Origin of the sequence: Streptomyces sp. NBC_01166 (assembly GCF_045039765.1) — a bacterium.
In the GTDB taxonomy this organism is placed as follows: domain Bacteria; phylum Actinomycetota; class Actinomycetes; order Streptomycetales; family Streptomycetaceae; genus Streptomyces.
Window position 1 is genome coordinate 5,631,909 of sequence record NZ_CP108613.1, and the last position, 57,671, is coordinate 5,689,579.

General features: G+C 71.7%; 51 protein-coding genes, 1 tRNA gene and 1 riboswitch (2 of these 53 cut by a window edge). Of the genes, 31 read left to right on the top strand and 21 right to left on the bottom strand.

The window, feature by feature from the left end; all coding sequences use genetic code 11:
• Positions 1-9, bottom strand: partial view of a spermidine synthase gene (locus tag OG379_RS26100; protein WP_405665454.1) — the 5' portion only. 675 nt of this gene lie to the left of the window's left edge; 9 of the gene's 684 nt are visible here — the first part of the coding sequence; the start codon lies at positions 7-9; its stop codon lies beyond the left edge, outside the window.
• Positions 10-103: 94 nt separating this feature from the next.
• Positions 104-931 carry a nucleotidyltransferase domain-containing protein gene (locus tag OG379_RS26105; protein WP_405665456.1) on the bottom strand — a complete coding sequence of 276 codons (828 nt, stop codon included), beginning with the start codon at positions 929-931 and terminating at the stop codon, positions 104-106.
• Positions 932-1,060: 129 nt separating this feature from the next.
• Here OG379_RS26105 and lon point away from each other — a divergent pair, with 129 nt between their 5' ends.
• The gene (lon, locus tag OG379_RS26110) at positions 1,061-3,490 is read left to right on the top strand and encodes an endopeptidase La (RefSeq protein ID WP_405665457.1); all 2,430 of its coding nucleotides are present in this window, start codon (positions 1,061-1,063) and stop codon (positions 3,488-3,490) included.
• 95 nt (positions 3,491-3,585) lie between these two features.
• Here lon and OG379_RS26115 read toward each other — a convergent pair whose 3' ends face one another.
• Both OG379_RS26115 and OG379_RS26120 read right to left on the bottom strand, forming a co-directional pair.
• On the bottom strand, positions 3,586-4,350 hold the full coding sequence (locus OG379_RS26115; RefSeq protein ID WP_405668649.1) for a polysaccharide deacetylase family protein: 765 nt from the start codon (positions 4,348-4,350) through the stop codon (positions 3,586-3,588).
• 170 nt (positions 4,351-4,520) lie between these two features.
• A complete protein-coding gene (locus OG379_RS26120) occupies positions 4,521-5,366 on the bottom strand; it encodes a lysozyme (protein ID WP_405665459.1) in 846 nt (281 codons plus the stop codon).
• 236 nt (positions 5,367-5,602) lie between these two features.
• Here OG379_RS26120 and OG379_RS26125 point away from each other — a divergent pair, with 236 nt between their 5' ends.
• A complete protein-coding gene (locus OG379_RS26125) occupies positions 5,603-6,100 on the top strand; it encodes a MarR family winged helix-turn-helix transcriptional regulator (protein ID WP_393763531.1) in 498 nt (165 codons plus the stop codon).
• A 33-nt stretch (positions 6,101-6,133) separates the two neighbouring features.
• Here OG379_RS26125 and OG379_RS26130 read toward each other — a convergent pair whose 3' ends face one another.
• Positions 6,134-6,919, bottom strand: a complete 786-nt coding sequence (locus OG379_RS26130; RefSeq protein WP_405665461.1) for a protein phosphatase 2C domain-containing protein — start codon at positions 6,917-6,919, stop codon at positions 6,134-6,136.
• Between the two features lie 371 nt (positions 6,920-7,290).
• On the opposite strand from OG379_RS26130, the gene OG379_RS26135 reads away from it, so the two are divergent.
• Genes OG379_RS26135 through OG379_RS26155 form a run of 5 tightly spaced genes read left to right on the top strand, consistent with a single transcriptional unit; the run spans position 7,291 to position 12,960 of the window.
• The gene (locus tag OG379_RS26135) at positions 7,291-10,164 is read left to right on the top strand and encodes a nitrate- and nitrite sensing domain-containing protein (RefSeq protein WP_405665463.1); all 2,874 of its coding nucleotides are present in this window, start codon (positions 7,291-7,293) and stop codon (positions 10,162-10,164) included.
• Complete coding sequence (locus tag OG379_RS26140; RefSeq protein ID WP_405665465.1) at positions 10,161-10,640, top strand: roadblock/LC7 domain-containing protein; 480 nt, start codon at positions 10,161-10,163, stop codon at positions 10,638-10,640. The genes OG379_RS26135 and OG379_RS26140 overlap by 4 nt, the downstream gene beginning before the upstream one ends.
• A complete protein-coding gene (locus OG379_RS26145) occupies positions 10,637-11,050 on the top strand; it encodes a DUF742 domain-containing protein (RefSeq protein ID WP_103513691.1) in 414 nt (137 codons plus the stop codon). Before OG379_RS26140 ends, OG379_RS26145 begins: the two co-directional genes overlap by 4 nt.
• Complete coding sequence (locus OG379_RS26150; protein ID WP_356711684.1) at positions 11,031-11,681, top strand: ATP/GTP-binding protein; 651 nt, start codon at positions 11,031-11,033, stop codon at positions 11,679-11,681. The genes OG379_RS26145 and OG379_RS26150 overlap by 20 nt, the downstream gene beginning before the upstream one ends.
• A 37-nt stretch (positions 11,682-11,718) precedes the next feature.
• Positions 11,719-12,960, top strand: a complete 1,242-nt coding sequence (locus OG379_RS26155; RefSeq protein WP_393763541.1) for a styrene monooxygenase/indole monooxygenase family protein — start codon at positions 11,719-11,721, stop codon at positions 12,958-12,960.
• A 60-nt stretch (positions 12,961-13,020) separates the two neighbouring features.
• On the opposite strand, the gene OG379_RS26160 is transcribed toward OG379_RS26155, so the two are convergent.
• The 5 genes from OG379_RS26160 to OG379_RS26180 form a co-directional block, all read right to left on the bottom strand.
• Positions 13,021-14,190 carry an NlpC/P60 family protein gene (locus tag OG379_RS26160; protein ID WP_405665467.1) on the bottom strand — a complete coding sequence of 390 codons (1,170 nt, stop codon included), beginning with the start codon at positions 14,188-14,190 and terminating at the stop codon, positions 13,021-13,023.
• Between the two features lie 151 nt (positions 14,191-14,341).
• The gene (locus OG379_RS26165) at positions 14,342-16,906 is read right to left on the bottom strand and encodes a PQQ-binding-like beta-propeller repeat protein (protein WP_405665468.1); all 2,565 of its coding nucleotides are present in this window, start codon (positions 16,904-16,906) and stop codon (positions 14,342-14,344) included.
• A 71-nt stretch (positions 16,907-16,977) separates the two neighbouring features.
• A complete protein-coding gene (locus OG379_RS26170; RefSeq protein WP_405665469.1) occupies positions 16,978-17,253 on the bottom strand; it encodes a hypothetical protein in 276 nt (91 codons plus the stop codon).
• Positions 17,254-17,305: 52 nt separating this feature from the next.
• Complete coding sequence (locus OG379_RS26175; protein ID WP_405665470.1) at positions 17,306-18,067, bottom strand: TetR/AcrR family transcriptional regulator; 762 nt, start codon at positions 18,065-18,067, stop codon at positions 17,306-17,308.
• A gap of 41 nt (positions 18,068-18,108) precedes the next feature.
• Positions 18,109-19,044 carry a diiron oxygenase gene (locus OG379_RS26180; protein ID WP_405665471.1) on the bottom strand — a complete coding sequence of 312 codons (936 nt, stop codon included), beginning with the start codon at positions 19,042-19,044 and terminating at the stop codon, positions 18,109-18,111.
• 189 nt (positions 19,045-19,233) lie between these two features.
• Between OG379_RS26180 and OG379_RS26185 the strand changes: the two genes are divergently transcribed.
• A complete protein-coding gene (locus OG379_RS26185) occupies positions 19,234-20,343 on the top strand; it encodes a ferritin-like domain-containing protein (protein ID WP_405665472.1) in 1,110 nt (369 codons plus the stop codon).
• Between the two features lie 48 nt (positions 20,344-20,391).
• Here the strand turns inward: OG379_RS26185 and OG379_RS26190 are convergent, their stop codons facing one another.
• On the bottom strand, positions 20,392-20,706 hold the full coding sequence (locus tag OG379_RS26190; RefSeq protein WP_405665473.1) for an SCO0607 family lipoprotein: 315 nt from the start codon (positions 20,704-20,706) through the stop codon (positions 20,392-20,394).
• Between the two features lie 122 nt (positions 20,707-20,828).
• Between OG379_RS26190 and OG379_RS26195 the strand changes: the two genes are divergently transcribed.
• Both OG379_RS26195 and OG379_RS26200 read left to right on the top strand, forming a co-directional pair.
• The gene (locus tag OG379_RS26195; protein WP_405665474.1) at positions 20,829-21,719 is read left to right on the top strand and encodes an ADP-ribosylglycohydrolase family protein; all 891 of its coding nucleotides are present in this window, start codon (positions 20,829-20,831) and stop codon (positions 21,717-21,719) included.
• Between the two features lie 77 nt (positions 21,720-21,796).
• A complete protein-coding gene (locus OG379_RS26200; protein ID WP_405665475.1) occupies positions 21,797-22,636 on the top strand; it encodes a hypothetical protein in 840 nt (279 codons plus the stop codon).
• A gap of 7 nt (positions 22,637-22,643) precedes the next feature.
• Here the strand turns inward: OG379_RS26200 and OG379_RS26205 are convergent, their stop codons facing one another.
• The 6 genes from OG379_RS26205 to ligD all read right to left on the bottom strand — a co-directional run bounded on the left by OG379_RS26205 (position 22,644) and on the right by ligD (position 30,146).
• Positions 22,644-23,693 (bottom strand): amidase family protein, encoded by a 1,050-nt coding sequence (locus OG379_RS26205; protein ID WP_405665476.1) that lies wholly within the window; start codon positions 23,691-23,693, stop codon positions 22,644-22,646.
• 40 nt (positions 23,694-23,733) lie between these two features.
• Positions 23,734-25,191, bottom strand: a complete 1,458-nt coding sequence (locus OG379_RS26210; protein WP_405665477.1) for a peptidoglycan D,D-transpeptidase FtsI family protein — start codon at positions 25,189-25,191, stop codon at positions 23,734-23,736.
• Positions 25,188-26,552 carry an FtsW/RodA/SpoVE family cell cycle protein gene (locus OG379_RS26215; RefSeq protein ID WP_393763564.1) on the bottom strand — a complete coding sequence of 455 codons (1,365 nt, stop codon included), beginning with the start codon at positions 26,550-26,552 and terminating at the stop codon, positions 25,188-25,190. The genes OG379_RS26210 and OG379_RS26215 overlap by 4 nt, the downstream gene beginning before the upstream one ends.
• Positions 26,553-26,631: 79 nt before the next feature.
• Complete coding sequence (locus tag OG379_RS26220; RefSeq protein WP_356711659.1) at positions 26,632-26,952, bottom strand: zinc-ribbon domain-containing protein; 321 nt, start codon at positions 26,950-26,952, stop codon at positions 26,632-26,634.
• Positions 26,949-29,069, bottom strand: coding sequence for a PBS lyase (locus OG379_RS26225; RefSeq protein ID WP_405665478.1), 2,121 nt, complete (start codon positions 29,067-29,069; stop codon positions 26,949-26,951). The genes OG379_RS26220 and OG379_RS26225 overlap by 4 nt, the downstream gene beginning before the upstream one ends.
• Before the next feature lie 183 nt (positions 29,070-29,252).
• On the bottom strand, positions 29,253-30,146 hold the full coding sequence (ligD, locus tag OG379_RS26230; protein ID WP_405665479.1) for a non-homologous end-joining DNA ligase: 894 nt from the start codon (positions 30,144-30,146) through the stop codon (positions 29,253-29,255).
• A 59-nt stretch (positions 30,147-30,205) separates the two neighbouring features.
• On the opposite strand from ligD, the gene OG379_RS26235 reads away from it, so the two are divergent.
• Positions 30,206-31,237, top strand: a complete 1,032-nt coding sequence (locus tag OG379_RS26235) for a Ku protein (RefSeq protein ID WP_405665480.1) — start codon at positions 30,206-30,208, stop codon at positions 31,235-31,237.
• A 32-nt stretch (positions 31,238-31,269) separates the two neighbouring features.
• Here the strand turns inward: OG379_RS26235 and OG379_RS26240 are convergent, their stop codons facing one another.
• Complete coding sequence (locus tag OG379_RS26240) at positions 31,270-32,910, bottom strand: hypothetical protein (protein ID WP_405665481.1); 1,641 nt, start codon at positions 32,908-32,910, stop codon at positions 31,270-31,272.
• A gap of 176 nt (positions 32,911-33,086) precedes the next feature.
• Positions 33,087-33,209: riboswitch (ZMP/ZTP riboswitch) on the top strand.
• 38 nt (positions 33,210-33,247) lie between these two features.
• Here OG379_RS26240 and glyA (OG379_RS26245) point away from each other — a divergent pair.
• The 6 genes from glyA (OG379_RS26245) (at position 33,248) to OG379_RS26270 (ending at position 38,966) form a co-directional block, all read left to right on the top strand.
• On the top strand, positions 33,248-34,543 hold the full coding sequence (gene glyA, locus OG379_RS26245; protein WP_393763576.1) for a serine hydroxymethyltransferase: 1,296 nt from the start codon (positions 33,248-33,250) through the stop codon (positions 34,541-34,543).
• 157 nt (positions 34,544-34,700) lie between these two features.
• On the top strand, positions 34,701-35,780 hold the full coding sequence (locus OG379_RS26250; RefSeq protein WP_405665483.1) for an NERD domain-containing protein: 1,080 nt from the start codon (positions 34,701-34,703) through the stop codon (positions 35,778-35,780).
• A 74-nt stretch (positions 35,781-35,854) separates the two neighbouring features.
• Positions 35,855-36,817 carry a D-2-hydroxyacid dehydrogenase family protein gene (locus OG379_RS26255; RefSeq protein WP_405665484.1) on the top strand — a complete coding sequence of 321 codons (963 nt, stop codon included), beginning with the start codon at positions 35,855-35,857 and terminating at the stop codon, positions 36,815-36,817.
• A 62-nt stretch (positions 36,818-36,879) separates the two neighbouring features.
• Positions 36,880-37,563 carry a formylglycine-generating enzyme family protein gene (locus OG379_RS26260; protein WP_405668651.1) on the top strand — a complete coding sequence of 228 codons (684 nt, stop codon included), beginning with the start codon at positions 36,880-36,882 and terminating at the stop codon, positions 37,561-37,563.
• Between the two features lie 53 nt (positions 37,564-37,616).
• Positions 37,617-38,159: a DUF488 family protein gene (locus tag OG379_RS26265; RefSeq protein ID WP_405665485.1), complete on the top strand. Its 543-nt coding sequence runs from the start codon at positions 37,617-37,619 to the stop codon at positions 38,157-38,159.
• A 75-nt stretch (positions 38,160-38,234) separates the two neighbouring features.
• On the top strand, positions 38,235-38,966 hold the full coding sequence (locus tag OG379_RS26270; RefSeq protein WP_405665486.1) for a hypothetical protein: 732 nt from the start codon (positions 38,235-38,237) through the stop codon (positions 38,964-38,966).
• Positions 38,967-39,458: 492 nt separating this feature from the next.
• On the opposite strand, the gene OG379_RS26275 is transcribed toward OG379_RS26270, so the two are convergent.
• From OG379_RS26275 to OG379_RS26285, 3 genes are all read right to left on the bottom strand, one after another.
• On the bottom strand, positions 39,459-40,088 hold the full coding sequence (locus OG379_RS26275) for a hypothetical protein (RefSeq protein WP_405665487.1): 630 nt from the start codon (positions 40,086-40,088) through the stop codon (positions 39,459-39,461).
• Between the two features lie 539 nt (positions 40,089-40,627).
• Positions 40,628-40,936 (bottom strand): hypothetical protein, encoded by a 309-nt coding sequence (locus OG379_RS26280; RefSeq protein WP_405665489.1) that lies wholly within the window; start codon positions 40,934-40,936, stop codon positions 40,628-40,630.
• Positions 40,937-41,365: 429 nt separating this feature from the next.
• Positions 41,366-41,437: transfer RNA gene (locus OG379_RS26285), tRNA-Arg, on the bottom strand.
• 125 nt (positions 41,438-41,562) lie between these two features.
• Between OG379_RS26285 and OG379_RS26290 the strand changes: the two genes are divergently transcribed.
• The 14 genes from OG379_RS26290 to glyA (OG379_RS26355) form a co-directional block, all read left to right on the top strand.
• Complete coding sequence (locus tag OG379_RS26290; protein ID WP_405665490.1) at positions 41,563-42,045, top strand: response regulator; 483 nt, start codon at positions 41,563-41,565, stop codon at positions 42,043-42,045.
• Between the two features lie 79 nt (positions 42,046-42,124).
• On the top strand, positions 42,125-43,189 hold the full coding sequence (gene nrtL, locus OG379_RS26295) for an ArgS-related anticodon-binding protein NrtL (RefSeq protein WP_405665491.1): 1,065 nt from the start codon (positions 42,125-42,127) through the stop codon (positions 43,187-43,189).
• Positions 43,190-43,213: 24 nt separating this feature from the next.
• Positions 43,214-44,605 (top strand): diaminopimelate decarboxylase, encoded by a 1,392-nt coding sequence (lysA, locus tag OG379_RS26300; protein WP_393760860.1) that lies wholly within the window; start codon positions 43,214-43,216, stop codon positions 44,603-44,605.
• Positions 44,606-44,700: 95 nt separating this feature from the next.
• Positions 44,701-46,011 carry a homoserine dehydrogenase gene (locus OG379_RS26305; protein ID WP_393760862.1) on the top strand — a complete coding sequence of 437 codons (1,311 nt, stop codon included), beginning with the start codon at positions 44,701-44,703 and terminating at the stop codon, positions 46,009-46,011.
• A gap of 6 nt (positions 46,012-46,017) precedes the next feature.
• Positions 46,018-47,088, top strand: a complete 1,071-nt coding sequence (gene thrC, locus OG379_RS26310; protein WP_104789110.1) for a threonine synthase — start codon at positions 46,018-46,020, stop codon at positions 47,086-47,088.
• Positions 47,089-47,412: 324 nt separating this feature from the next.
• Positions 47,413-48,330: a homoserine kinase gene (gene thrB / locus OG379_RS26315; RefSeq protein WP_393760865.1), complete on the top strand. Its 918-nt coding sequence runs from the start codon at positions 47,413-47,415 to the stop codon at positions 48,328-48,330.
• A 388-nt stretch (positions 48,331-48,718) separates the two neighbouring features.
• Positions 48,719-50,809, top strand: a complete 2,091-nt coding sequence (rho, locus tag OG379_RS26320; RefSeq protein WP_405665492.1) for a transcription termination factor Rho — start codon at positions 48,719-48,721, stop codon at positions 50,807-50,809.
• Positions 50,810-51,286: 477 nt separating this feature from the next.
• Positions 51,287-52,390: an LCP family protein gene (locus OG379_RS26325; RefSeq protein ID WP_405665493.1), complete on the top strand. Its 1,104-nt coding sequence runs from the start codon at positions 51,287-51,289 to the stop codon at positions 52,388-52,390.
• 177 nt (positions 52,391-52,567) lie between these two features.
• Entirely contained in the window at positions 52,568-52,792 is a 225-nt protein-coding gene (gene rpmE, locus OG379_RS26330) for a 50S ribosomal protein L31 (protein WP_099174467.1), read from the top strand.
• Between the two features lie 156 nt (positions 52,793-52,948).
• On the top strand, positions 52,949-54,025 hold the full coding sequence (prfA, locus tag OG379_RS26335) for a peptide chain release factor 1 (protein WP_104789115.1): 1,077 nt from the start codon (positions 52,949-52,951) through the stop codon (positions 54,023-54,025).
• A gap of 52 nt (positions 54,026-54,077) precedes the next feature.
• Positions 54,078-54,923 carry a peptide chain release factor N(5)-glutamine methyltransferase gene (gene prmC, locus OG379_RS26340; protein WP_393760872.1) on the top strand — a complete coding sequence of 282 codons (846 nt, stop codon included), beginning with the start codon at positions 54,078-54,080 and terminating at the stop codon, positions 54,921-54,923.
• Between the two features lie 67 nt (positions 54,924-54,990).
• Complete coding sequence (locus OG379_RS26345; protein ID WP_099174464.1) at positions 54,991-55,638, top strand: L-threonylcarbamoyladenylate synthase; 648 nt, start codon at positions 54,991-54,993, stop codon at positions 55,636-55,638.
• The gene (locus OG379_RS26350; RefSeq protein WP_104789118.1) at positions 55,635-56,276 is read left to right on the top strand and encodes a protein-tyrosine-phosphatase; all 642 of its coding nucleotides are present in this window, start codon (positions 55,635-55,637) and stop codon (positions 56,274-56,276) included. The genes OG379_RS26345 and OG379_RS26350 overlap by 4 nt, the downstream gene beginning before the upstream one ends.
• Positions 56,277-56,415: 139 nt before the next feature.
• A protein-coding gene (glyA, locus tag OG379_RS26355; RefSeq protein WP_405665495.1) for a serine hydroxymethyltransferase crosses the window boundary here: on the top strand, positions 56,416-57,671 show its 5' portion. Its footprint extends 25 nt past the window's final position; the window shows 1,256 of its 1,281 coding nt (coding positions 1-1,256); its start codon is at positions 56,416-56,418; its stop codon lies beyond the right edge, outside the window.

The window sequence follows — 57,671 nt, forward strand, 5'->3', positions numbered from 1 at the left end:
GGCGTGCATGGTGCGGTCTCCGGTCTCCGGTCGGCGGCGGTTGGTTCTCCGGGCGTCCATCTTTCCTCGTCGCGGGCCCCCTGGACCAGCGGATTCGCCCGGCCTACCCTCCGTGGCGCGGTGCCTTCGTCCCGTGGGCCGCGGTGTACTCGGCGGCCAGCCAGGGGCCCAGGTCCTCGATGAGCATCGCCAGTACGGCCGGATCGGGCGAGGGGGTGCGTGCCGTGACGGCGGCCGCGTGGACCTGCGCGGCGCGTTCCGGGGCGTCCGGGCGGAAGCGCGCGAACAGTCCGGCGGACCGCCGCAGTTCGCTCGTCCAGCCGCCCCAGACCGGCATGACCAGCGTGAACGCGGACCGGACGAGACGCCGGGCGACGCGCCTGCTCAGCCTGAGGCGCGCCTCGTCGGTGGCGGCTTCGGCGGCCAGGGCGCGCCACCGGGGGAGTGTGAGCTCCAGGTCGCCGTTGGTCTCACGGGCGAGCAGCGAGGTCGGCCGGTAGCGCGGCAGGTGCGCGGCCAGATCCTCGCCCAGCAGCGGGGTGCAGAGGCAGGCGACGAAGAAGCCGAAGTCGTGGCGCTCCTCTTCGCTGAGCACGACGCGGACGGGGGAGAGGAGCAGGCCGACCCCGTCGATCACGGAGAAGTCGGCGTCCAGGGCGGCGGCGGTCTCCGCGGCCGCCGCACGGTCCGCGTCGGTGGGTTCGTCGCGCAGGACCACCTGCAGGTCCAGGTCGGACACGCCGGGAATGGCCGTGCCCCTCGGGATGCTGCCGTACAGGTAGGCGCTGTGCAGCCGGGAGGGGCCGAAGGCCTCGGGGACGCGTACGCGGACCGCCTCGACCACCGGGGCGAACGGTGCGGCCACGTGGGCGACGGACCCCTCGCGACGGATCGTCCCGTCCGCCGCGAGCCCCTTGTCCTCTCCGTGCATGCCCGGATCCTCGCAGGTGAGGGACGCGGGGGGACGGTGATCGCTGAGAGCGAACACGGCCCTGGGAACATTCGCAGGCTCACAAGCATTGAGCCCACATAGCTCAACTTGCCTGCCGAAGGGGAGATCATGACTACTGAGTCGAATGCGTCGAAGGCGCTCACGCCGATCGACCTGCCCGTGCTGCCTCTCGACGACGAGGTCGTGCTGCCCGGAATGGTGGTGCCGCTCGACCTGTCGGACGCGGAGGTGCGCGCCGCGGTGGAGGCCGCGCAGGCGGTCGCGCGGCCCGGAGGCGGCAAGCCCGAGGTGCTGCTCGTGCCGCGCATCGACGGGAATTACACCGGGACCGGCGTCCTGGGCACGGTCGAGCAGGTCGGCCGTCTCTCGGACGGTGACCCGGGCGCCCTCATCAGGGCGCGTGACCGTGTGCGGATCGGCGCCGGGACCAGTGGCCCCGGGAGCGCGCTGTGGGTGGAGGGCACCAGGATCGACGTATCCGTGCCCGATCCCCTGCCCGGCTCCGCCGCCGAGCTCGCCAAGGAGTACAAGGCGCTCGCCACCAGCTGGCTGAAGAAGCGCGGCGCCTGGCAGGTCGTGGACCGGGTCCAGCAGATCGAGGACATCTCCGCGCTCGCCGACAACTCCGGGTACTCGCCCTTCCTGACCACCGCTCAGAAGGTCCAGCTGCTGGAGACCGCGGACGCGGTCGCCCGTCTGAAGCTGGCCATCCAGTGGCTCGGCGAGCACCTCGCCGAGCAGGATGTCGCGGAGTCCATCGCGAAGGACGTCCAGGAGGGCGTCGACAAGCAGCAGCGCGAATTCCTGCTGCGGCGCCAGCTCGACGCCGTACGCAAGGAGCTCTCCGAGCTCAACGGCGACCCGGAGGACGAGTCCGACGACTACCGGGCCCGTGTCGAGGCCGCCGACCTGCCCGAGCACGTCCGAGAGGCCGCGCTCAAGGAGGTCGAGAAGCTGGAGCGCGCCTCCGACCAGAGCCCCGAGGGCTCCTGGATCCGGACCTGGCTGGACACCGTCCTCGAACTCCCCTGGACCGAGCGGACCGAGGACGCCTACGACATCAAGGGTGCTCAGGAGATCCTGGACGCCGAGCACGCCGGACTCCAGGACGTGAAGGAACGCATCACCGAGTACCTCGCCGTACGCAAGCGGCGTGCCGGACGCGGACTGGGCGTGGTCGGCGGCCGGCGCGGCGGTGCCGTGCTGGCTCTGGTCGGCCCGCCCGGCGTCGGAAAGACGTCGCTCGGCGAGAGCGTCGCGCATGCCATGGGCCGCAAGTTCGTCCGGGTCGCGCTCGGCGGTGTCCGCGACGAGGCCGAGATCCGGGGCCACCGGCGTACGTACGTCGGCGCGCTTCCCGGACGCATCGTCCGGGCGATCAAGGAGGCCGGCTCGATGAACCCGGTCGTCCTGCTCGACGAGATCGACAAGGTCGGCTCGGACTTCCGGGGCGACCCGGCGGCCGCCCTGCTCGAGGTGCTCGACCCGGCGCAGAACCACACCTTCCGCGACCACTACCTGGAGGTCGAACTCGACCTCAGCGACGTCGTGTTCCTGGCCACGGCCAATGTTCTCGACGCCATTCCGGAGGCCCTGCTCGACCGCATGGAGCTGGTCACGCTGGACGGCTACACCGAGGACGAGAAGGTCGTCATCGCACGGGACCACCTGCTCCCGCGCCAGCTGGAGCGGGCCGGCCTGGAGAAGGACGAGGTGGGGCTCGACGAGTCCGCGCTGCGCAAGCTGGCCGGCGAGTACACCCGGGAGGCCGGGGTGCGCAATCTGGAGCGGGCCGTCGCGCGGCTGCTCCGCAAGGTCGCGGCCCAGCACGAACTGGGCGAGCGGGAGCTCCCGTTCACGGTGGCCGAGGAGGACCTGCGGGGTCTGATCGGCCGGCCGCACCACGTACCCGAGTCCGCCCAGGACCCCGCCGAGCGCCGCACGGCGGTGCCGGGTGTGGCCACCGGGCTCGCGGTGACCGGAGCGGGCGGCGATGTGCTGTTCGTCGAGGCGTCGCTGGCCGACCCGGAGACCGGGGCGTCCGGACTGACCCTGACCGGTCAGCTCGGCGACGTGATGAAGGAGTCCGCGCAGATCGCCCTCAGCTTCCTGCGGTCGCACGGCGCGGAGCTGGAGCTGCCGGTCGCCGACCTCAAGGACCGGGGTGTGCACATCCACTTCCCGGCGGGCGCCGTCCCCAAGGACGGCCCGAGCGCCGGTATCACCCTGACGACGGCGCTGGCCTCGCTGCTCTCCGGACGGCTCGTCCGTACGGATGTGGCGATGACCGGTGAGGTGTCGCTGACCGGTCGGGTGCTGCCGATCGGCGGCCTCAAGCAGAAGCTGCTGGCGGCACACCGCGCGGGCATCACCACCGTGGTGATCCCCCAGCGCAACGAGGCCGACCTGGACGACGTCCCGGCCGAGGTGCTGGAGAAGCTGGACGTCCACCCGGTCACCGACGTCCGCCAGGTGCTGGAGATCGCGCTCGCCCCGGCCTCGGCCAGGGTGCAGGAGAGGATCCCGGCCGCCGCGTAGGCGCCATGCTGTGACGGGCGTGGCATCACGCCGACGGCCGGTACGGACGGCCCGCCTTCCCCCCGGAAGGCGGGCCGTTCCGCGTGCCCGGAGATTCAGGGGCGGTAGACCGTGCCGGGTACGGGCTCCGCCGGGGCCATCAGCTGGGGGACCGTCACAAAGGTGTAGCCGTCCTTGTGCAGCGCGTCGATGATGCCCGGCACCGCGGGCACCGTGCCCTTGTAGATGTCGTGCAGCAGGATGATCCCGTCCCTGCCCGCCTGGTCGAGGGTCCGCTTCCTGATCAGTGCGGAGTCGTTCGTCGAGTAGTCCTTGGCCGTCGTGCTCCAGAGGATCTGGGAGAGCCCCAGCTCCTTGCTGATCTCGGAGACCGTGTCGTCGGTGCGGCCCTGCGGCGGGCGCATCAGCCGCGGCTTCCTGCCCGTGATCTCCGCTATCGCGTCCTGGGTCTTCTCCAGTTCGGCGCGTATCTCGTCGGGCTTCTTGCCGGTCAGGATCTCGTGCGACCAGGTGTGGTTGGCGACCTCGTGTCCCTCGGCCTGGATACGCCGCACGGTGTCGGGGTGTTCGAGCACGTGGTTCTTGCCCAGCAGGAAGAACGTGGCCGGCACCTTCTTCTCCTTGAGGATGTCCAGGAGACGCGGGGTGTCCTCCCCGGGCCCGGCGTCGAACGTCAGGGCGATGCATTTGGCCTTGCGGCAGTCCGCCTGCCCGAAGGTGCCCTTGGCGTCGGAGGCGGCGTCGGCGCGCGCCGATCCGGGAGCCGTCGTCTCCATCGAGCAGCCGCCGAGCGTCAGCGTGAGCACCGTCACAAGGGCGGCAGCGAACCCCGTGCCCCACGGAGTCATCTTTCCGGGCACAACAGACACAGCGCGTCACTTCCCCATGGCTCGGCCGCACGCCGGTGGTGCAGCACGCCAGGACTATACATAGTGTGTATACGTGTAGTGCATAGTGGGGTGCGGGGCAGCGCTGAGCCCCGGTGACCTGGAGCTTCGTCACCGGGGCCCTGGTGCTGCGTCGCGTCGGCTCAGCCGTTCGCGAGTGCCACCACGCGGTCGAGCGCGCCGTTGAAGTGGTTGTGGTCGCCGACCGTCGGGCCCGACGACGTGTACTGCCACATCGTGTAGTAGCCCCACCCGGCCGGGAGTTCGCCGACCGTGGTGTTGTAGCGGGCCACCCAGAGCGGGTTGGTGGCGCCGAAGCCCGCGTTGTTGCCCGTGCAGTCCTTCCACCAGCTGGTGGCGGTGTAGATCACCGCGTCCCGCCCGGTCCGCGCCTTGTAGGTGTTCACGAAGTCGCGGATCCAGGCGACCATGCCGGCCTGGGTCTTGCCGTAGCACTGCGCGCCGTACGGATTCCACTCGATGTCCAGCACGCCTGGCAGGGTCCTGCCGTCCTTGGACCAGCCGCCGCCGTTGTCCACGAAGTAGTTCGCCTGGGCCGCACCGCTGGTCGTGTCCGGAGTGGCGAAGTGGTAAGTGCCCCGGATCATGCCGACGTTGTACGAGCCGGTGTACTGCTGCGTGAAGTACGTGTTCTTGTAGTACGTCCCCTCGGTGGCCTTGACGTAGGCCCACTTCACGCCGCTGTTCCACAGGGTCGACCAGGCGACGTCGCCCTGGTGGCTGCTGACGTCCACACCTTCGGTCTGGACGGCGTTCGTCCCCGTGGGAGCGCCGCGACCCTGGCCGTCGTGGGCTACGACGCCCTGGCCCATCCTGGCCGTACCCCGCTCGGGGACGGTCGCGGTGTCGGCCGCGGACGCCGCGCTGGGCAGCGTGACCAGGAGGGCGAGGGCGGCGAGGAGTGTGCCCGCCGCGAAGAGGCGGGGGCGGCGGGCTGAAGCTGCGGATCCGGATCTGAGCACGGGCATTGCGTGCCTCCGAGGGCTCGGTGGGGGAGCTCATGGCGCAGGAGCGGGTGCGGGACGCTTCTGCGGTGCGTGCACCATGGTGTGGACATGCCACCCGTGGCACTCATGAAGCTACGCACGTAGACCCGCCGTCCGGAAGGGGGCCTGGCCGCTGCCGAAGGTCTACGCCTGCGAAATACTGGCCCAACTGCGGCGATGGCCGGAGTTGAAAGAAACTTTCATCGGCGGGAAAGCGTATGAGGGGTGCTGACGTGCACGGGAGCGGAAGCGACGGTGAACCCGGTGCGACGGCCGGGAGTGGTGTGGACCATGAATTCCTCGCCCTGGAGCGTGAGTTGGCTGTCTTTCTACGCCGGGCGCGGGCCAATTCGGGGGAGATGGCCCGGGAGGTCCATCCGGATCTGGAAGCCGCCGCCTACGGACTTCTCGTACGCCTCGAGTCCGCGGGGCAGCAGCGCGCCACCGATCTCGCCGCCTACTTCGGCGTGGGCAAGGCGACCGTGAGCCGTCAGCTGCGCGCCCTGGAGGGCCTCGGCCTGGTCGCGCGGGAGACGGACCCGGCGGACGGCCGTGCCTCGCTCGTCCACCTCACCGACGAGGGCCTCGCGCGCTTCCGCAGCGTCCGTGACGCGCGTCGGGGCCGTTACGCCCTCAAGCTCGCCGACTGGGACCGGGCCGAGGTCGCGGAGCTGGCACGGCTGCTGCACCACTTCAACGAGCGCGCCGAGGACTGAGCGGCCGGGTTGTGGAGCGGCCGGCGGCGGCCGTCACAGCTCCACCAGAACCGCTGTCGCGTCGTCATGCGTCTTGCCGCGGCGCAGATGCACCCGGTCGGTGTCGGCCCGCTCCAGCTCCCTGACCCGGTCGATCAGCCCCTGCGCTCCTGCATTGCGGAGCACTTCCAGGGTGGCCGTCCAGTCGCCCTCCCGGAACTTCTCCGTCCAGCGGCTCGCCCCGTCGGTCAGCGCCGCCAGCGCCCGGACCTCGATCCGCGGGGTCTCACCCGTCACCGCGCGTGACGACACCGAGGGGTCCGCGGCAGCCGTGAAGAAGCCGCCCTCCTTGTTCCGCACGCGGGCGTCCGCGACCTCCTCCGAGGCGAGCGAGCCCGGCGGCAGCCGGTCGATCCTGTCGTCGAGCAGAGGACGGACCGTGCCGTCGGGCGCCTCCACGAGCAGCGCCGAGTCGGAGAGCACCAGGTGCTCGACCCGCTCGTCGTCCCAACGCGCCAGGACCACCGTTGCCTGAGGCGTGCGCAGGTGAGAAAGGTCACACAGGGAACGGTGCGTGTCGGCGGTGCGCCGGATGGACATCGAGAGGACCTCGGACAGTGTCAGATCCCGCCGCGAAGCGGACAGTTCGGCCAGTGCCCCTCCGAGCCGCGCGGTGAACCACGGAACCGAGTGCACGCAGCCGTCGCTGCCCGAGGGGGGCGTCACGCCGTCGAGCAGGACGAGGACCCCGCCCTGGCCTGCCGCAGGCACGGCGGCCGACGCCCAGTCCTCGTTGGGGCGTTCGGGGCTGCCGGGCTCGGTGGCGAGTTCGATACGCATCCGGCCAGTCTGCACGATGTCTTCACGGACCCCCCGCAACCCCGCGGTTGGACCGTACCAGCAGGTCAGGTGGCACTCATTCGCGAAATCCAGGGCTCCGCGCATATGCGGGCGGGCATACTGCCAAAGCCTGGCCCGAAGTTCCACCCGGCGGCGCATGCATGGCCTGCGGCGCCTGTGGGGAGACTTGTTCGCCAACTCCGGAGTGATGTTCACTCGTTCGAGTGGCGGAGCGGTTGATGCACGGCCCCCTCCCAAAAGCGCTGGAATGGTCGGAAGCCGTACGGCGCACACCAGGGCGGGGCGCCCCATTCACGTGACCGTGCGTCACCTCTGCTTCAAGGGCGGACGAGTCAAGATTGCGAGCACCGGTGCAGAAGAAGCGGCCTCGGAGCAAGGACAGCGCGCGCGAGGAGTCCGGGGCGATGCCTCCGGCAGCGGGCGCATCCAAGCGGACCGTGCGGGTACGCAGCCGGCTCGTCGCCGGCGTTGCCGTCGTAGGGATCACCGTCATCGCGGCGGGCGCCCCTGCGGCCCTCGGCGCATCCTCCGATCTCAACGAGTCCCAGCGGCTGGTCACGCTCGCGGAGCTGAACCAGCAGGCGATCACCCTGGCGCACTCCCTCGCGGACGAACGCGACGAGGTCACCGCCCACATCGCGGGCGGCCGTGAGGACGAGGGCAGCACCTCAGGCGCCACGAGCACCGCAGCCCGCGTCGACCAGCAGGTGGACGAGATCCGGGAGGCCGCCCCGGCGTCGCTGCGCCGGGACCTCGCCGCCGTCCCGTCGCTCCGCAGGACCGCCCTCACCGGCAAGGGCTCGGCGATGGAGGCGTTCCAGGCGTACTCCGATGTCATCGCCAAGCTCCACGGCCTCGCAGACGAGCTCGCCGAGAAGACCCCGCCGCGTGCCGCCGACGCCACCCGGGCCCCGCTCGCCCTCGGCGGCGCCGTGGAGCAGGCCTCCGCCACCAGGGGACTGCTCCTGGCCGCGCTCGCCGTGCCCGGCACCGAGCCGCAGCAGCAGATCGACCCCTTCACCGGTCTGCCCGTGCAGACCGAGGCCGAGGGCGACAGCGAGGGCGACCGCAACCGCGACGAGCTGAGCGCCGCCGCCCAGCAGGCACGGGTGCGCGAGCTCGCCTCCCTCGCCGATTTCGACCAGGCGGCCGGCCCCTCGGCCCGGGACCGGCTCGCCTCCACGGTGACCGGACCCGAGGTCACCAGCGCGGAGAAGTACCTCACCCGGTTCACCGACCGGCCCGAGCTGTCCGACGCCGACCGGAAAGCCGACCCCAAGAAGGTCGGGGCGGCACTCTCCGCCCGGATCGACCGTATGCGCGGCGTCGAGTCCGCACTGGGCACCGCGCAGGTCAAGCGCCTGGAAGGGCTGCGCGACGACGACGTCACGGCGCTGGAGCTCCGCCTCGCCCTGCTCGGCGGCTGCCTCCTGATCGCCATCGGTGTCTCCACCGCCGTCGCCCGCACCCTCACCCAGCCGCTCGCCGTCCTGCGGATCGGGGCCGGCCGTATCGCCGCCGAGCCCGAGACCGCCGAACCGGTCCGCTACACCGGGCGCAACGACGAGTTCGCCCAGGTCGTACGGTCCATCAACGCCCTCCACGGCAAGCTGCACGGGCTGCACCACGACGTCACCGGACGGCTGGAGGGCCTGCAGACCGAGCGCGGCGAACTCATCGCCGGGCGCGAGGCCCTCACGCTCCAGCGGGCCGAACTCCAGGTGAAGGTCGCGGAGCTCGGCGGGCAGCTCGAACGGCTGCGGAACACCGTCCACCACACCTTCGTCAACCTGTCGCTGCGCACGCTCGGGCTCGTCGAGCGTCAGCTCGGCGTCATCGAGGGCCTGGAGGAGCGCGAGCAGGACCCGGAACGCCTCGCGACCCTCTTCAAGCTGGACCACATGGCCACCGTCATGCGGCGCCACAGCGAGAACATGCTGGTCCTCGCGGGAACCGACCGCAACCAGGGGCACACGGGCCCGATCCCGCTCGTCGACGTGCTGCGCGCCGCGGTCAGCGAGATCGAGCGGTACGAGCGGGTCACCATCCAGTCCCTGCCGCCGCACGCCCAGATCGCGGGCTTCGCCGCCGACGACCTGAGCCACCTCGTCGCCGAACTCCTGGAGAACGCGACCTCCTTCTCGCCGCCGGACTCCCATGTCGAGCTCTCCGGCTGGCTGCTGGAGACCGGGGAGGTGATGCTCTCCGTGCAGGACGAGGGCATCGGCATGTCGGCGGTCCGGATGAGCGAACTCAATGCCAGGCTTGCCGACCCGGCGTCCTTCGAAGCGGGCGAACAGGCCGCGGACGGGGCCGGGCTCGGTCTTCAGGTGACCTCGCTGCTGGCGGCCCGCCACGGCGTGCGGGTGCAGCTGCGCGAACAGAAGGGGAGCGGGGTGACCGCGGTCGTCGTTCTTCCGCAGGCGCTGCTGCCCAAGGCGCCGCCCGCGGCTTCCCCGCCGCCCGTACCGCTGCCCGGGGACGCGCCCACACTGAACCTCCCGGGATCGGTCGCCGAGGCCAACTCCAACGCGCTGCCGCCCCGTTCGCCCGAGCCCGCCGACGACCCGCTGATCGCGGCCGCCGAGCGGACCCTGCAGACGGCGATCCCGCAGCCCGAGGCACCGGAGCCGACCGCACCGGAGCCGACCGCGCCCGCCGCGGCCGAGCCCGTGGCGGAGCCGGTGTCCGCGCCCGTGCCGGAGGCCGGCCCCGCGGCCGGACCCGGCGCCCGCGAGGAGTCCGAGTCCGAGACCACGATGCAGGTCCGGCTGCCCGCGCAGCAGGACGCCCCGAGCCCGTACGCCATCGGCCCCGACCGCCACGAGCGCGCCGCCGACACGAGCCCTGCTCCTGCCCCCGCGCCCGCAGCTCCGGCAGCCGAGCCCGCCGCCGACGCCCTTCCCGGCCCCCGGCAGCCGCTGACCGGACTGGGCGAGGAGGTGCCCGACCCGGCGCCGCTGCCCGAACGCCTCACGGACAAGGGGCTGCCCAAGCGCACTCCGAGGATCGCGGCACCGCTGACGGCCCCGGCCACCGAGCGCAAGGGCACCCTGGACAAGGAGGCCCTGCGCCGCCGGCTCGGCGGGTTCCACCAGGGCGCGAAGGACGGCCGCCGCGATGTCGAGGCGGAGATCGCCGACACGGGCCAACAGACCGACCACGACCGTACCGACGGTCGAATCGATGAGACGGGGGACACAGTCGAGGAGGCACGCAGTTGACTGCACCCAGCACATTCGGGCTGAGCGCCGAGGCCCGGAACCTGCACTGGTTGCTGAGCAATCTCGTGGAGGAGGTGCCAGGGGTCCACTCGGTCACCGTCGTCTCGTCCGACGGACTGATGCTGCTCTCCTCGGACCCCGGTCTCGCGACGGCCGGGACCGGAGGACGGCAGACGGGCCCCAGGGGTTCCAGCGCCGACCTCGCCACCATCGTCTCCGGCATCGGGTCCCTCACGATCGGCGCCGCGAAGCTGATGGACGGCGGTGGCGTCAAGCAGACGATGGTCGCCATGGACGAGGGCAGCGTCTTCGTCATGTCGATCAGCGACGGTTCCCTGCTCGGTGTGCACGCCACCCCTGACTGCGACATGAGCGTCATCGCCTACCACATGGCGCTCTTCGTCGGCCGCGCCGGACACGTACTCACCCCCGAACTCCGCAGTGAGCTGCGCAAATCGATGGAGAGCACCCAGTGACGTCAGCTGCTGAACCCGTACGAAAACTCCCGGTCCGCGGCGCCGACCGCAAGGCCGCACGGGTCCGTCCGTACTCCCTCACCGGAGGGCGCACCCGCTTCGGCCACGTCCTGCTCGTCGAGACGTTCGTCGCGGCGCTGGACGCCCCCGAGGAGCGCCGCGAGCTCACCAACGGCAACCTCGCCTCGCGCGTGATGCCCGAGCTCCACGCCATCGTCGAACTCTGCCGCCGTATGCGTACGGTCGCGGAGATCTCCGCCCTGCTGAAGATGCCGCTCGGCGTGGTCCGTGTGCTGCTCAGCGACTTGGCCGACCAGGGAAAGATCCGCGTCTACGGAACCGGTCACGGCACCGGCCAGCCCGACCGCGCGCTGCTCGAAAGGGTGCTCAATGGACTCCGCCGTCTCTGAGGCTCCGCTCTTCACTCCGCGTCAGCGAGGGCCGCAGGAGCGGCCCGACGAGCCGGTGCAGACCTGGCAGCTCGACCACACCCGCGCGCCGATCGCGACCAAGATCGTGGTCGCCGGCGGGTTCGGCGTGGGCAAGACGACCTTCGTCGGCTCGGTCTCCGAGATAACCCCGCTGCAGACCGAAGCGCTGATGACACAGGCCAGCGAGGAGACCGACGACCTCTCGGCCACGCCCGACAAGGTCACCACGACCGTCGCGATGGACTTCGGCCGTCTCACACTGGACGACGACCTCGTCCTGTACGTCTTCGGGACACCCGGCCAGCAGCGCTTCTGGTTCATGTGGGACGACCTGGTGCGCGGCGCGATCGGCGCCGTCGTCCTGGCCGACACACGCCGCCTCGCCGACTGCTTCGCCGCGCTCGACTACTTCGAGAGCTGCGGCCTTCCCTACATCGTGGCCGTCAACCACTTCGAGGGAACGACCGGTTACGAGGAGGAGGACGTCAGGGAGGCCCTGACCATAGCCCCGCACGTGCCTGTTGTGATCATGGATGCGCGTAAGAGGATCACCGTCGTCGAGTCGCTGCTCGCCCTGGTGGGCCACGCACTCGATGTCGCCCCCGAGTAACGACAGACGCGCCCAGTACACGTAACGGAGAACCGCGATGCGGAAGATACTCATAGTCGGAGCCGGCCAGTCCGGTCTCCAGCTCGCCCTCGGACTTCAGTCCAACGGGTACGAAGTCACCCTGATGTCCAACCGCACCGCCGACGAGATCCGGTCGGGCCGGGTCATGTCGACGCAGTGCATGTTCCACACGGCTCTCCAGCACGAGCGCGATCTCCAGCTCAACTTCTGGGAGTCACAGGCTCCGAAGATCGAGGGTGTCGGCGTCTCGGTCGCCGGGCCCGACTCCTCGCGGGTCATCGACTGGGTCGGCAAGCTGGACGGATTCGCCCAGTCCGTCGACCAGCGTGTGAAGATGGCCGGCTGGATGGAGACGTTCGCCCAGCGCGGCGGCCAGCTCGTCATCCACGGTGCCGCGGTCTCCGACCTGGACTACTTCTCCCGCACCTACGACCTGGTGATGGTCTCGGCCGGCAAGGGCGAGCTCGTCTCCATGTTCGGCCGGGACGCCTCCCGTTCGCCGTACGACGCCCCGCAGCGCGCACTGGCCGTCGCCTACGTGCACGGTCTGGGCCCGCGCCCGGAGCACCCTGAGTTCGACGCGGTCCGGTGCAACCTGGTCCCGGGTGTCGGCGAGCTCTTCATCATGCCGACCCTGACGACGTCGGGCCGCGCGGACATCCTGTTCTGGGAGGGCATCCCCGGAGGCCCCCTCGACGCCTTCCAGGGCATCAAGGACCCTTCGGAGCACCTGGCCAAGACGCTGGAGCTCATGGAGCGGTTCACCCCGTGGGAGTACGCACGCGCCACCAAGGTCGAGCTGACCGACGCCAACGCCACGCTGGCGGGCCGTTACGCCCCGACCGTCCGCAAGCCCGTCGGCCGGCTGCCCGGAGGCGGCCTCGTCCTCGGCGTGGGGGACGTGGTCGTCGCCAACGACCCGATCACCGGCCAGGGCTCCAACACCGCGTCCAAGTGCGCGCACTCGTACCTGCACTCGATCCTGGAGCACGGCGACCGGCCGTTCGACGAGGAGTGGATGGAGGCCACGTTCGAGCGGCACTGGGAGAACACCCAGCACGTCGTGAAGTGGACGAACGCGATGCTCGGGCCGCCGCCGGAGCACGTGCTGAACCTGATCGGCGCGTCCGGTCAGCTCCAGCCGGCCGCCGACCGGTTCGCCAACGGGTTCAACGACCCGGCGGACTTCGACAACTTCTTCTTCGAGCCGGAGAAGACGAACGCGTACCTCGGCTCGCTCACGGGCGCGCAGGGCTGACGCCCGCGCGCGGGGGAACCGGGCCCTCACGTCCGTCACGAGGGCGTGAAGGCCCGGTTCTCAGGCTTCCGGGGAGTCCGGGGCGCCCTGGGCGTCGTACCCCGTGTCCGTTCCCGATGTGGCGCCCTCGGGCAGTTCGGGGAGCGTGTACGTGCTGAGCGGCTCGCCGCCCGGGTCGGGGCGTACGGCCCCCAGCAGCGGGTTCGACGCCAGCGGTGAGACCTTCACCGTGGCGCCGGGCCTGGGCGCCTGCACCACGAGGCCGTCGCCGATGTAGAGCGCGACGTGCGTCGCCTCCGGGAAGTAGACCACCAGGTCCCCGGGGCGCAGCGAGCCGACCGGCACCTTCGGCAGCTGCCGCCATTGCTCCTGCGACGTGCGCGGAATGGCCCGGCCCGCCGTGGACCAGGCCTGAGAGGTGAGCCCGGAGCAGTCGTACGACTCCGGCCCCTCCGCGCCCCACACATAGGGCTTGCCGATCTGCTCGACGGCGTAGCGGACCGCTTCCCCGCCCTCCTCGGACGGCGGGCGGACGGAGCTGAGCGCTCCCGACGCGGTCAGCGCGTCCTGGGCGGTTCCGATGTTCTTCTCCTCCAGCTTCGCCACAGCGGCGAGCTGCTCCGCCGAGAGCGAGGCCAGCATCGCCTCGATGGCCTTCAGCCTGGACTGCACGGTGTCGCGCTGCTTCTTCTGCCGCTCGGCCAGCACCCGCTGCCGCTCCTGGGCCGCCCGGGACCTGGCCGCCAGGACCTCGGCGTGCCTCTCCGCGCCGGTGAGCCGGGCGACCACGGCCGACCGGCCGGCCTGGGCGCGCTCGATGACATGGCTCTGCTCGAGGGCGCGGGCCGGGTCGTCGGCCAGCAGCAGCCTCATGTACACGGAGAAGTCGGTGCTCCCCTGGTACTGGTCGCGCGCCAGGCGACCGGCGTCCCGGCGCCCGGCGTTCAGCGCCCTCCGGGCCGTGGCCAGCTCGGTGCGGAGCTTCTTGGCCTCGGCGGTCCGCTTCTTCAGCTCCTCCTCGGTGCCGTTGTACAGCTCACCGGCCTCCTCGGCCTTCCGGTAGGCCGTCTGCAACTGCTTCAGGAGTCCGGCGACGCTCCCCGGCGCCCCGGCGGCCGGGGCGGGTGCCGGCTCCGGCTCCGGTCCCGACGGCTCGGCGACGGCGGGGGAGGCGGCGAGGACCGCGGCCAGGGCCGCGGTGCAGAGGGTGCGCGCGAACCTGCGTGACACGACATCACCTCCGGTGACAGGGGCGAGGCCGATTAATCGGACTACCCCACAAGTGCTCGGATCTCGTCCATCCGGTCACCCGGTCCCGGGTGATGCAAGCACCGCCCGGCGTGCCGCCCGGGGGACACCCCGAACGGTGGACGCCTGGAAGTCACTCCGCGGGGAACGCGTAGAAAGCCCGCTCGCGCTGCACGACAGCCGTCTTCCCGGTGGCCAGCACCCTGTACGGCGCGCTGACCGTGGCGCCCTTGGGATCCTGGGCCCCGATGTCCTGGAACTTCCACAGCCGGCGCCCGTCCGCCGCTGCGAACGCGGTCACCTGGGAGGCGTCCGCAGCGAGCAGGGTCTTCCCGCCAACGCTCAGCGTGAGCGCGGGGGCGTCGCCACCGAGCGGAACCTCGGTGGACCGCCGCCAGACCTGCTTTCCGGTCGCCCGCTCCACCGCGCCGACCTCCTGGTTGCGATTGGTGGTGTGGAGCAGCGTCCCGGCCGGGACGGGCGTGCCGAAGACGGACGACTCGGTGCCGTTCAGGGTCCAGACCGGCTTCCCCGTACCCGTCTCGAAAGCCTGCAGATCGGCTCCCACCGCGCCGTACAGCCGCCCCTCCCCGTCGCCGGCCGCCGCGCCGCCGGGCGCGACGTTGCCGAACTGACGGGTCCACAGCTGCTTGCCCGTGGTGCGGTCGAAGCAGCGGAACGACGCCTTGCCCTTGGCCGCCGCCGCGTCGGCGGCGGTGAGCGTGCCCGACTCCTGGCGTACGACGACGTCGGCGTCCCTGACGGCGGTCAGCCGGTAGGCCGGGGTGCCGGGCGCCCGGCCGGCGGGGACGGCGACGCGCCAGAGCTCCTCGCGCCGCACGACGTCGTACGCGAAGAAGTACGCCTTGACGACCTGCTTGTCCTTGCCGGGCTTCTTGCCCTTCTTCGGCTTCGGCGCCTTCTCGGTGACGGTGTGGGAGCCGGTGAACCAGAGGACCGAGCCGGACAGTCCGGTGAGCGGTGCCACCTTCATGTTCGGTACGCCGGTGAACTGGTCGACGAAGCGCACCCGGTGCACGACCCGCCCGTCCTTCGGCGACAGCCAGAGGAACTCGGTGGGGCTCGCGAGGAAGCAGAGGCCGTCCCCGGCCGCCAGGACAGCCTGGGCACCCGCGGCGTCGGCGCGCTCCCAGGCCTTCCGCCCGGTCCGCAGGTCCACGGCGGTCGCCCCGGCCGTGTCCGTCAGCACCAGCAGCTCGTCCCGCCAGATGTCCGCGGTGAGCGGCGCCGGCGCGGCGGCCGGGTGGGTGTACATCCACCGGGGATCCGGCGCCCGGCCCGGGACCGTGGGGCGGGGCTCGGCGGCCGGCTTGTCGTCGGCCGCCGAGGCGGGCTCGTCGGACCCGAGGGCGGACACGGCCGCCCCGCCCAGGACCAGCCCGGCGGCGCCGGCGGCGACGGTGGTGAGCAGCGCGCGCCGGCTCGTGGCCGGGGCAGCCGCGGGGCGCGGTGCGGCCGCAGGCGCGGCGGCGGGCAGAGCGGCGGGCAGGGCCTGGGGGAACGGCGCGGACGCGGCGGGCGCGCCCTGCGGTGCGGCTGCCGGGTAGGCGTACGGGTACGGCTGGGCGGGCGTGGGCGGCGGGGAGTGCGGAGGTACGGGCGCGGCCGCCCCCTGAGGGACGGCGAGCTGGGTCGTCGCCCGGTCGGAGCGCGGTGCGCGCGCCCCGGTCCCCAGGAAACGGGTGGTCCGGCTGTCCTCGCCGATGTCGCCGCTGTCCGCGGGCACCGCGTCGGTCGGCTCACCGCCCTCCCGCACGGGGGCCCCGGCCGTCTCTTCACGGACCGGCGCCTCCAGCGCCCTTACCCGCGCCGCCTGTTCCGTCACGGCCGCCGACAGCGGCGCGGGAAGCCAGCCCCCCTTGGCGAGGCCCGCCGCGCCCTCCAGCGCCAGTTCGGCGGCGGCCGACCCGGCAGCGGGCCGGTCGTCCGGGTCCTTCGCCAGGCAGCGTGCGATCAGCGCGCGCAGATCGTCGGGTACGGCGCCGAGTTCGGCGGACCCGTGCGCGATCCGCTCCGCGGCCTCCTCCACGGGGCCCTCGGCGAGCGGGGTCGTCCCCGTCGCCGCGTACGCCAGCAGCAGGCCCAGGACGAACAGGTCGGACGCCGGGCCCACTTCCCTGCCCTCGACCTGCTCGGGGGTGAGGTAGCCCAGCCGTACGGACAACTGCCCGCCCTCCCGGGCCTCGGCGGAGGCGGCGGCCCCCAGCGGCCCGAACGCGGTCAGCCGGGGGCCGTCCTCGGCGAGCAGCACGGTCTCCGGCGCCAGCCCCTGGAGCACGGCCCCGGTGGCGTGGACCCGGGAGAGGGTCTCGGCCAGACCCGCGCCCAGTATCCGTACGGCACGCTCGGGCAGCGGGCCGGCGAGGCCGATCGCCTCGGCGAGCGTCACCGCGGGCACGTAGGCCGTGGCAGTCCACAGGCTGTCGTCGTCCGGCGAGGTGAGGGGCGGCTGCACCCATCCGCCGGCCAGCCGCTCGGCGGTACGGGCCTCGGCCCGGAAGCGGCGCCGGAAGGCGGGCACGGAGGCGAGGGCGGGCCGGGCCGCCGTCACCACGGCGAGATCGTCGCGGTCCTCGCCCCGGGTCAGGAAGTGCACGGCGCTCGCGCTCTCGCGGAGGCGGGCCAGCGCGGTGTACGGGCCGAAGTGGCGTGGATCGTCCTGACGCAGCGCCTCCATGGCGCACCCCCCTTGTGACCGTGCCCTCGGCACCTGACCGCAGATCTTACGGGCGGGGGCCGTGATACCGCTCAGGACCCGCTGCGGGGCCTGTTCCAGGGCCACTTGGGGGCGAAGCGCTCACGGCCCGCCGGGGCGTATTCGTACACCCAGCCGCGCTGCAGCCCGAGGCGCCTCGAATAACCCGCCGGAGTGCGCCGGTAGGCGTACACGGTGGCGGGCCCGCCGTCGGCGTCCGGCACCGGGACCTCGTACCACTTGGGCGGATGGCCGGTCGGCCCGAGCAGGACGGGCAGCACCCGGCCGTCCAGGGGACCGCCGCGGAAGGGCGTGTTCTCGCTTTTCACGGTGCCAGTCTGACCCAGGGGACCGCCTGGGCGCCTGTACGGCCCCGCCGGATCAGCCGGGCGGCAGCAGGTGCGCGGCCCGGCCGGCCACCGGGATGATCAGCGTCGCCAGCCGCCCGGCGGGGCCGTCGGCGGTCTCCTGGCTCAGCAGGTCCGCCACCACCGCCTCCGTCTCCTGGTCCGAGGCCGCCGTGGCCGCGAGGAGGGCCATCAGATGGTCGACCAGCCAGCCCCGCAGGTCCGAGGCGGCCGGCTGCTTCTCCTCGTCCAGCCAGATCAGGGACGCCGCCTCCACGGCCGCGATCCAGGTGCGCACCATCATCCGCAGGCGTGACCCGGCGGGTTCCTGTCCCGGGCCGTCGCCCCGGCCCAGGTGGAGCAGGATCTGCTCGGCAGCCGACCGGCGCACGCCGTCCACGATCGTGGACGTGCGCGAGGTCTCGGCCACACTGCCCCCGCGCAGCAAGGCGCTGAAGCCGGCGTCGTGCTGGTCGACGAAGCCGAGGTAGCGGTCGAGGACCCGGCTGACCCACTCGGTGGGCGGCCCGACGGCGGGTTCCGCGAAGCAGAGCGTCAGCTGCTCGGCGGCGGACCCGAGGGCCGCCTCGTACAACTGCTGCCTGCCGCCGGGGAAGTAGCGGTAGACCAGCGGGCGGGAGACTCCGGCGGCGGCCGCGACCTCGTCGATCGACACGTCGTCCGGCGCCCGGTGGGCGAAGAGTGTGAGCGCGGCGCCCAGCAGTTGGGCGCGGCGTTCCTCGACACCGAGCCGTCGGTATGCGCGGGCCGGCGGTGCTGCGGGTGCGGAGGTCATACTTCGAAGCCTAAGCGCTACCCCCAGCAGGGGGGCCGGCCTCAGGCCAGCAGACCCGAGCTCTTCCACAGCCTGCGGCCCACCCCGTTGAGTACGCCGATGTCGTCGAAGAAGTCCGTGAGCCGCTTCGCTCCCGTCTGCATGACCTCCGCCCGGTGGCCGCTCGCCTTCACCTGCGCGACGGCCTCATGGCGGTCCAGGCCGACGTTCTCGTACACCTGCGGGTTGACGAAACAGACGGAGAACACGCGTGCCGCCTCACCGCAGTTGAGCCGGGTGAGCCTGCGCTGCCAGGGGGGAGCGGTGACCATCTGGCGGCGCAGCTCCTCGCGTGCGTAACGCACGTGCCGCGCCTCCTCTACCACATGGATGCGGGTCACCCCGCGTACGAGCGACTGGACGCGCTCGTCGGGGAAGGTCAGGCGCTGCATCCAGTCCAGGATCTCCTCGCCGAGCAGGGTCGCGGCGAACGAACCGGGGGTGGTGGAGACGGTCTTCAGCACCCGCGCCAGGTTGTGGTAGCGCCGGGGGACCGGGTAGGCGGGCGCGCCGCCCCACTCGATCATGCGGGCGAACATCATGGAGTGCCGGCATTCGTCGGCTATCTCGGTGAGGGCGTAGCGGACGTGCTTGCTGGTCACGGACTTGTCGTAGATGTGCCGGACGAGCAGCTGCATCAGGATGATCTCGAACCAGATCCCGAGCGAGGCCAGCGACGCCGCCTCCTGGCGGGCCAGGTCCATCCGCTGTTCCTCGGACATCTTCCGCCACAGCGGGGTGTCGTAGAGGGAGACCAGCTCGGGCGGCCAGAACCACTTGCCGTCCTCGACGGCCGAATCCCAGTCGAGCTCGGTGTCCGGGTCGAAGGAGTGCTTGGCCGAGGCCTCGAGCAGGCGGGCCGCCACCTGTTCGCGGTCCTTGAGGGGACCGAGCGCATCGCGCAGCGCCTGAATGTCCTCGTCGGTCACTGTCGTCACGGCTGAAGGCACCTCGCAGAGGGGTTACCGGCGGTCAAGTTTCCGCTCATGAATTATGAGACTGCCTGTCAGCAAGGGAGTCAATCCCTCGTGCGCGACTTGTTGACCGCGCGTCTACCAACGTGTGAACCTGCCAACTGACGTCAGCACCACGGAATGCACGATCCTCGCCGGGCGAAGGAGCTGTCCGTGTCGACACACGACCTCTACACCACTCCACCCGCCGCGCCGACATGGCAGGTGCCTGCCACGGGTGCGGCCCGGTTCAGCTGGGACTACGACGACAGCCGCGAACGCCTCCTCGCCCTCTACCAGAAGGGCAAGGACAAGCAGTGGGACGGCAACAAGCGCATCGACTGGAGCCTGGAGGTCGACCCCGCCGACCCGCTCGGCACCCCGGACGAGGCCCTGACGCTGTACGGCACCCCGCACTGGGCGAAGATGACCGAGCGGGACCGCGGTGAACTCCGCAAGCACTACACCTCCTGGCAGTTCAGCCAGTTCCTCCACGGCGAGCAGGGCGCCATGGTCTGCGCCGCGCGGATCGTGGAGTCGGTCCCCGACCTGGACGCGAAGTTCTACTCCGCGACCCAGACCATGGACGAGGCGCGCCACGCGGAGATCTACGCCCGCTTCCTGCACGAGAAGATCGGGATGCTGTACCCGGTCAACGACAACCTCCAGGGGCTGCTCGGCGACACCCTGCGCGACTCCCGCTGGGACATGCCCTACCTCGGCATGCAGGTCCTCATCGAAGGGCTCGCGCTCGCCGCGTTCGGCATGATCCGGGACACCACGACCAGGCCGCTGCCCAAACAGATCCTCGCCTACGTCATGCAGGACGAGGCCCGGCACGTGGCCTTCGGGCGGATGGCGCTGCGCGACTACTACAAGCAGCTGAGCGACGCCGAACTGCGCGAGCGCGAGGAGTTCGTCATCGAGGGCTGCTATCTCATGCGCGACCGGCTCAGCGGCGTCGAGGTCCTGGAGAACTTCGGCATCGGCAAGCAGGAGGCCAAGGACCTCTCCGAGCACTCGGAGTATCTCCAGCTCTTCCGCAAGCTGCTCTTCAGCCGGATCGTCCCCTGCGTGAAGGACATCGGCCTCTGGGGCGAGCGGCTCCAGAAGGCCTACGTCGACATGGGCGTCTTCGAGCTGGGCGACTCGAACCTGGATCTCCTGATGGCCCAGGACGAGGAGATAGCCGAGCAGCTGGACCGGGAGCGTTTCGCGGCGGAGGAGCAGGAGCGGGTCGCCGAGGTCGCGGAGGCGATCGCGGAGGGCGGGACGGACGGCTGACCCGCGGGCCGGCCCGATCCACTGGCCCGGCCCGGCCCGCCCGGAACCCTAGTTCTCCTCGGGGATCTCGATGGTCCTGCCGTTCTCGTCGAGGGTCCGGGTCTCCCAGTACGTGTACCACTTGTCGTCCACGTGCTCGGGGACCTTGCCCTCCGGGTAGCGGGCGTAGCCCTTGGGCGGTTCCTCGTCGTCGGACACGCACGCGCTGCCTGCGCTTCCCACGGCCAGGACCGGATACTCGCCGCCCCCGCACACCGCGTCCTGCATCGAGCAGGCGCTGGTGAGCAGAGCCACCGTGACGCCGGCCAGGGCGAGCCCGAGCGTGGTGCGGGACGGGACGTGGAGTCGGTTGGCCGTGCGCATGGCGGGGCTCCCTCTGGTGGGTGACTGTCGGTGCCCAGCCTGCCGTGGCCGGAGAGAAGGATCGTGAGCATCCGTACTCATATCCGGTGTACGTACCGGGTGCGCGGGCGGAGGATGGCGCCATGAACGCCTCTCCCGGCCATGGTGACTCCGCAGCCGCCCGCCGCAGCCTCGAAGCGCTCGCCCTCGGTGACGCCTTCGGGGAACGGTGGTTCCCGCTCTTCCGGCCGCCCCGGCAGGCCTACGCCGAGGTCCGGGCGCGCCGCACCCCGCACGAGCCCGTGTGGCACTGGACCGACGACACCGCGCTGGCGCTGGCCCTGCAGCGTGTCCTCGACGAGTACGGACAGGTCGAGCAGGACCGGCTGGCCCTGTACTACGCCCTGGCCTTCGACGCGGACCAGGCCCGTGGTTACGGCCACGGCATGCACATGCTGCTGCCGGAGCTGCTGGCTTCACCGGCCGACTGGCGCACCCTCGCGCCGGGGCTCTTCGAGGGCGGGAGCCTCGGCAACGGAGCGGCGATGCGGGTGGCGCCGCTCGGGGCCCGCTTCCACGCGGACCTCGGACACGCCGCCGAACAGGCCGTGCTCTCGGCGGTCGTCACCCACGCCCACCCCGAGGGCGTCGCCGGCGCGGTGGCGGTCGCGGTCGCCGCGGCGCTGTCGGTGCGCGGGGAGCTCACGCTGGAGGCGGTCGCCGGGCACACACCGGAGGGGCCGGTGCGCGACGGCGTGCTCCGTGCGGCGGAGGTGCCGTTCGCCACCGAGCCGTGGAAGGCCGCCGACCTCCTGGGCAACGGGAGCCGGATAAGGGCCGACGACACCGTGCCGTTCGCTCTGTGGACCGCCGTCCGGCACCCCGGCGACCTGGAGGCCGCCCTGTGGTCGACGGCGGAGGGCTTCGGGGACGTGGACACCACATGTGCCATCACCGGGGGCGTCGTCGGGGCGGCGACCGGGGTGGAGGGCGTCCCCGCCGAGTGGCGCCTCCGGCGGGAACCGCTGAGCTGACGGGGCGTAACTCCCAGGCTCATGCCGACAGCCTGTACGTCGAATTCCTGTTCGGTGCAGTGACGTAACGTGAGCACATGAGCATGCCGCCGCAGCCACCGCCGGGCCCGTACGGGCCGCCCCCGCCTCAGCACGGTCCTTACGGGCAACAGCCCCCGGCCGGCGCTCCGTACCCGCCGCAGCAGCCTGCCTACGCCTACCCGCCGCAGGGCCCGCCCGGCGCCCCCGGCCCCTGGGGCGGGCCCGGCATGCCGCCGGGAATGCCCGGGTGGCAGCCGCAGCAGCCACGCAAGACGCGGACCGGGCTCATCGTCGGCCTCGTCCTCGGGGTGTGCGTCCTCGTCCTGGGGATCGGCTTCGGCGCGGTCACGCTGATCGGCAAGGGCGCGGACGCGGTGTTCCCGGAGGCCACGCACGAGATCGTCGTTCCGAAGACGCTGCTGGACGAGGAGTTCACCCTCAGCCAGGACCTGTCGGACACGGAGGGGAAGGAGATCGAGGACGCGCTCGACCCCAGCATCCGAGGCGGAAAGGCCGCCATCGCGCAGTACATGTCGGACGAAGGCGGTGTCCTGGTCCTCTCGGGGCTGTACGGGCGGCTGGCGAGCCCGGCGTCCACGCGGGGCTCGATCCTGAAGGGCGCGGCCGAGGCGGACGGTGCGACCGTGATCGTGCCGCCCGAGGAGTTCGAACCCGACGGCTACGGCATCACGGTGGAGTGCCAGATCGTGCGGTCCACCGACATGGGCGTGACGGCCGACGCGCCGATGTGCGCCTGGGGCGACGGGAACACCGCGGCCATGGTCGCTGTGATCCGCTCCGACGAGGTGGCACAGGACGCGACATCCGTCGACCTGGCGAAGGCCGCCGAGGAGACGGCCAGGGTCCGGGCGGAGATCCGCAAACCGATCGGCTGAGGGGCGGTCAGCCGAGGGTGCTCTCCAGGGCGCGGGCCACGCCGAGCAGCGCCGCGTCGGTCCCACGGCCGGTCACCAGCTGGAGGCCGGCCGGGCAGCCGTCCGGCGTGAAACCGGCGGGCAGGCTCGCCGCCGGATGGCCGCTGAGGTTGAACGCCCAGGTGAGTGCCGTGGAGTAGATGTCCCCCGGGCCCTCGTGGCCGTGCGGCGGCGTGGGTGCGACCGGGGTGAGCAGCAAGGGTGTACGGGCGAAAAGGGCGTCGAGCACCCGGTTGTTGACGGCGCGGAGCAGCTCGGTGGAGGGTGTCGGGCGCCCGGCGCGCACCGCGGACCACGTCTCCGCCGGGTCGAGCAGTTCGCAGGAGCCCGGCAGGAGGCGTACCGCTCCCGCCGACACCAGCCGGCCGACCGCCCGCCGTGTCACGTCGGCGACCTCCGGGTCGACCCGGGCGAAGCCCAGGTCCGGACTGTAGACGGCCGGAACGGGGAGCCGCGCGGGCTGCGGCACGTACCCGTCCGTCACATGGCGCAGGTAGTCCTCCGCCCGTACTGCGGAGCTCGCGAGCACACCGGGGGTCGCCAGACCCGTGCGGTCGGGGGAGGGGAGCAGGCCCTCCGTCGTCTTCAGGCCGAACACTCCGCACCACGCGGCCGGGATCCGTACCGAGCCCGCTCCGTCGCTGCCCGTCGCCAGCTCCACCATGCCCGCGGCGACCGCCACGGCCGATCCCGCCGACGATCCGCCGGGGGTCCGGTCGGTGCGCCACGGGTTGACCGTACGGCCGTGCGCCCCCTGCCCCCAGGTCTGCCACCGGGTGCCGGGGCCCGGTACGGCGGTCGATCCGACCGGTACGCCGCCCGCGGCGGTCAGCCGGCGGGCGGCGTACGAGCGGATGCCCGTGCGGCCCTTCACGGCGAACGGCAGCCCGGCGAGCGGGAGACCGGCCGCGGCCTCCGCCCTGGCCCGTGCCTCCTCGTGCCAGACCTCCGTGAACGCGCACAGCTCCGGGTCGAGCCGGTCGATCAGGGCGAGAGACGCTTCGAGAGCCGCTGTCATGGGACCAGTGTCCCGGGGAGGCCGCCCCCGGGCCCCGCCCTCACTCCTCCAGCGCCGCCTCCATCACCGCCCGGGCGATCGGAGCCGCGTTGCCACCACCGCTGACGTCGGCCCGGTCGGCCGCCGCGTCCTCCACCACCACGGCCACGGCGACCGCCGGGCGGCCGGAGTCCGGTGCCTGCGCCCAGGCGATGAACCAGGCGTACGGCGTACCCGAGTTGTCGACCCCGTGCTGCGCCGTGCCCGTCTTGCCGCCGACCGTCACCCCGTCGATCGCCGCGTTCGTGCCGGTGCCGTCCTCCACGACGTCGACCATCAACCGCTGGAGCTGCTGGGCCGTCGTCGGGCTCATCGCCTGGTGGTACGAGTCCGAGCCCTGCTGCCGGACCGTGTCGCCGTCGTCCGTGGTCACCCGGTCCACCAGGTGGGGGCGCCTGAGGTCGCCGCCGTTCGCGACCGCCGAGGCCACCATGGCCATCTGGAGCGGGGTCGCCGTCGTGTCGAACTGGCCGATCGACGACTGGGCCAGCTGGTCGTCGCTCATGTCCGAGTCGAAATTGCTGCGGGCCACCCGGGAGGGGATCTTCAGGTCGTCGTCGTTGAAGCCGAACCTGTCCACCGCCTCCAGCATCCCGTCCAGCCCCACCTCGACGCCGAGATGAGCCATCACCGTGTTGCAGGAGACCCGGATCGCCTCCGCCAGGGACGCCTTCTCGCAGCCGCGCGCCTCGTTGGGCAGCACGGTCGAGGTCCCGGGCAGGACGTACGGGGACGGGGTGTCGGTCTCCGCGTCCGGATCGGTGACCACCTCCGCGTCCAGCGCCGCCGCCGCCGTCACGATCTTGAAGGCCGAACCGGGCGGATAGGTCTGCCGGATGGCCCGGTTGAGCATCGGCCGGCTCTGCGCACGGTTGAGCCGCGCCCAGGCGTCCGTGACGGCGGAGCCGGTGCCGGAGAGGACCTCGGGGTCGTACGAGGGGGAGGAGACCAGCGCCAGGATCCGGCCGGTGGCGGGGTCGAGGGCGGCGACCGCGCCGCGCCGGCCGTCCAGGCCCTCGTACGCCGCGCGTTGCATCGAGTCCTTGATGGTGGTGACGACGTCGCCGCCGGGCTGCCGGCTGCGGGTGATGTCCCCCCACAGCGGGAGCGGGGCGAGGATCGGGTCGGTGCCGGAGAGAACGTCCTCCTCGGCGTTCTCCAGCAGCGTGGTGCCGTACGTCTGCGAGGCGTAGCCCGTCACCGGCGCGTACAGCGGACCGTGACGGTAGGTGCGCTCGTACGCGAGCTGCTCGCCGGTGTCCTTCGACCCGGTGACGGGTTCGTCGCCGACCAGGATGTTGCCGCGCGGCTGGTCGTAACGGTCGATGGTGGTGCGGCGGTTGGCGGGGTTGGTGGTGAGTTCGTCGGCCTCGAAGAGCTGGACACGGGCGGCGTTGGCCAGCAGGGCGAGGAGCAGGAGCAGGCAGAAGCCGGCGGCGTGCCGGATGTGGCGGATCACGGGCCCTCCACGGCCGGCGCGGTCTCCGTATCGGGGGCGGGGGTGCGGGCCACGTCGCTGACCCGGATGAGCAGCGCCACGATGATCCAGTTGGTGACCACGGAGGATCCGCCCTGGGCCAGGAACGGCATCGCCATCCCGGTCAGCGGGATCAGCCCCATCACCCCGCCCGCGATCACGAAGACCTGGAGCGCCAGGATCGAGGCGAGGCCGACCGACAGGAGCCGCCCGAAGGGGTCCCGCAGGGCGAGGCCCGCACGGAAGCCGCGGGCGACGAGCAGGGCGTACAGCAGGAAGATCGCGGTGAGCCCGGCCAGGCCGAGCTCCTCGCCCGCGGTGGCCAGGATGAAGTCGGACTTGGCGGCGAAGCCGATGAGGATGGAGTGGCCGAGCCCGAGACCGGTGCCGAGCATGCCGCCCGCCGCGAACGCGAAGAGGGACTGCGCGAGCTGGCTGGGTCCCCGGCCCGCGTTGATCGTGGCGTACGGGTCCAGCCAGTCCTCCACCCTGCTGTGCACATGGGGTTCGAACGAGCCGACGGCGAAGGCGCCGGCTGCCGCGAGGAGCAGCCCGACCGCGATCCACCCGGTCCTGCCGGTGGCCACGTAGAGCAGGATCACGAAGAGGCCGAAGAAGAGCAGCGAGGTGCCCAGGTCGCGTTCGAGGACGAGGACGCCGACGCTGAGCAGCCAGATCGCGACGATCGGGCCCAGCACCCGGCCGGTGGGGAACTGGAGCTTCCAGATCCTGCGGCCGGTGTAGGCGAGCGCGTTGCGGTTCGCCGCGAGGTACGCGGCGAAGAAGACGGCGAGCAGGATCTTGGCGAACTCGCCCGGCTGGAAGGAGAATCCGCCGATCCTGATCCAGATCTTCGCCCCGTTCACCGCCGGGAAGAAGATCGGCACGATCATCAGGACGAGGGCGGTGGCGACCGAGAGATAGGCGTACCGCTGGAGCACCCGGTGGTCGCGGAGGAACACCACCACCGCGATGAAGAACGCGACCCCGAGCGTGGACCAGATCAGCTGCGTCGTCGCCGCCCGGTCGCTCGGGGTCTCCAGGTCCAGCCGGTAGATCAGCACCAGGCCCAGTCCGTTGAGCAGCACGGCGATGGGCAGCAGCAGCGGATCGGCGAACGGGGCGCGGAAGCGGACCGCGAGATGGGCGAGCAGGGCGAGGAGGCCGAGACCGGCGCCGTACCCGGCGACATCGGGGGGCACGGCGTCGTTCCGGGCGAGGCCGACGGCGGCGTAGCCGTAGACGGAGATGAGCACGGCCCCGATCAGGAGCGAGAGCTCGACCCCGCGCCGCTTGGGCAGGCGTAGCTCGGGCGGGCGTGCCTCCGCCGTCGTTGCGGTCATGCCCCGCAACGTAGCAAGAGGCGGGTGTTATTTCCCTTATGTCAGCTTCGTGGCACTCCTCGGCTGCTCCCGGCGCACTTCAGCGCTGGTACGGGTTCTGGCCGCCGGGAGGCGCGTAGCCGGGCTGCTGCTGCGCGGCGCCGTACGGATTGCCGTCCTGGCCACCCTGGGCCTGCGCCAGCAACTGGTCGGCCTGCTCCTTCGGTATCTGCCGCTCGCCGCCGCAGAAGGTGCACTGCGTCGCGTACTTCGTCGAGAACGGGAACAGCGGCACGAAGAACAGCGTGAACTTGGTGACCCGCTTGCGCAGGGTGTGCGCCGCGGGATTGCCGCACCAGCCGCACACCATCGTCAGGACTGCCAGCTGGTAGAGATAGCCCTTGGTACCGAAAATGATCATGATGTGGTCCCTTTCCCCGTTTCTCCCAGGAGTGCCCGCCGGCAGAGCGCCAGCAGCCTCTCGTCCTCATAAGTGTCGTGACTGCCGTATCCGCCGTCCATCGCGTTGTGACGGCGTACGGAGAGGAGCTCGGCACGCAGCACCTGTGCCGCGTCCGACCCTGCACCAACCGGGCCCATCCGCGCCAGGCATTCCGCGACCCGGACTCTGACGTGACGGTTCTTCTCCCACGCCGAGAGGAGCACCGGCACAGACTCACCCGTGCGCCCCGAGACCTCCCAGAGGGCGATCGCGGCGTCGACCCGGAGCCACAGCTCCTCGTGCGCCAGCAGGCCCCGCAGCCTCGGCGCCACCGCCTCGGCCCGCCTCCCCAGCCCGCCCAGCGCGCTCGCCGCCACCCGGCAGTCGTGCACCTGCTCCGCCCGCAGCCCCTCGGCCAGCACCGGCAGGACCGTATCCGCGTCGCCCGTGACCGCCCACAGGGCCTCCGCCGCCTCCGTCGCCGCCGCGGTACCGGGCCGCCCGATCAGCCGCCGCAGCTCCGGAACGGCACAGTGGGCCGCCGGCCCGAACGACCTCAGCGCCCGCAGAGCCGCCGTACGCAGCCACTCGCCCCGGTACTCGGGCGCCCCCCGCAGCGCCCGCAGCACCTCCGGAGCGGCCTCACCCGCGCGCAGGGCCGTCAGCCCGGCGAGCAGCGGGCTCGCCCGGTCGTACGCCCCCTCGTCCAGGCCGACCTCGCCGAGCCTTCGCCGCAGCGTCCCCGCGAGGGGGGCCGCCGCGTCACCGAGGCACCGGACCGCGAACCCCACGTCGTGGGGCACCTCCGGCCGCTCCAGGGCGGTCGCCAGCGCGGGCAGCACCCGGGCGTCGCCCAGCCGGGCCAGCGCCTTCACCGCCGAGCCCAGACCCGGCGGCCCGCTCGCCCACTCCTTGACCCACGCCCCCGGATCCGCCGCCACCCGCGCGGCCAGCGCGTCGGCCGCCGGCGCCGCCAGCCCGAACAGCTCCTCCAGCACGTGCGAGGCGGCCTCGGCGAGCCGCGGCTCCGGATCGGTGAGCTGGACGCCGACGAGCCGCACCAGACCCTCGTACGAACCGCGCCAGGCACGGATCAGCCCACCGCTCATCCGTACGGCGTCGATGCGCTGCCACGGGTCCGGGCTGCACAGCTGGTCGGCCAGCAGCGCCGTGCGGTCCTCGACCCGGTCGTCCAGGCCGACGTGGAGCGTCCGCAGCAGGTCGGCGGCCCACGGGGTACTGCGTCCGGCGGACTCCTCGGCCGACAGCTCCCGCAGCTGGCCCACCAGCGTCGGTGAGGTGGCCAGGTCCGCCCCGGCGTCTTCACCGGCAGGCGCCTTCCCGGCCGGCGGCTCCGGCCGCGGCGGCCGGGAGCGCAGCTCGCGCAGCAGACCCGACACCACCCGTACGACATCACCGGGCAGCGCGTCCGGAGCGCACCTGGCCAGCTGGGCGAGGGCCGCGAGCCGCAGCCCGGGCGGGTACGCCTCGGCAGCGAGGCCGCTCAGCCAGGCGGCCGCCCGCCCCGCCAGCGGCCGGTGGCGCAGGGCGATCCGGCCCGCGGCCTCGACGAGCGCGAGCCGCACCTCGTCGTCCGCCTCCACCGGCAGCCGCTCCCGCAGCAGCGCGAGCACCCTGCCCGGCCGGCCGTGCAGGGTGGCCAGGGCGAGCGGCGCGGCGAGCCGCACGCCCGGGTCCTCGTCGGCCACCAGCTCGAAGAACACCGCGGACCCGGCGGACACGGCGGCTGCGGCCATCGCGTAGTTCGCCACGCCCTCGATCTCGTCCTCGTCCAGCTCGTTCTCGTCGTCCTCGTCCAGATCGATGCCGCCGATGCTGGTGAGCAGCTCGACGATGCCGCCGCGGTCCCGTATCCCCGGGTCCACGGCCAGCTCGAAGAGGAACGGGATGCACGCGAGCGTGCAGGCGTACACATCGCCCTGGTGGTGCACCGCGCCGTACATGCCGTCGAGCGCGTTCTCCCGCTCCGCCGGATCGGCGGAGGCGAGTCCGTACAGGAGCGCCGGCACATCGTCGGCCGGGCCGTAGGCATGCTCCATCGAGGCCCAGTCGACCTCGTCGATCCCCGTGAACACGCCACACCCTCCCCGTGTCTTCCCTCTGTGCCCCGGACGCGGCGGAGCCGTGCCCGCGAAGCAGCGTCTGCGCCGAGTGTGCACCACGCCCAGGACAATCCACCCTCCACTTGCGGCCTTTCCTGGCCGTGCCCGGCCCGGGGCTGTGGGACCGCTGTGCGCGCCCTGTACCCTCCGCTCCTCTCAGTCCTCCGGCAGGGGCCGGGCCTGCCCGGGATCGGTCAGCGGAGCGAGCAGATCCCCGTGCCTCTCCAGCCGCTCGGCCATGTCGCCGGCGAGGAAGAGGAGATCGTCCGGCGCCCCGCAGGCCTCGATCTCGTCCCAGGTGACGGGTGCGGAGACGGTCGGGCTGCCCTTCGCCCGCAGGGTGTACGGCGCCGCGGTGGTCTTCGCGGCGGCGTTCTGGCTGAAATCCACGAACACCTTCCCCGGGCGCAGCGCGCGCGTCATCCGGTGCACGGCCAGGTCGGGCAGCGCCTTCTGCGCCTCGACCGCCAGTCTCTTCGCGTACGCCGTCACCTCCTCGGAGGGGGTGGGCCCCAGGGGGACGAGCAGATGCAGCCCCTTGGAACCGGAGGTCTTCCCGTACGAGGACAGCCCGTCCTCCGCCAGCCGCTCCCGCAGCCAGAGGGCGACCGTGCAGCACTCGACGACCCCTGCGGGCGGCCCGGGATCCAGATCGAACACCATCCGGTCGGCCACGGCCGGGGCGTCCTGCCGCCACTGGTGGGTGTGGAACTCCACCACCAGGTTCGCCGCCCACATCAGCGACGGAAGGTCCTGGGCGAGCACCTGCCGGGCACCGGGGTCGTCGCTGCGGGGGACCGGGGCCGTGCGCACCCAGTCGGGCGTACCGGGCGGCGGATTCTTGGTGAAGAAGCGCAGCCCCTCCGGCCCGTCCGGATACCGGAGGAAGGACAGCGGACGGTCGCGCAGGTGCGGCAGCATCGCGTCCGCCGCCGTGGCCGCGTAGTAGTGCAGCACCTCGCCCTTGGTCGTACCGGTGGCCGGGTACAGCACCTTGTCGAGATTGCTGAGCGCCAGGCGCCGCCCCTCCACCTCCGTGATCGGCGTCATACGATAAGAATCACATGAAATCGCACGAATGTGGTCGTGGCGGGCGTAAGGGGTGAACGGTGAGGTCCATCTGGAACGGCTCCATCTCGTTCGGTCTGGTCAGCATCCCGGTCAAGCTCATGAACGCCACGGAGAACCACGCGATCTCCTTCCGGCAGATCCACGTCGAGGACGGCGGCCGGATCCGCTACCGCAAGGTCTGCGAGCTGGACGAGGAGGAGGTGCCGGCCTCCGAGACCGTCAAGGCGTACGAGGACGCCGACGGCACGGTGATCCCCGTGACCGACGAGGACCTGGCCTCACTTCCGCTCCCCACGGCCAAGACGATCGAGATCGAGGGGTTCGTGCCGTCCTCGGCCATCGACCCCCTCCAGCTGGACTCGGCCTACTACCTCTCGGCCAACGGTGTCCCCGCCGCCAAGCCGTACGCCCTGCTGCGCGAGGCCCTCAGGCGCAGCGGCAAGGTCGCCGTCGCGAAGTACGCGCTGCGCGGGCGGGAACGGCTCGGCATGCTGCGGGTGGTCGACGACGTGATCGCGATGCACGGCCTCCTGTGGCCGGACGAGATCCGCGCGCCGGAGGGCGTCGCGCCGGACTCCGGTGTCAAGGTCCGCGACGCCGAGCTGGACCTGGCGGACGCGCTGATGAACACCCTCGGTGACGCCGACATGGACACCCTCCACGACGACTACCGCGAGGCGGTCGAGGAGCTGGTCGCGGCGAAGGCGGCCGGTGAACCCGTCGCGGAGGAGGAGGCCGAGAAGCCCGAGGGCAAGGTGATCGACCTGATGGCGGCGCTGGAGAGCAGCGTGCGGGCGGCGAAGGAGTCCCACGGGGAGGACGGCGGCGAGGTCGCGGACGTCCACCACATCGGCTCCGGCCGGAGCGGCGGCGCGAAGAAGAGCGGGGCGTCCTCGAAACGGGCCCCGTCGAAGAAGACGGCACCGAAGAAGACGGCGGGGAAGAAGACGGCCGCGAAGAAGACGGCTCCCGAGAAGACCGCAGAGAAGCCGACCGCCAAGAAGTCCGCGGCGAAGAAGTCCGCGGCGAAGAAGACGTCCCCCGGCACGCGGAAGCGCACCTCGGCCTGACGCGTCACCGCGCCGGCCGAGGCTCGCTGTCCTCAGTGCGCGGACGCCGGCTTCAGCGGCTCCGGCAGCGTGGGCAGGTCCAGTCCGTACGGGTCCCTCTCGATCACGTAGGTGCAACTCGTATACGAGTAGCCCGGCGTGACGCTGGATCCGGAGGCGTAACTGTCGGCGGCCGCCGTCGCCCCCGAGCCGTGCTTGTACAGGAAGTGGTAGTCGCCCGCCGGGAGCCGCAGCCGCGTCTTCGGGTACGAGGTGCCGCTCGCCCTGCAGGCGCCCGCGGCGCCGGTGGCCTCGCTGCTGAACCGCTCGCAGCTGCCGCAGGCCTTCAGCTTCACCGTGCCGGTGACCGGGCCCGTGTAGAGCACCTCGACGTCGTTGGGGGCGCCGTTGCTGATGACGAGTTCCATGCGGACGCCACCTGGCTTGCCGCTCCCGGGCAGTCTTCTGCCGGCCGAGGGCCGGACCTCGGCTATCTCGGCCGCCGTGGCGATGTCCCGGGCGTGCGGCCCGCGCCCGTCCTCCTCGTAGGTGTCCGCGAAGTCCGTCAGGGTCTGCCGGGCCTCGGCGAACCGCTTGTCCTTGAACTCGTCCACGCCGCAGGCGTACACCCCGTCCCGTACGCCCGCGTCGGCCTGCCGTCCCAGGGAGGGCACGGAGGTCTCGGGGAGCTCCGCGACCATGGTGCTCGTCCGCCGCAGCTGATCGGTCACGTCGCAGGGCTCGGCGCCCTTCAAGCCGGAGAGCTGCTGTCGTATCGTCCGGCTGACGGCCGGGCCCACCTGTCCGGCCTGCGAGGACTCGGGGAACGTGCGCAGCAGTGTGCCCAGCTCCTTGCTGCCGGAATCAGGCCCCGTACCGGCCAGACGGGAGACGCCGCAGCCGTACAACGACTCCGCGAGCGGGGTGTCGGGCCAGCCGGCGAGATCGCCGAGCAGCTTCCGGTCCACCGTGCCGGGGAGTGTGCGCAGATAGGTCAGCGGCTCGACCGCCTCGCAGTGCTTCTTCGCGCGGTACGGCGTGGCGACGGCCTCGTAATAGCTCTTCAGGCGCCCGGGTACGAGGGCGGCGGCGCGCGATCCGGGGTGGTCCTCGCCCAGTTCCCGGTAGAGCGTGAGCGCGTAGCGGTAGTCGGGCCCGGAGAGGACGAACGAGCTCTCCGCCGCCTTCGCGACCAGATCGTCGCCCTCCTCCAGACGGTCGAGCAGCTCCTGCTCCACGGCCTCGTCCTGCGCGGAGCCGTAGGCCACCGTTCCGGTGAGCGGGACGGCCAGCAGGAGCAGCCCGAGCACCGCTGCCAGGACGGGCCGGGGCCACCGGCCGAAGTCCGCGCGCAGGGCGATGCGGGCCGCGTCGGCTCCCGCGAGGACGAGCAGCACGAGATAGGCGGCGACGAGGGCGGCGGGCACCCCGCCCGGGTCCGCGGGCAGCGCGACGAGCAGGAGGACGCCCGTCGCGGCCCAGCTCACCGCCGCCCGGCCCCAGCGGCGCAGCAGGACGTGGCCGAGTCCCAGGCCGGAGAGGCTGAGCAGTCCGGCGGCGACGGCCCGCAGCGCCGCCCCCGGGGGCGGCGGGCCGGCTGCCGGAGGCCGGGCGGGAGGCGGTGGAGGCCGGCCGGCCCCCCACGTCTGCTCCGGTCCCGGCTCCGGCCCGGCCCCGGGTCTTGGCTCGGACATGCCCGACTGATCACGTGACTCCATCACGGCCCCCCACCGCCGAACCCCGTCAGGTCCCCGGGAAGCTGCCCAGTTTCATGCCCGTTCACGCGTTCTTGCGGATGTTGGCGCCGGTATGGTGCGGGATGCCGCGACCGGCGCGCACGCTGTCGGAACGCACCGCCCCGCAGTAAGGTGCGGAGTGCCGCGACTGGCGCGTACCCGGAAGGGTGCTCCGTGGAATCGACCACGAGGGAGCGGCACACCCCGGGCACGTCCCGGGAAGTCATCGCCGGAGGCCGTCCGCCTGGGCAGTCCGGGTCCACGTCGCCCCGTGCGACCGACCCGGGAGGAACCCGTGGCCGTACAACCGTCCGATGCACGCCGTCCCGCTCCCGCACGCCCCGCCCTGACGGCGGCCGATCCGGAACTCGCCGCCCTGGTGGACGCCGAGGAGCGGCTCCAGGCGGACACCCTGCGCCTGATCCCCAGCGAGAACTACGTATCGGCGGCCGTGCTGGAGGCCTCCGGCACCGTCCTGCAGAACAAGTACTCCGAGGGCTACCCCGGCAAGCGGTACTACGAGGGCCAGCAGGTCATCGACCAGGTGGAGACCCTCGCCGTCGAGCGGGCCAAGGCGCTGTTCGGGATGGACCACGCCAACGTCCAGCCCTACTCCGGCTCCCCGGCCAACCTCGCCGTCTACCTGGCGTTCCTGGAGCCCGGCGACACCGTCCTCGGGATGTCGCTGCCGATGGGCGGTCACCTCACCCACGGCTGGGGCGTCTCGGCCACCGGTACGTGGTTCCGGGGCGTGCGCTACGGCGTGCGGCGCGACACCGGGCGCATCGACCTGGACGAGGTACGGGACCTGGCGCGTGCCGAACGGCCCAAACTCATCTTCTGCGGCGGCACCGCCGTGCCCCGGGTGATCGACTTCGCCGGCTTCGCGGAGATCGCCCGCGAGGTCGGTGCGGTGCTGGTGGCCGACGTCGCCCATATCGCCGGACTGATCGCCGGAGGCGCGCACCCGTCGCCCGCCCCGTACGCCGACGTGGTGTCGACGACCACCCACAAGACCCTCCGGGGGCCGCGCGGGGCGATGCTGCTGACCCGGGCCGAGCACGCCAAGGCCGTCGACCGCGCCGTCTTCCCCGGCCTCCAGGGCGGCCCGCACAACCAGACGACCGCCGCCATCGCCGTCGCGCTGAAGGAGGCGGCCGGGGCGGACTTCGCGGCCTACGCCCACCAGGTCGTCGCCAACGCCCGTGCGCTGGGCGAGGAACTCGCGGCACGCGGCTTCGACCTCGTCTCCGGGGGTACGGACAACCATCTGCTGCTGGCCGACCTCACGGGCAAGGGCGTCTCCGGGAAGATCGCGGCCAAGGCGCTCGACCGGGCCGGGATCGTCGTCAACTACAACACCGTTCCGTACGACCCCCGTAAGCCCTTCGACCCGTCCGGCATCCGTATCGGCACCCCCGCCCTGACGTCCCGGTCCATCCCCGCCTCCGAGATGGGAGTGGTCGCGCAGTGGATCGATCTTGTGGTCGATGCCGCTCGTACAGGTGATGAAACGACCGTTTCCAAGGTCAGGGACGAAGTGAGGACCATGATGGAGGCCTATCCGGCGCCGGGTCTCCCCCTGGCCTGACCGGGGCGCCGGAGCAGTCCGGGGCACACAGGGCCCGGACTGCTCCGGAACGCCGTGCTCCCGACTCCGCGCGCCCGCTCTGCGCCCTGTGCGGGGGCCGACCAGCCGTACAGGCTGGGGGAGCAAGGACGTCGGCGGGGTGAACAGAGGGGGCACGATGCAGGATCTCAAGGTCACGTCATGGCAGCTCTTCGGGCACGACCGGCTCTATGTGAACCTGCCGGACGGCACCGCGATCGGATGGGCGGACCGGGGCAGCGGCACGATCACCGTCCTTCACCCGCGCTATCGCGACGCCGTGGCCGACGCGCTCGCGCGCCAGGTCCCGGACCTGCCGGCCCTCGTCGGCGAGGAGGCACCGGCCGGGCCGCAGACCCCGCCCGCGCCGCCTCCGGTCCCGCGGATCCCGCCCATGCGGGGGATGCGGAAGCGGGGGGCCGCGCAGGAGGCGCCGCCCGTGCGGGGGCCGTCGCCTGCGGTGGAGGCGGCGCCTGCGCCGGAGGTGGTGCTCGCGCCGGAAGTGGTACCTGCGCCGGAGGTGACGCCCGTGCCGGATCCGGTGGCCGGTCCGGAGCCGGGGCCGGAGCCGCGCCGGAGGCCGGCCGTCCTCCCCGCGCTGACCCCCGCGACCGACCTCGCATCGCGTCGGCCGGGCGCCGGACTCCGCGAGCAGCTCGGCGAATCCGGGACCGGCGCGCTCGTACGGGCCGCCACCGGGGCACTGCGGCGGCACAAGGACGCGGACCCGCGGCGTGGTGCCCTCGCGGGGGAGCGGCGGGTCGGGGCCGAGCTCAAGCGGCTGACCCGGCACGGCTGGAGAGTCCTGCACTCCGTGCCGCTGCCGGACGGCACGGAGATCGGGCACCTGCTCATCGGGCCCGGCGGCGTGTTCGCCGTGAGCACCGATCACCGCCCCGGGGCATCGGTGCGGATCGGCGACGGAACCCTGCGGACCGACGACGGCGCCCCGCAGCCGTACGAGCTCGACGGCCAACCGGGCGCCCGGCGGGCCCGGGCCGCGCTGGAGGCTTACTGCGCCTTCGACGTGCCCGTACAGACCGTGCTGGTGTTCACCGGCGTCACGGCGCTGGAAGTGGCCTCCACACCGGCCGGCGTCCGCGTCTGCCGGGAACGCCAGGTGTCCGTCCTCGCCCCGCTGACGGGCGTGTTCACCCCCACCCAGGTGGAGAGGGTCTACGACGTCGCGCGGAACAGGGAGGCCTGGCTGGACGCGTGAGCCCGGGACGCGGCCGGTAGATTCCCCGGTGCTGCCGCAGGGCCAGTACCCGTACCGCCGAAGGGGAAGCCACCATGAAGCTCCGCTGTGCCGTGCTCGACGACTACCAGTCCGTGGCAGCCACCGCCGCCGACTGGTCACCCGTCGCCGACGACATCGACGTGGTCAGCTTCGCCGAGCACTGCGCCACGGAGGACGAACTGGCCGCCCGGCTGGCCGGGTTCGACATCGTCGTCACCCTCCGGGAGCGCGTGCCGTTCCCCGCGACGCTGATCGAGCGGCTGCCCCGGCTCCGCCTGATCGTCGCCTCCGGCATGCGCAACACCTCCATCGACTACGCAGCCGCCGAACGCCACGGGGTCACCGTCTGCGGCACCGCCAGCACGGCGACCCCGCCCGTCGAGCTCACCTGGGCACTCCTGCTCGGACTGGCGCGGGGCCTCGTCACCGAGGCCAACTCCCTCCGCGAGGGCGGACCCTGGCAGTCCACCGTCGGGACCGATCTGCACGGGCGCAGGCTCGGCATCCTCGGGCTGGGGAAGATCGGCGGCCGGGTCGCCGCGGTCGGCCGCGCCTTCGGCATGGACGTGGTGGCCTGGAGCCGGAACCTCACCCCGGAGCGGGCCGACGAGGCCGGGGTGGGCCTCGCCGCCTCCAAGGAAGAACTGCTGGAGACCAGCGACTTCGTCTCCGTGCACCTGGTGCTGAGCGAGCGTACGCGTGGCCTGCTGGGAGCGAGGGAGCTCGGACTGATGCGGCCCGGCAGCTTCCTGGTCAACACCTCCCGGGCGGCGATCGTCGACCAGGAGGCTCTGCTCGACGTACTGCGCCGAGGGGCCATCGCGGGCGCGGGCGTCGATGTGTTCGACGTCGAGCCGCTCCCGGCGGACCACCCGATGCGCAGCGCACCGCGCCTCCTGGCGACACCGCACCTGGGTTACGTGTCGCAGGCCAACTACGCGGCGTACTACGGGGACGCGGTCGAGGACATCCGCGCCTACCTCGACGGCGAGCCCGTCCGCAGGCTCGGCCGATGACCGATTAGCGTGTGCGCGGGGGCACTTCGGCTCTCCCGTACCGGAAGGCCCACCGCGTGAACATGCCCACCGACGACGAGACGGCCTCCTGCATGGTCCGGATACCGGCCGGCACCGTGGATCTGCGCGACGACCGGCGGGGCGCACAGTGGCAGGTGGAGATCGAGCCCTTCCTCCTCGGCCGCCACCCCGTCACCAACGCCCGACAGCACCACGCCGTCACGGGGGAGGAGCTCGGGCCCACCGTGCCGGACGGCGCCCTGCCCGTGACGAACATCAGCTGGCTCGGGGCCGTCGAGCTGTGCAACCTGTTCTCGGCCCGCGCCGGACTCGACCCGGTCTACGCCCATGACACACGGACCGGCGAGGTGACCCGCGACCCGGCCTCCGACGGCTACCGCCTGCCCACGGAGGCGGAGTGGCAGTACGCCTGCAAGGCGGGGACCACGGGCTACCGCTACGGCGAGATCGACGCCATCGCCTGGTACGACGGGAACTCCGGCGGCCGGATCCACGAGGCCGGCGTCAAGGCGCCCAACCCGTGGGGCCTGCACGACATGCTGGGCAACGTCTGGGAGTGGTGCTGGGACCTCTACGACGAGGAGGTCTACGGCGAGTACCGCACCTTCCGCGGCGGCGGCTGGGCCGAACCGGAGCGCGGCTGCGGCGCCACGGTGCGCCGCCGCAGCCACCCCACCTTCGCCATCGACGACCTCGGCCTCCGGCTGGCCCGCAGCGTGAGCTGACGTGCTTCGCATGTCGCCCGGTCCGTCGGGCGCGGCCGGTGCATCATGTCCCGGTGGGTGAGATCTGGACGATCGGGCACTGGACCCGCCCGGAGGAGACGTTCATCGGCATGCTGGACGCCCAGCGCATCGACGTACTGGCCGACGTCCGGGCGCACCCCGGTTCGCACCGGAGCCCGCAGTTCTCCCGCGACGCGATGCGCGGGTGGCTGGAGCGGGCCGGGACCGCCTACGTCTACCTGGAGGAGCTCGGCGGACGGCGGCGCGAACAGGACGTGGATCCCGCCGCCAACGCGGGCTGGCACAACCCGAGTTTCAAGAACTACGCCGACCACACGCTGCTCCCGGCGTACGAGCACGGCATCACCCGCCTGACCTCGCTCGCGGAGCACGGCCGTGTCGCCGTGATGTGCGGCGAACCGGTGCCGTGGCGCTGCCACCGCCTGCTGATCGCGAACACGCTCACCGCCCGCGGCTGGACGGTCCGGCACATCATGGGCCCCGGCTCCGGCGAGACCCGCGTCCACGAACTGGGTGCCTGGGGCGCGGAGCCACGGGTCGACGGGCGCGGCAGGGTGACTTACCCGGCGCCGTAGAGCGAACCCCGCCGAAAAACCGTACGGGCGATCGAGTTCAGGTGCGGTACGTTCCTGTCACTCGAAGGGGGCGAAGTGACGAAGCTCAACCAGATCATCGCCGTGGAGAAGGGTGTCAAGAGCAAGTCGCTCCAGGACATCACCGCGGCCCACCACAAGGTGCAGAAGCCGGCGCTGCTGGCAGGCATCTCGCGTACGTACCAGCCGAAGGACGAAGAGGGCGAGCAGCTTCCGCCCGAGTCCACACGGGTGCAGATCAAGGCCGAGGAAGCGCTGCGTGAGATGTCCGCGTCGCTGACCCGGCTCTTCGACGTGACCGCGACGAAGGACTGGGCGAACTGCTCGGCCCGCGCGGACGTGACCGTCGACGGACGTACGGTCGTCAGCGAAGCCCCGGTCAGCTACCTGCTCTTCCTGGAGAAGCAGCTCACCGACCTGCACACCTTCGTGAAGAAGCTCCCCGTCCTGGACGCCTCCGAGTCCTGGTCGCTCGACCCCTCGACGGACTGGTGGAAGACCGATCCGGTCCGCACGATCCGGACGAAGAAGGTCCCGCGCAACCACGTCAAGGCCGAGGCGACCGACAAGCACCCGGCTCAGGTCGACGTCTACTACGAGGACGTGCCCATCGGGTACTGGACGACCGTGAAGTTCTCCGGAGCGCTGCCGGCGCGACGGGTGAACGAGCTGCTGGAGCGGGTCGAGAAGCTCCAGCACGCGGTGAAGTTCGCCCGCGAGGAGGCCAACGGCGCCGAGGTCACCGACCGGCGGGTCGGAGACGCGGTGTTCGGCTACCTGTTCGGCTAGGGTCGGACACCAGGCGGCACACCCCAAGAACGCCCCCGCGCCAATGCCGTGGGGGCTGCGCCCCCTGCACGAGGCGGAATTGAGGTCCGCCCCGTGTGATGAGCGCAAGCTGAAACTGACGTTCAGCCTGAAGACGCGGTAACGATGGAGGTTCGAGTCCTCCCCCCGGCACCACCTGCCGGGGTGGCCCAACATGGCAGAGGCAGCCGCGATCAATCTCAGACTCTCGCTCCAGCTTCAGTATCGCCGCCGATTGCCAGATCGACCGAGTACGGACGAACACCGTTGAATGCTGGTTCGAATCCGGCCTGCGCCTCTACGCGGCGCGGTAGTTCAAAGGCAGAACGCGACGGTATGACGACTGATCCGCACTCTTAAACGGCGCTGGCAAGCGCAATTGGGTGGCAACCCCAGGGGCCCGGGAGCTGGATACGACTCCCGGGCTCCGCCACGTCCGGGCATCGCCCGCTGCCGCTGGGGGGCGCTGGCACGTCACGGAGCCTTGCTCGCGGGAGGGGGTGTCACGGACGGTTCGATGGTGGACCGGACGTAGATCCGCGTGGTGCCGGGTGTGAACTCGTGGGCGAACAGGTCGACGCAGCGCTGGAGGTACTGACCCTCCGGGGTCGCGAGGTCGTCCGGGCACAGGCTGATTCTTCGCAGGCCCTGGACGAACGTCTCCGGCTCAGCCAGTCCGAGGTGACCGAACGCCGCCGCAGGGCGGTAGTCCTTCTCCTCGGGATGGAAATTCCTGATCATCTCGGTGCCGTTCTGGATGAGCCGGCCGGTATACGTGTCCGCCTCGTCGGTCGGGAGAACGAAGGACAGGAGCCCGGTGTCGTAGCGCTCCCCGACCTTGTAACCCGCCCGGCGGTCCGATGCCGAGTCCGGGATGCGGATGCCCATCTGGTCGCTCATCCAGGCAGGCGTGGCTCCGTCTTCCCAGCAGCAGGTCATCTCCTTGTCCATCAAGTCCGAGGAGACCTTCTCCGTGACGCAGGAGACCACACCGATGGTGGCAGCGGCGCAGGCGAGGAGCACCGACAGGACGACGACGGCGACAGGCATGCGACGGCGACGCACGGGCGGCTTGTCGGCAGCGGTCTTGCTGAAGCTCTTCATCGGTCCTCTATCGTGCTTCCTGCTGCTCACGGCCCGGGTCCGAGCGGTCGCCCTCGCGCCCGGGCTCGTCCGACGCGGGTAGGGGTTTCCTGGTTCGGGGCGGATCCGCCCAGATCGTAGTGCTCGACGTCACTGCTGCCCGCCATGGCGAACTCCTGGGCAACTCCCGTGGTGTGGACGCGGGCCATCTGACCGTCCGGAACACTCATGTCGCTGCCCAGGGGAGGCCGATGGCCACCTCCTTGCTCCTGTCCCGGTTCTAGCAGTCTCACGCACTGGCCTGACAGTTGAGACCGACCTTGGACGGCCACTCACATTCGGTACAACGGTGACCACTCCGGTCGTGTCCGACCAGGTCCGAACTCCGCGAGAGCCTGATCGCGCCAAGCGTCCTGGTGTTCCCTGGTGCTGTCTTCGATGTGCGTACCGACGTCGGTTACGCGACGGGTTGGCATTTCACGACGGGGAGGCCAGGGTGATTTCCCGGTCGGGATACGTCCCGGATCCGTCAGCATGATCACCGGCCCGTGTGCGTCTTCTCAGTTCGCGTTGAACGACCAGAAGATCCCGACCTCGTCCGAGCTCACGGCGATCAGCCCGAGATCCATCACATAGTCGGTGAAGGCCCTTCCGCCGGCGAGGTCATCGGTGAGGAAATCCGGCGAGGCGGAGGCCCGGGCCAGCTCCGAGGAGGTACGGAAGACGGCGGCGGCACCGAACCGGCTGAGCACCATCCGGGCGTCGGCCAGCACATCGTCACGGTCGACGCGCGTCCGGACAGGGCGACCCTCGAAGAACCACTCCTGACTCAAAGAAGCGAGTAGTTCAGTGGCGGCAGAGGCTGTCACGGGATACGTCCACTCATGCACCTGCACGGCCGTGAGTGGGAGAAACGGAAAGCAAGGACGCACGTTCTCACGCCCCTCATTCTCGATCTGCCACTCCAGCGTTCGCCAGCCTCGCGGGTCGGTGGCCGACCGGTCCATAACGGCCAAGACGTCCCGCCCCCAGTCCTCGTCCCGTCGGGGCCCAGTGGCCGCGAAGGTGTACACGTCGTCGAGGAGCCGTTCCAGCGTGGCGTCCCAGACAGCGCGGTCGATGGGGGGCATTCGACTTCCGGTCGGTCACGGGGCGGACTTGGACGTATCTGGCGGGATCGCAATGGCGGTTCTCCGCCCGCTGGGTTCTCCACGCCGCAGGGTCCCGGTGGGCATGAAAAAGACCCCCTGCGCAGTGTTTCCACTGGCGAGAGGGTCTTTTCGGCACTTCTTGCGAAGTGCCCCCGGCAGGATTCGAACCTGCGCACCCGGCTCCGGAGGCCGATGCTCTATCCCCTGAGCTACGGGGGCGATGTCGCTGCGCTCGGCGGCGACGAGTGAAACCCTACCAGCTCCGACGGGGTGTCCGGGAACAGGTATTTGCGCGTCGGCGGCGGCCGTGCGAGGCCGGCGCCGGCCACCCTCCGGGGGCGGAAGTGGGCAAAACCCGGACGCAGCTCCTCCGCCCCACCTACCCTCGAAGGGTGTCAGGGGCGTACGGCCGCGTGCTTGTTGTCGACGACAACAAGGTCATCCGGCAGCTGATCAGGGTCAATCTCGAGCTGGAGGGCTTCGAGGTCGTGACCGCGGCCGATGGCGTCGAGTGTCTGGACCTGGTCCACGAGGTCTGCCCGGACGTGATCACTCTCGACGTGGTGATGCCCAGACTCGACGGAATCCAGACCGCCGCCCGGCTGCGCGCCGATCCGAGGACCGGGCATCTGCCCGTCGCCGTCATCAGCGCGTGCACGCCCCACGAGGTGGACTCGGGGGCGGCCGCCGGGGTCGACGCGTTCCTGGCGAAGCCCTTCGAGCCGAGCGAGCTGGTGCGCATGGTGCGACGGCTCGCACACCGGGAGGATCCCGTGCCGGTCGACGACAGGCGCGGCGCGGGGACGGCCGGGAGCGCGGCCGGCTGAGGGCGTGCCCGGCCGGGTCGCTGCCCGTATGGCGAAACCGGTTGGCGAAGTGCCCCCCTTCCTCCCATACGCTTGTGCCGTGACCCCCGCAGATCTCTCCCGGACCGTGCTGCACGCTGTGCGCCGCGCGGTCGACGAGGACGCCCTGCGCGCGCCGGTGCCCGCGCGCGTGCGGGTGGAGCGGACACGGCCCGGCGGCAGCGGCGACTACGCCTGCGCCGTCGCCCTCCAGCTGGCCGGCCCCGCCGCGCTCCCGGCGCGGGAGGTCGCCGCGCTGCTGCGCGACCGGGTCGTCGGCGCGCCCGGGATCGGACGGGTCGAGATCACCGGGCCCGGCTTCCTGAACTTCACGCTCGACGCGGACTCCGACGGTGCCGCGCGTTCCGTACGCGTGCGCCAGGTGCTGGAGCAGGGGCTCCGGTACGGGTGGGGTGCCGAGTGCGCCGGGCAGGTCCATCAGCTCCACCACCGTCGAGAAGTCCGGGCAGCGGTCTTGGCGGGCACGGTGATGAGGATGCTGCGCGCCCAGGGCGCCCTGGGGCGTGTCACCTGCGAGGAGGCGTCCGACCCCGACTGGGCGCGTCTCGGCGTCACCGTCGACGCGAACGGCCGGCCTCCCGTCCCGCTCGCGCAGACCCGGCCCGTCCCCGCCGGGGCCACGGCGGGGGAACTGCTGGAGCGGCTTGGGGCCGACGCCACCCGCTGGGGCCTGCTGAGGCCCGCCGGGCACGACCGCGCCCACCTCGGGGACGACCTCCTCCTGCAGGGCGAGGCCAATCCGCTGTTCCTGGTCCGCTACGCCCACGCCCGCTCCCGTGCGCTCAGCCGCGAGGCGGAGCGGCTCGGCTTCACCGCCGGATACGACGTCGATGTCGACGCGCCCGCACTGCACGCCGCCCTCGCCGATCACCCCGGCGCCCTCGCCTCGGCCGCCCGTCACCAGGCACCGGACCGGCTCGCCCGGCACCTCGAAACGGTGGCGCACGCCTTCTTCGACTTCCACGATGCCTGCCCGGCGCTCCCCGTCGGCGACGAGAAACCCTCGGCCGCCCACCGCTCCCGGCTGGCCCTTGCCGAAGCCGCCGGGACGGTGCTCGCAGGCGGCCTGTCCCTGCTCGGCATCAGCGCGCCCGAACACCTCTGAGACCTGAGAGAGCAGAGCAGAACGATGAGCCGATCCGCACACCCCGCCGGGCCCCGTCACGCCGACGTCTACCCCGAGGGCCACTACACCGCCCCGGCCACCGACCTCAACGAGCTGGACCCCAAGGTCTGGTCCCGCACCGTCACCCGTGACGCGGACGGTGCCCTCACCGTCGGCGGGATCGAAGTCGCCCGGCTCGCCGAGGAGTTCGGCACACCCGCGTACTTCCTGGACGAGTCCGACTTCCGGGCGCGCTGCCGCGCCTGGTCGGACGCCTTCGGGGCGGACGCCGATGTCTTCTACGCCGGCAAGGCCTTCCTGTCGCGCGCCGTGGTGCGCTGGCTCCAGGAGGAAGGGCTGAATCTGGACGTCTGCTCCGGCGGCGAGCTGGCCACCGCGCTGGACGCCGGGATGCCCGCCGAGCGCATCGCCTTCCACGGCAACAACAAGACCGTCGCCGAGATCGAGCGGGCCGTCGAGGCCGGCGTCGGACGGATCGTGCTCGACTCCTTCCAGGAGATCGTCCGGGTCTCGCACATCGCCCAGCGGCTCGGCGTCCGCCAGCGCGTGCAGATCCGCGTCACGGTCGGCGTCGAGGCCCACACCCACGAGTTCATCGCCACCGCGCACGAGGACCAGAAGTTCGGCATCGCGCTGGCCGACGGCCAGGCCGCCGAGGCGGTCCGCAGGGCGCTCACCCTGGACGGCCTCGAGCTCATCGGCATCCACTCGCACATCGGCTCACAGATCTTCGACATGGCCGGCTTCGAGGTCTCCGCGCGGCGCGTCGTACAGCTGCTCGCCGAGATCCGCGACGAGCACGGCGTCGAGCTCCCCGAGATCGACCTCGGCGGTGGCCTCGGGATCGCGTACACCTCCGAGGACGACCCCCGTGAGCCGCACGAGATCGCCAAGGCGCTCAGCGACATCGTGACCCGGGAGTGCGAGTCCGCCGGTCTCCGGACCCCGCGCATCTCCGTCGAGCCGGGCCGCGCGATCGTCGGCCCCACCGCGTTCACGCTGTACGAGGTCGGCACCATCAAGCCCCTCGAGGGCCTCCGGACGTATGTGAGCGTCGACGGCGGGATGTCGGACAACATCCGCACCGCGCTGTACGACGCCGAGTACAGCGTCGCGCTGGTCTCCCGCACCTCCGAGGCCGAACCCATGCTCGTACGCGTGGTCGGCAAGCACTGCGAGAGTGGTGACATCGTGGTCAAGGACGCGTTCCTGCCGTCCGACCTGGCCCCGGGTGACCTCATCGCGGTGCCGGCCACCGGTGCGTACTGCCGTTCCATGGCGAGCAACTACAACCACGCCCTGCGTCCGCCCGTCGTCGCCGTGCGCGACGGACAGGCGCGGGTCATCGTCCGGCGCGAGACGGAGGAAGATCTCCTGCGTCTCGATGTCGGCTGATGAAATTCACATCTCAAAATCCGGACGGGTGGCAGAAACCCCCGTCCGGTGAGTGAGACTGGTCCACACATCAGAAGTATGAGAAACGAGGTCGGATGATGCGTACGCGTCCGCTGAAGGTGGCGCTGCTGGGCTGTGGAGTGGTCGGCTCAGAGGTGGCGCGCATCATGACGACGCACGCCGACGACCTCGCCGCGCGCATCGGCGCGCCGGTCGAGCTCGCCGGCGTAGCCGTCCGCCGGCCCTCCAAGGTGCGGGAGGGCATCGACCCCGCGCTGATCACCACCGATGCGACCGCCCTGGTCAAACGGGGCGACATCGACGTCGTCATCGAGGTCATCGGGGGCATCGAGCCCGCCCGCACGCTCATCACGACCGCCTTCGAGCACGGCGCGGGCGTCGTCTCGGCCAACAAGGCGCTCCTCGCCGAGGACGGCTCCGCGCTCCACGCGGCCGCGGAGAAGAACGGCCGGGACCTCTACTACGAGGCGGCCGTGGCCGGTGCCATCCCGCTCGTACGGCCGCTGCGCGAGTCCCTCGCGGGCGACAAGGTCAACCGGGTGCTCGGCATCGTCAACGGCACGACCAACTTCATCCTCGACAAGATGGACACGAGCGGCGCCGGTTACTCCGAGGCACTCGACGAGGCCACCGCGCTCGGGTACGCCGAGGCCGACCCGACCGCCGACGTCGAGGGCTTCGACGCCGCCGCGAAGGCCGCCATCCTCGCCGGGATCGCCTTCCACACCCGGGTGAAGATCGGCGAGGTGCACCGCGAGGGCCTCACCGAGGTGACCGCCGCCGACATCGCCTCCGCCCGGCGCATGGGCTGCACCGTCAAGCTCCTCGCCATCTGCGAGCGCGCCGCCGACGGCAATTCGGTCACCGCCCGCGTGCACCCCGCGATGATCCCGCTCAGCCACCCGCTGGCCTCCGTCCGCGAGGCGTACAACGCGGTCTTCGTCGAGGCCGAGGCGGCCGGGCAGCTGATGTTCTACGGTCCCGGCGCCGGCGGCGCCCCGACCGCGTCCGCGGTCCTGGGCGACCTGGTCGCGGTGTGCCGCAACATCATCGGAGAGACCACCGGTCCCGGTGAGTCCGCGTACACGCGTCTGCCGGTCAGCCCCATGGGCGACGTCGTCACGCGGTACCACATCAGTCTCGACGTGGCCGACAAGCCTGGCGTACTCGCCCAGGTCGCGACGGTCTTCGCCGAACAGGGCGTATCCATCGATACGGTCCGCCAGCAGAGTCGGCCGGACAGTCAGGAAACCGGCGGCGAGGCATCCCTCGTCGTCGTCACCCACCGCGCGCCCGACGCAGCCCTCTCCGGGACCGTCGAAGCGCTGCGCAAGCTGGACACCGTGCGCGGTGTCGCCAGCATCATGCGTGTTGAAGGGGAGTAAGGACCCATGACCAGCAAGGGCACCCACCAGTGGCGCGGCATCATCGAGGAGTACCGGGACCGGCTTCCGGTCACGAGCTCGACGCCCGTCGTCACGCTCCGTGAGGGCGGTACGCCGCTCGTTCCGGCGCAGGTCCTCTCCGAGCGCACGGGCTGTGAGGTGCACCTCAAGGTCGAGGGCGCCAACCCCACCGGGTCGTTCAAGGACCGCGGTATGACCATGGCGATCACCCGGGCCAAGGAGGAGGGCGCGCAGGCCGTCATCTGCGCCTCCACCGGCAACACCTCCGCCTCCGCCGCCGCCTACGCGGTGCGCGCGGGCATGGTCTGCGCCGTCCTCGTGCCGCAGGGCAAGATCGCGCTCGGCAAGATGGGGCAGGCGCTCGTCCACGGCGCGAAGATCCTCCAGGTCGACGGCAACTTCGACGACTGTCTGACCCTGGCCCGCAGCCTCTCGGACAACTACCCGGTGGCGCTGGTCAATTCGGTCAACCCGGTCCGGATCGAGGGCCAGAAGACTGCCGCGTTCGAGATCGTCGACGCGCTCGGCGACGCCCCCGACATCCACGTCCTCCCGGTGGGCAACGCGGGCAACATCACGGCCTACTGGAAGGGCTACAAGGAGTACGCGGGGGACGCCGTCTCCACGCACGCTCCGCGCATGTGGGGCTTCCAGGCGTCCGGTTCCGCGCCGATCGTGCGCGGCGAGATCGTCAAGGACCCGGCGACCATCGCCACCGCGATCCGCATCGGGAACCCGGCGTCCTGGCAGTTCGCGCTGGACGCGCGGGACGAGTCCGGCGGCTTCATCGACGATGTGACCGACCGTCAGATCCTGTCGGCATACCGTCTGCTGGCCTCCCAGGAGGGCGTCTTCGTCGAGCCCGCGTCGGCGGCGTCCGTGGCCGGTCTGCTCAAGGCCGCCGAAGAGGGCAAGGTCGACCCCGGCCAGAAGATCGTCTGCACCGTCACCGGCAACGGCCTCAAGGACCCCGACTGGGCCGTCGCGGGCGCTCCGCAGCCGGTCACCGTCCCGGTCGACGCGGTGGCCGCGGCCGAGAAGCTGGGCCTCGCGTAGGACCGGCCGGCACGTGGGGGAGCCGCGACACCGCCCCCCCATGTGCCCGGTCGGCCCAAGGCACCTCGCCGCAGCTCAACCGCCCTTCCGGGGCGGAGAGCGCATAGGAGGTGTGCGACACGCATCGTGCGCCTCCTGTGCGCCCTATGTCGCCACAGAACCTTCCTTCGATAAGCTGTACCCGACCCGCCCCGCCGCATCCGCCGCGGTGCTGCAGCCGTCGTGACTGCCGGGCCCCCCGTCCCCCCGCGCAACGGCACCCCACGCACGTCGAAGTACCCTGCACAACATCCCCGCCGCCGTACAGGAAGAGTCGTCCAACCGATGGCCGGTCCCGCGTTCCGAGCCGCCGCCGTCCGGGTGCGCGTCCCCGCAACCAGCGCCAATCTGGGCCCGGGTTTCGACGCCCTCGGCCTCTCGCTGGGGCTCTACGACGACGTCGTCGTCCGGGTCGCCGATTCCGGGCTGCACATCGACATCGCGGGTGAGGGCGCCGAGACGCTGCCCCGCGACGAGAACCACCTGCTCGTACGCTCGCTGCGGACGGCCTTCGACCTGCTCGGCGGACAGCCCCGCGGCCTGGAGATCGTCTGCGCCAACCGCATCCCGCACGGCCGTGGCCTCGGCTCCTCGTCCGCCGCCATCTGCGCCGGGATCGTCGCCGCCCGCGCCGTGACGACGGGTGGCGAGGCCCGTCTCGACGACGCCGCCCTGCTGGAGCTGGCCACCGAGATCGAGGGGCACCCCGACAACGTCGCGGCCTGTCTCCTCGGCGGATTCACGCTCGCCTGGATGGACGGCGGAGCCGCCAGGGCGATCCGGATGGACCCCGCCTCCTCCGTCGTGCCGGTGGTCTTCGTGCCGGCCACCCCGGTGCTGACCGAGACCGCCCGCGGCCTGCTGCCGCGCACCGTCCCCCATGTGGACGCCGCGGCCAACGCCGGTCGCGCCGCCCTGCTCGTCGAGGCCCTGACCAGGCGCCCCGAGCTGCTCCTCGCGGCGACGGAGGACCGGATCCACCAGGAGTACCGGGGTCCCGCCATGCCGCAGACCGTCGACCTGGTGAACCGGCTGCGCGCCGACGGCGTCCCTGCCGTCATCTCCGGCGCGGGGCCCACGGTGCTCGCGCTGGCGGACGAGGGTTCCGCCGACAAGGTCGCCCGGCTGGCGGGCGAGGGATGGGCCGCGAACCGGCTCGCTCTCGACGCCTCGGGTGCGAGCGTGTTGCCGCTCGCCGCGTAACCGCATGTGATTGCCGGTGCATGAGAGGGGGAATGTTTGTTGGAGCCGGTAGTGTTAACCTCAAGTCAGCAATCGACGTCTTCGTGGCGCGTTGCTTCGTGTCCCCCTCCGGGACCACCACTCTTCCGGGAGCCTCCCCGACTGCCTGAGCAGCCCGCCTGAGCTTTCGAGCACGCTCCGGAACCGGCACGACACCCTCTTGCTCGTCCAGGAGTGGGCCGAGCAGGGGGATCTCGCGCCGGAACCCCGCACATTCGTCTCTCCGCCGTACCCGGCGGACCACCGCCCCGGCAAGGTCCGCGATCGACACGATCAACAGACCGCAGTCGGACAGCACAACCGGTCGCCGAGCCAGAAGGCCGACGTCCGCTCCAGGGAAGGACCCTTCGTGAGCGACACCACCGATCTGATGGGCGTGACTGCCGACAAGAGCGTCGACAGCTCCGTGCCCGCCGAAGGTGCTGCCACTGGCACCACCGCACGGCGCCGCCGCTCCGGCACCGGCCTCGAGGGCATGGTCCTGGCCGAGCTGCAGCAGGTCGCGTCCGGCCTCGGCATCAGGGGAACTGCGCGGATGCGCAAGAGCCAGCTGATCGAGGTCATCAAGGAGGCGCAGGCCGGAGGATCCTCCGCGCCCGCCCCCAAGGCCGCCGCATCCGCCGGTACGGACACCGGGAGCAAGCCGAAGCGGCGTGCCACGTCCAAGGCGCGCACCGGTGACGAGAGCGCTGCCGCCCCGGCCGCCGACAAGGCCGACGCCCAGCAGCAGATCGACATCCCGGGTCAGCCGGCCAGTGACGAGCAGCCGACGGGCGAGCGCCGCCGTCGCCGGGCGACCGCGCAGGCGGGCAGCCCCGACACCAAGTCCGAGTCCAAGGCGGAGCCCAAGGCCGAGTCCAAGGGCCAGGCCGAGCCGAAGGGCCAGGCCGAGCCGAAGGCGGAGAGCCGCCAGGACCGCGGCGACGAGCGCGCCGAGGCGAAGGGCGAGGCCAAGGCCGAGTCCGCCGTCGACACGGCCGAGGGCCGTCGCGGCGACCGCCAGGACGGCCGCCGTGACCGCGGTGACCGTCAGGACCGCGGTGACCGCCGCGACCGCCAGCGCGACCGCCGGGGCAAGGGCGACGACCAGGGCCAGCAGGGCGGCGGGCGCCGTCAGGGCCAGCAGGGCGGCGGCCAGAACCAGAGCCAGGGCCAGGGCCAGCAGGGCGGCGGAGGCCAGCAGGACGACGGTTACGACGACGAGGGCGGCCGGCGCGGACGCCGGGGCCGCTACCGCGACCGCCGTGGCCGTCGTGGCCGCGACGACTTCGCGACCGACGTGCAGGTTGCCGACGACGACGTCCTGATCCCCGTCGCGGGCATCCTCGACATCCTCGACAACTACGCGTTCATCCGGACCTCCGGCTACCTGCCGGGACCGAACGACGTGTACGTCTCGCTCGCCCAGGTCCGCAAGAACGGCCTGCGCAAGGGTGACCACGTCACCGGTGCGGTGCGCCAGCCCAAGGACGGCGAGCGCCGCGAGAAGTTCAACGCGCTGGTCCGTCTCGACTCCGTCAACGGCATGGCGCCGGAGAGCGGCCGCGGCCGTCCGGAGTTCCAGAAGCTGACCCCGCTGTACCCGCAGGACCGGCTCCGTCTGGAGACCGACTCCAACATCCTGACCACCCGGATCATCGACCTGGTCGCACCGATCGGCAAGGGCCAGCGAGGCCTGATCGTGGCCCCGCCGAAGACCGGTAAGACCATGATCCTGCAGGCCATCGCCAACGCGATCACGGTCAACAGCCCCGAGTGCCACCTGATGGTCGTCCTGGTCGACGAGCGTCCGGAAGAGGTCACCGACATGCAGCGGTCGGTGAAGGGCGAGGTCATCTCCTCGACCTTCGACCGTCCCGCCGAGGACCACACCACGGTCGCCGAGCTCGCCATCGAGCGTGCGAAGCGCCTCGTGGAGCTCGGCCACGACGTGGTGGTCCTGCTGGACTCGATCACCCGTCTGGGCCGTGCGTACAACCTGGCGGCACCGGCCTCCGGCCGCATCCTGTCCGGTGGTGTCGACTCGACCGCGCTGTACCCGCCGAAGCGCTTCTTCGGTGCCGCGCGCAACATCGAGGACGGCGGCTCGCTGACCATCCTGGCCACCGCGCTCGTCGAGACCGGCTCGCGCATGGACGAGGTGATCTTCGAGGAGTTCAAGGGCACCGGCAACATGGAGCTCAAGCTCGACCGGAAGCTCTCGGACAAGCGCATCTTCCCGGCGGTGGACGTCGACGCGTCCAGCACCCGTAAGGAAGAGATCCTGCTCGGCACCGATGAGCTGGCCGTCGTCTGGAAGCTGCGCCGGGTGCTTCACGCGCTCGACCAGCAGCAGGCGATCGAGCTTCTGCTGGACCGCATGAAGAAGACGCAGTCCAACGCGGAGTTCCTGCTCCAGATCCAGAAGACGACACCGGGCAACGGAAACGCCAACGACTGACGTCACCGCGCCGCAGCTCCACAACAGATGCCCCGTCACCTCGTGACGGGGCATCTGTTGTGTATCCGCACCTGCCTGTTGACGGGTGCCGCCGTGACGGGAGGGGTGGAGGTGGCCCCCTCCGGTCACCCCCGGACGCCCGCCACCCACAGCGACGTGAGCGGCGACCGCCGCCCCGGCGGGCCCGCCGGGCACCTCGGGGAAGCCTCGGCGGCGACAGGTCCCCGGGGTGCGATCTTTGCCACATACGCAGGGTTCCGCTGCGGCCGGAGCAGCCGCGGCCCGTCAGGCCGAAACCGCAGGTGAGCGCCGGGTTCCCGGTCCGTGCACCCGCTTCTGTCGAGGCCCCCGTCGCCGGACGGGGGCCTCAGCCGGCTGTGCAACGCTTCTGGCTGCTCCGTCGTCCCGCCGAGCGACGCCGGACCGCGCCCGTGCACCACGGCAGGGGGTAAGAGCGAGAAGCGAAAGAGGGACCGCATGAGCGAGCAGAGCAGGAGCGCCGGCCGAATACGCGGCACCGGCAGCCGCCGGAGGAAGCCGTCCACGGGCCGCCGGGTGAAGAGGATCGCGCTGTGGGGCGTCGCCGCCCTTGTGGTCGTCGGAGGATCCGGGCTCGGTTACGCCTACTACACGCTCAACGGGAATCTGAAGGGCGTCGACATCGACGCCGCCCTGGGAGCCGAGCGCCCCGACGACGTGGACAACGGGTCGCAGGACATCCTGGTGCTGGGATCGGACTCCCGCTCGGGCGCCAACGCCGAGTACGGCGCCGACGAGGGCTCCGCGCGGGCGGACACCGCGATGATCGTCCACGTCAACGAGGGGCACACCTCCGCGAGCGTGGTCTCGGTCCCGCGGGACACCCTCGTCGACCGTCCCGCCTGCACGAGCGACACGACCGGGGAACAGGTCGGCGCGGAGCACGAGACGATGTTCAACTCCGCCTACCAGGTCGGCGGACCCGCCTGCGCGGTGAAGACCGTCGAGTCGATGTCGGGCATCCGCATGGACCACTACGTCGAGGTCGACTTCACCGGGTTCAAGAAGCTCGTCGACGAGCTGGGCGGCGTCGACATCACCACCTCGCAGGCGATCGACGACCCCGACAGCCACCTCTCGTTGAAGCCCGGCCCCCACACCCTCAGCGGGGAGCAGTCGCTCGGCCTCGTCCGTACGCGCCACAGCGTCGGCGACGGCAGCGACCTCGGCCGCATCCAGCTCCAGCAGGCCTTCGTCAAGGCGCTGATGGACCAGGCGAAGAGCGTCGGGGTGTTCTCGAACCCGAAGACGCTCTTCGGGCTCGCCGACACCGCCACCAAGGCCGTCACCACCGACTCCCAGCTGGCCTCCGTCAAGAAGCTCACCGGCTTCGCGAACGGGCTCAAGGGCCTCGGCTCGAAGAACATCGACATGGTCACGCTGCCCGTGGAGTACGACCCCGAGGACCCGAACCGGGTGCTGCCGCAGGAGAACGCCGACCGGAAGGTGTGGGCGGCCCTCAAGCAGGACAAGCCGATCCCCGCGTCCGCCACGGCGAAGTCGGCCGGCGACAAGGGCGGGGCCGGGAAGGTCGTACGGTAACGGCACCTTCCGTCACCATTTGGTCGCGGAACGTTCCCCGTACGCACGGGAATACACACGGCCGTACCCTCGTTTTGGGAGATACGGCCGGTCCTGGCAGACTGGTACGTCGGCCCCGGTTCACGGACGCGCAATCCGCGCGAACGACCCGGAGCCCTCCCGAATCTAGGAGACACCTTGAAGCGCGACATTCACCCCGAGTACGTCGAGACGCAGGTCAGCTGCACCTGCGGTGCGTCGTTCACCACCCGGAGCACCCTTGAGGGCGGCGCGATCCGTGCCGACGTCTGCTCCGAGTGCCACCCGTTCTACACGGGCAAGCAGAAGATCCTCGACACCGGCGGCCGCGTGGCCCGCTTCGAGGCCCGCTTCGGCAAGGCTGCCGGCTCCGCCAGCAAGTAGCGAGCCACTGCGCCGGTTCCCGACGCCCTCCAACGGGGCGCCGGGACCGGCGTTTTTTCCGGCTGTGCGGCCGGGTGCGCCTTCCGGGGCGCTCCACCGGCAGCACTCCGTCCAGCAGGCCCGCAGACGTATGACGCAGAAACCAGGAGCCCGAAGATGTTCGAGGCGGTCGAGGAACTGATCGGTGAGCACGCCGATCTCGAGAAGAAGCTCGCCGACCCGTCGGTCCACGCCGACCAGGCCAACGCGCGCAAGCTCAACAAGCGCTACGCGGAGCTGACCCCGATCGTCTCCACCTACCGGTCCTGGAAGCAGACCGGCGACGACATCGAGACCGCCCGCGAATTCGCCGCCGACGACCCGGACTTCGCCGCCGAGGTCAAGGTCCTGGAGAAGCAGCGCGAGGAGATCACCGAGAAGCTCCGCCTTCTCCTGGTCCCTCGCGACCCCAGCGACGACAAGGACGTGCTCCTGGAGATCAAGGCGGGCGCGGGCGGCGACGAGTCCGCCCTCTTCGCCGGCGATCTGCTGCGCATGTACCTCCGCTACGCCGAGCGCATCGGCTGGAAGACCGAGATCATCGACTCCACCGAGTCCGAGCTCGGCGGCTACAAGGACGTCCAGGTCGCCGTGAAGACCAAGGGCGGCAACGGCGCCACCGAGCCCGGCCAGGGCGTCTGGGCCCGGATGAAGTACGAGGGAGGCGTGCACCGCGTGCAGCGCGTGCCCTCCACCGAGTCGCAGGGCCGCATCCACACCTCGGCCGCCGGCGTGCTCGTCACGCCCGAGGCGGAGGAGGTCGACGTCGAGATCCACGCCAACGACCTCCGCATCGACGTCTACCGCTCCTCGGGCCCCGGCGGGCAGTCCGTCAACACGACGGACTCCGCCGTACGCATCACGCACCTGCCCACCGGCGTCGTCGCCTCCTGCCAGAACGAGAAGAGCCAGCTCCAGAACAAGGAGCAGGCCATGCGCATCCTGCGGTCCCGGCTGCTGGCCGCCGCCCAGGAGGCCGCCGAGCAGGAAGCCTCCGACGTGCGCCGCAGCCAGGTGCGCACCGTGGACCGCTCCGAGAAGATCCGGACGTACAACTTCCCGGAAAACCGGATCTCGGACCACCGCGTCGGTTTCAAGGCGTACAACTTGGACCAGGTGCTCGACGGTGACCTCGACGCCGTCATCCAGGCCTGCGTCGACGCCGACTCCGCCGCCAAGCTCGCCGCCGCATAAGCCGTGAGCGCCACCGCCCCGCCCCGCTCGTGAACCCGTACGGAGAACCGCGATGAACCTGCTGCTCGCCGAGGTGGCCCAGGCCACCCAGCGGCTGGCCGACGCCGGTGTCCCCTCACCGCGATTCGACGCCGAGGAACTCGCCGCGTTCGTGCACGGCGTCAAGCGGGGCGAGCTGCACCATGTGCCGGACGCCGACTTCGACGCCCGCTACTGGGAGACGATCGCCCGCCGCGAGGCCCGCGAGCCGCTCCAGCACATCACCGGCCGCGCCTTCTTCCGCTACCTGGAACTCCAGGTCGGCCCCGGAGTCTTCGTCCCGCGCCCGGAGACCGAGTCGGTCGTCGGCTGGGCGATAGACGCGGTCCGCGCCATGGACGTCGTCGAGCCGCTGATCGTCGACCTCTGCACCGGATCGGGCGCCATCGCGCTCGCCATGGCCCAGGAGGTGCCGCGCTCGCGTGTGCACGGCGTGGAGCTGTCCGAGGACGCCCTGAGGTGGACCCGGAAGAACGCCGAGGGGTCCAGGGTCACCATCCACCGGGGAGACGCCCTGGGCGCCCTTCCCGAGCTCGACGGACAGGTCGACCTGGTCATCTCCAACCCTCCGTACATCCCGCTCACCGAGTGGGAGTACGTGGCGCCGGAGGCCCGCGACCACGACCCGCAGATGGCGCTCTTCTCCGGCGAGGACGGCCTCGACACCATCCGCGGCATCGAGCGCACCGCGCACCGCCTGCTCCGCCCCGGCGGGCTCGTCGTCATCGAGCACGCCGACACCCAGGGCGGCCAGGTGCCGTGGATCTTCACCGAGGAGCGGGGCTGGGCCGACGCGGCCGACCACCCCGACCTGAACAACCGGCCCCGGTTCGCTACGGCCCGCAAGGCCATGCCGTGACCACCGGGACACCGGCACCGCACGAACCCCACCCGACAGACCCGTACATGTCCGAGGAGGCCGGCTGATGGCACGGCGATACGACTGCAACGACGCGACCGACCGTACGACCGGCCTGCGTGAGGCCGCGTCCGCCGTCCGCCGCGGCGAACTGGTCGTGCTGCCCACCGACACCGTGTACGGGATCGGTGCGGACGCCTTCAGCTCGGAGGGCGTCGCCGACCTGCTCGACGCCAAGGGCCGCGGCCGCAACATGCCGACCCCTGTCCTGATCGGCTCCCCGAACACCCTGCACGGCCTGGTCACCGACTTCTCCGAGCAGGCCTGGGAGCTCGTCGACGCGTTCTGGCCCGGCGCCCTGACGCTGGTCGCCAAGCACCAGCCGTCCCTCCAGTGGGACCTCGGCGACACCCGCGGCACGGTCGCCGTCCGGATGCCCCTGCACCCGGTCGCCATCGAGCTCCTCACGGAGGTCGGCCCCATGGCCGTCTCCAGCGCCAACCTCACCGGACACCCCTCGCCCGAGGACTGCGACGCCGCCCAGGGGATGCTCGGCGACAGCGTCTCCGTATACCTCGACGGCGGTCCCACCCCCGGGATCGTCCCGTCCTCGATCGTCGACGTCACCGGCAAGATCCCGGTGCTGCTGCGGGCAGGCGCGCTCTCGGTCGAGGAACTCCGCAAGGTGGTACCCGACCTCGAGGTGGCCAATTGACCGCCCCTGAGGGGCGTGGCATAACGGGGCGGCACGACACCTTCCGCATCCTCCACGTCAGCACCGGCAACGTCTGCCGCTCGCCCATCACCGAGCGGCTGACCCGGCATGCCCTCGTGGACCGCCTCGGCGACCCGCTCAGCGGCGGCCTCATCGTGGAGAGCGCGGGCACCTGGGGGCACGAGGGCGCGCCGATGGAGGCCAACGCGGAGGTCGTCCTCGCCGACTTCGGCGCCGACGCCACCGGCTTCGTCGGCCGAGAGCTCCTCGACGAGCACGTGATCCGCGCCGACCTGGTGCTGACCGCCACCCGCGACCACCGCGCCCAGGTGATCTCCATGGGGCACTCGGCGGGTCTGCGTACCTTCACGCTCAAGGAGTTCACCCGCCTGGTGCGGGCCATAGACCCCGCGACGCTGCCGGACGCCCGTGAGGAGGGCGTCGTCGAGCGCGCCCGCGCGCTGGTGCGCGCCGCGGCGGCCCTGCGCGGCTGGCTGCTGGCACCCACCGCGGAGGCCGACGAGGTCTACGACCCGTACGGCGCACCCATCACGTTCTTCCGTTCCATCGGCGACGAGATCAGCCAGGCCCTCGATCCCGTCATGACGGCCCTCACCGGGGTTCGCGCCCCGCACTGAGCCGCCTCCGGCCCAAGCCGCCCCGCACGGGGTGCGCCGACCGGCGTAGAGGGGCGCCCGGCAGCGGGCAGGCGGCCCGGGGCGGGCCTACATTGGATCTGACGCCACGCACCCCCTCCTCCAGGCCCGGAGCCGTCAGATGCCGGTCACCACTCCAGCCGCCCGCGCGGCCGCGCCCTCGCCGGACACCGCCATGCCGCAGGACTTCGGCGCCCTGCTCCGCCAGGACCCGGAGATCGGCGCCGTCCTGCTGGCCGAGGCGGGGCGGCAGTCGAGCACCCTCCAGCTCATCGCCGCCGAGAACTTCACCTCACCCGCGGTCCTCGCCGCCCTCGGGTCCCCGCTCGCCAACAAGTACGCCGAGGGCTACCCCGGCGCCCGTCACCACGGCGGCTGCGAGCAGGCCGACGCCGCGGAGCGCGTCGCGGTCCGGCGGGCGACGGAGCTGTTCGGCGCCGAGCACGCCAACGTCCAGCCGCACTCCGGATCCTCGGCCGTCCTGGCCGCCTACGCCGCGCTGCTGCGCCCCGGTGACACGGTGCTGGCCATGGGGCTCCCGTACGGCGGACATCTCACCCACGGCGCTCCGGGCAACTTCTCCGGACGCTGGTTCGAGTTCGCCGGTTACGGCGTCGACCCCGACAGCGGACTCATCGACTACGCACAGGTGCGCGCCCTGGCCCGTGCCCGGCGCCCCAAGGCGATCGTCTGCGGGTCGATCTCGTACCCCCGGCACCTCGACTACGAGCAGTTCCGGGACATCGCCGACGAGGTGGGCGCCTATCTGATCGCGGACGCCGCCCACCCGATGGGGCTGATCGCCGGGGGAGCGGCGCCCAGCCCGGTGCCGTACGCGGACGTGGTGTGCGCGACGACGCACAAGGTGCTGCGCGGCCCGCGCGGCGGCATGATCCTCTGCGGCGTCGAGTTCTCGGAGCGGATCGACCGCGCGGTGTTCCCCTTCACCCAGGGCGGCGCCCAGATGCACACGGTCGCGGCGAAGGCCGTGGCGTTCGGGGAGGCGGCCACCCCGGCGTACGCGCTGTACGCCCACCGCGTCGTCGCCCACGCCCGTGTCCTGGCGGCCGCCCTGGAGTCCGAGGGCTTCGAGGTCACCACCGGCGGAACGGACACCCACATCGTCGTCGCGGACCCCGGCCCGCTGGGCGTCGACGGCCGCACCGCCCGCGAGCGGCTCATGGCCGCCGGGATGGTCCTGGACACCTGTGCCCTGCCGTACGGGGACGCGCGCGGGATCCGGCTGGGCACCGCGGCGGTCACCACCCAGGGCATGGACGAGGACGACATGGCGCGGATCGCCGAGCTGTTCGGCGCGGCCGTGCGCGAGGAGGGCGACCCGGGTCTGCTGCGGGCCGAGGCCCGCGGACTTGCCGA

Bases quoted from the DNA above. Each gene is read 5' to 3' on its own strand.
- OG379_RS26240 (WP_405665481.1), bottom strand. From the start codon at position 32,910: ATGTCCGAGCCAAGACCCGGGGCCGGGCCGGAGCCGGGACCGGAGCAG.
- thrB (WP_393760865.1), top strand. From the start codon at position 47,413: ATGGCCGGTCCCGCGTTCCGAGCCGCCGCCGTCCGGGTGCGCGTCCCC.
- OG379_RS26255 (WP_405665484.1), top strand. From the start codon at position 35,855: ATGAAGCTCCGCTGTGCCGTGCTCGACGACTACCAGTCCGTGGCAGCC.
- OG379_RS26155 (WP_393763541.1), top strand. From the start codon at position 11,719: ATGCGGAAGATACTCATAGTCGGAGCCGGCCAGTCCGGTCTCCAGCTC.
- OG379_RS26175 (WP_405665470.1), bottom strand. From the start codon at position 18,067: ATGACCTCCGCACCCGCAGCACCGCCGGCCCGCGCATACCGACGGCTC.
- prfA (WP_104789115.1), top strand. From the start codon at position 52,949: ATGTTCGAGGCGGTCGAGGAACTGATCGGTGAGCACGCCGATCTCGAG.
- OG379_RS26325 (WP_405665493.1), top strand. From the start codon at position 51,287: ATGAGCGAGCAGAGCAGGAGCGCCGGCCGAATACGCGGCACCGGCAGC.
- ligD (WP_405665479.1), bottom strand. From the start codon at position 30,146: ATGACGCCGATCACGGAGGTGGAGGGGCGGCGCCTGGCGCTCAGCAAT.
- OG379_RS26345 (WP_099174464.1), top strand. From the start codon at position 54,991: ATGGCACGGCGATACGACTGCAACGACGCGACCGACCGTACGACCGGC.
- OG379_RS26190 (WP_405665473.1), bottom strand. From the start codon at position 20,706: ATGCGCACGGCCAACCGACTCCACGTCCCGTCCCGCACCACGCTCGGG.
- OG379_RS26260 (WP_405668651.1), top strand. From the start codon at position 36,880: ATGCCCACCGACGACGAGACGGCCTCCTGCATGGTCCGGATACCGGCC.
- OG379_RS26195 (WP_405665474.1), top strand. From the start codon at position 20,829: ATGAACGCCTCTCCCGGCCATGGTGACTCCGCAGCCGCCCGCCGCAGC.
- OG379_RS26205 (WP_405665476.1), bottom strand. From the start codon at position 23,693: ATGACAGCGGCTCTCGAAGCGTCTCTCGCCCTGATCGACCGGCTCGAC.
- OG379_RS26130 (WP_405665461.1), bottom strand. From the start codon at position 6,919: ATGCGTATCGAACTCGCCACCGAGCCCGGCAGCCCCGAACGCCCCAAC.
- prmC (WP_393760872.1), top strand. From the start codon at position 54,078: ATGAACCTGCTGCTCGCCGAGGTGGCCCAGGCCACCCAGCGGCTGGCC.
- OG379_RS26120 (WP_405665459.1), bottom strand. From the start codon at position 5,366: ATGCCCGTGCTCAGATCCGGATCCGCAGCTTCAGCCCGCCGCCCCCGC.
- OG379_RS26165 (WP_405665468.1), bottom strand. From the start codon at position 16,906: ATGGAGGCGCTGCGTCAGGACGATCCACGCCACTTCGGCCCGTACACC.
- OG379_RS26215 (WP_393763564.1), bottom strand. From the start codon at position 26,552: ATGACCGCAACGACGGCGGAGGCACGCCCGCCCGAGCTACGCCTGCCC.
- lysA (WP_393760860.1), top strand. From the start codon at position 43,214: ATGAGCCGATCCGCACACCCCGCCGGGCCCCGTCACGCCGACGTCTAC.
- OG379_RS26150 (WP_356711684.1), top strand. From the start codon at position 11,031: ATGGACTCCGCCGTCTCTGAGGCTCCGCTCTTCACTCCGCGTCAGCGA.
- lon (WP_405665457.1), top strand. From the start codon at position 1,061: ATGACTACTGAGTCGAATGCGTCGAAGGCGCTCACGCCGATCGACCTG.
- OG379_RS26105 (WP_405665456.1), bottom strand. From the start codon at position 931: ATGCACGGAGAGGACAAGGGGCTCGCGGCGGACGGGACGATCCGTCGC.
- OG379_RS26125 (WP_393763531.1), top strand. From the start codon at position 5,603: ATGAGGGGTGCTGACGTGCACGGGAGCGGAAGCGACGGTGAACCCGGT.
- OG379_RS26305 (WP_393760862.1), top strand. From the start codon at position 44,701: ATGATGCGTACGCGTCCGCTGAAGGTGGCGCTGCTGGGCTGTGGAGTG.
- OG379_RS26275 (WP_405665487.1), bottom strand. From the start codon at position 40,088: ATGAAGAGCTTCAGCAAGACCGCTGCCGACAAGCCGCCCGTGCGTCGC.
- OG379_RS26220 (WP_356711659.1), bottom strand. From the start codon at position 26,952: ATGATCATTTTCGGTACCAAGGGCTATCTCTACCAGCTGGCAGTCCTG.
- OG379_RS26250 (WP_405665483.1), top strand. From the start codon at position 34,701: ATGCAGGATCTCAAGGTCACGTCATGGCAGCTCTTCGGGCACGACCGG.
- thrC (WP_104789110.1), top strand. From the start codon at position 46,018: ATGACCAGCAAGGGCACCCACCAGTGGCGCGGCATCATCGAGGAGTAC.
- OG379_RS26200 (WP_405665475.1), top strand. From the start codon at position 21,797: ATGAGCATGCCGCCGCAGCCACCGCCGGGCCCGTACGGGCCGCCCCCG.